This window comes from Pseudoflavonifractor sp. An176, assembly GCF_002160435.1.
In the GTDB taxonomy this organism is placed as follows: domain Bacteria; phylum Bacillota; class Clostridia; order Oscillospirales; family Oscillospiraceae; genus Enterenecus; species Enterenecus faecium.
Genome location: NZ_NFKO01000001.1, coordinates 115,344 through 171,197, shown reverse-complemented (window position 1 = coordinate 171,197; position 55,854 = coordinate 115,344). Strand labels below are relative to the sequence as shown.

At 59.2% G+C, this 55,854-nt stretch carries 56 protein-coding genes and 2 tRNA genes (2 of these 58 running past the window's edge); 33 read left to right on the top strand and 25 right to left on the bottom strand.

Annotated features, from left to right (window positions below; all coding sequences use genetic code 11):
- Both B5F12_RS00820 and B5F12_RS00815 read right to left on the bottom strand, forming a co-directional pair.
- On the bottom strand, positions 1-1,240 hold the 5' portion of the coding sequence (locus tag B5F12_RS00820; protein ID WP_087228811.1) for a response regulator. It extends 44 nt beyond the left edge of the window; 1,240 of the gene's 1,284 nt are visible here — the first part of the coding sequence; the start codon lies at positions 1,238-1,240; its stop codon lies beyond the left edge, outside the window.
- A gap of 151 nt (positions 1,241-1,391) precedes the next feature.
- Positions 1,392-2,063, bottom strand: a complete 672-nt coding sequence (locus tag B5F12_RS00815) for a spore surface glycoprotein BclB (RefSeq protein WP_143482294.1) — start codon at positions 2,061-2,063, stop codon at positions 1,392-1,394.
- A 171-nt stretch (positions 2,064-2,234) separates the two neighbouring features.
- Between B5F12_RS00815 and udp the strand changes: the two genes are divergently transcribed.
- The 3 genes from udp to B5F12_RS00800 all read left to right on the top strand — a co-directional run bounded on the left by udp (position 2,235) and on the right by B5F12_RS00800 (position 4,394).
- The gene (udp, locus tag B5F12_RS00810) at positions 2,235-2,990 is read left to right on the top strand and encodes a uridine phosphorylase (protein ID WP_087228805.1); all 756 of its coding nucleotides are present in this window, start codon (positions 2,235-2,237) and stop codon (positions 2,988-2,990) included.
- Between the two features lie 171 nt (positions 2,991-3,161).
- The gene (locus tag B5F12_RS00805; RefSeq protein WP_242954853.1) at positions 3,162-3,917 is read left to right on the top strand and encodes a M15 family metallopeptidase; all 756 of its coding nucleotides are present in this window, start codon (positions 3,162-3,164) and stop codon (positions 3,915-3,917) included.
- A gap of 102 nt (positions 3,918-4,019) precedes the next feature.
- The gene (locus B5F12_RS00800) at positions 4,020-4,394 is read left to right on the top strand and encodes a PH domain-containing protein (RefSeq protein WP_087228799.1); all 375 of its coding nucleotides are present in this window, start codon (positions 4,020-4,022) and stop codon (positions 4,392-4,394) included.
- Between the two features lie 66 nt (positions 4,395-4,460).
- Here B5F12_RS00800 and B5F12_RS00795 read toward each other — a convergent pair whose 3' ends face one another.
- The 3 genes from B5F12_RS00795 to B5F12_RS00785 form a co-directional block, all read right to left on the bottom strand.
- Complete coding sequence (locus B5F12_RS00795) at positions 4,461-7,079, bottom strand: cation-translocating P-type ATPase (protein WP_087228796.1); 2,619 nt, start codon at positions 7,077-7,079, stop codon at positions 4,461-4,463.
- A gap of 326 nt (positions 7,080-7,405) precedes the next feature.
- Positions 7,406-8,983 (bottom strand): asparagine synthase B, encoded by a 1,578-nt coding sequence (gene asnB / locus B5F12_RS00790; RefSeq protein ID WP_087228792.1) that lies wholly within the window; start codon positions 8,981-8,983, stop codon positions 7,406-7,408.
- A gap of 81 nt (positions 8,984-9,064) precedes the next feature.
- Positions 9,065-11,158, bottom strand: coding sequence for a glutamine synthetase III (locus B5F12_RS00785; protein ID WP_087229192.1), 2,094 nt, complete (start codon positions 11,156-11,158; stop codon positions 9,065-9,067).
- Positions 11,159-11,528: 370 nt separating this feature from the next.
- On the opposite strand from B5F12_RS00785, the gene gltB reads away from it, so the two are divergent.
- Together gltB and B5F12_RS00775 are read left to right on the top strand one after the other, a co-directional pair.
- Positions 11,529-16,070 (top strand): glutamate synthase large subunit, encoded by a 4,542-nt coding sequence (gltB, locus tag B5F12_RS00780; protein WP_087228789.1) that lies wholly within the window; start codon positions 11,529-11,531, stop codon positions 16,068-16,070.
- A 5-nt stretch (positions 16,071-16,075) separates the two neighbouring features.
- The gene (locus tag B5F12_RS00775) at positions 16,076-17,560 is read left to right on the top strand and encodes a glutamate synthase subunit beta (RefSeq protein ID WP_087228786.1); all 1,485 of its coding nucleotides are present in this window, start codon (positions 16,076-16,078) and stop codon (positions 17,558-17,560) included.
- Between the two features lie 46 nt (positions 17,561-17,606).
- On the opposite strand, the gene B5F12_RS00770 is transcribed toward B5F12_RS00775, so the two are convergent.
- Complete coding sequence (locus B5F12_RS00770) at positions 17,607-18,170, bottom strand: TetR/AcrR family transcriptional regulator (RefSeq protein WP_087228783.1); 564 nt, start codon at positions 18,168-18,170, stop codon at positions 17,607-17,609.
- 146 nt (positions 18,171-18,316) lie between these two features.
- Between B5F12_RS00770 and glgB the strand changes: the two genes are divergently transcribed.
- Positions 18,317-20,113, top strand: coding sequence for a 1,4-alpha-glucan branching protein GlgB (gene glgB, locus B5F12_RS00765; RefSeq protein WP_087228780.1), 1,797 nt, complete (start codon positions 18,317-18,319; stop codon positions 20,111-20,113).
- A 19-nt stretch (positions 20,114-20,132) separates the two neighbouring features.
- On the opposite strand, the gene B5F12_RS00760 is transcribed toward glgB, so the two are convergent.
- Positions 20,133-21,536 carry an MATE family efflux transporter gene (locus tag B5F12_RS00760; protein WP_242954852.1) on the bottom strand — a complete coding sequence of 468 codons (1,404 nt, stop codon included), beginning with the start codon at positions 21,534-21,536 and terminating at the stop codon, positions 20,133-20,135.
- A gap of 184 nt (positions 21,537-21,720) precedes the next feature.
- Positions 21,721-21,796: transfer RNA gene (locus B5F12_RS00755), tRNA-Ala, on the bottom strand.
- A 443-nt stretch (positions 21,797-22,239) separates the two neighbouring features.
- On the opposite strand from B5F12_RS00755, the gene B5F12_RS00750 reads away from it, so the two are divergent.
- The 3 genes from B5F12_RS00750 (at position 22,240) to B5F12_RS11625 (ending at position 22,984) form a co-directional block, all read left to right on the top strand.
- A tRNA-Ala gene (locus B5F12_RS00750) sits at positions 22,240-22,315 on the top strand.
- Between the two features lie 120 nt (positions 22,316-22,435).
- Positions 22,436-22,612 (top strand): hypothetical protein, encoded by a 177-nt coding sequence (locus tag B5F12_RS11810; protein ID WP_158096715.1) that lies wholly within the window; start codon positions 22,436-22,438, stop codon positions 22,610-22,612.
- Between the two features lie 111 nt (positions 22,613-22,723).
- Positions 22,724-22,984 carry a hypothetical protein gene (locus B5F12_RS11625; protein WP_143482293.1) on the top strand — a complete coding sequence of 87 codons (261 nt, stop codon included), beginning with the start codon at positions 22,724-22,726 and terminating at the stop codon, positions 22,982-22,984.
- A gap of 39 nt (positions 22,985-23,023) precedes the next feature.
- Here B5F12_RS11625 and B5F12_RS00745 read toward each other — a convergent pair whose 3' ends face one another.
- The 5 genes from B5F12_RS00745 to B5F12_RS00725 form a co-directional block, all read right to left on the bottom strand.
- Positions 23,024-23,497: a TspO/MBR family protein gene (locus B5F12_RS00745; protein WP_087228777.1), complete on the bottom strand. Its 474-nt coding sequence runs from the start codon at positions 23,495-23,497 to the stop codon at positions 23,024-23,026.
- Between the two features lie 96 nt (positions 23,498-23,593).
- Positions 23,594-24,010, bottom strand: coding sequence for a YbaN family protein (locus B5F12_RS00740; protein WP_087228774.1), 417 nt, complete (start codon positions 24,008-24,010; stop codon positions 23,594-23,596).
- A gap of 4 nt (positions 24,011-24,014) precedes the next feature.
- Complete coding sequence (locus B5F12_RS00735; protein ID WP_087228771.1) at positions 24,015-24,359, bottom strand: nitrous oxide-stimulated promoter family protein; 345 nt, start codon at positions 24,357-24,359, stop codon at positions 24,015-24,017.
- Complete coding sequence (gene cydC, locus B5F12_RS00730; protein ID WP_087228766.1) at positions 24,359-26,011, bottom strand: thiol reductant ABC exporter subunit CydC; 1,653 nt, start codon at positions 26,009-26,011, stop codon at positions 24,359-24,361. The genes B5F12_RS00735 and cydC overlap by 1 nt, the downstream gene beginning before the upstream one ends.
- Complete coding sequence (locus B5F12_RS00725; protein ID WP_087228763.1) at positions 26,008-27,744, bottom strand: ABC transporter ATP-binding protein/permease; 1,737 nt, start codon at positions 27,742-27,744, stop codon at positions 26,008-26,010. The genes cydC and B5F12_RS00725 overlap by 4 nt, the downstream gene beginning before the upstream one ends.
- A 204-nt stretch (positions 27,745-27,948) precedes the next feature.
- Here B5F12_RS00725 and B5F12_RS00720 point away from each other — a divergent pair, with 204 nt between their 5' ends.
- The 10 genes from B5F12_RS00720 (at position 27,949) to B5F12_RS00675 (ending at position 37,022) form a co-directional block, all read left to right on the top strand.
- Positions 27,949-28,467 (top strand): hypothetical protein, encoded by a 519-nt coding sequence (locus B5F12_RS00720; protein WP_087228759.1) that lies wholly within the window; start codon positions 27,949-27,951, stop codon positions 28,465-28,467.
- A 127-nt stretch (positions 28,468-28,594) separates the two neighbouring features.
- A complete protein-coding gene (locus tag B5F12_RS00715; RefSeq protein ID WP_087228756.1) occupies positions 28,595-28,789 on the top strand; it encodes a ferredoxin in 195 nt (64 codons plus the stop codon).
- 15 nt (positions 28,790-28,804) lie between these two features.
- Positions 28,805-30,436: a hydroxylamine reductase gene (gene hcp / locus B5F12_RS00710; protein ID WP_087228753.1), complete on the top strand. Its 1,632-nt coding sequence runs from the start codon at positions 28,805-28,807 to the stop codon at positions 30,434-30,436.
- A 344-nt stretch (positions 30,437-30,780) separates the two neighbouring features.
- Entirely contained in the window at positions 30,781-32,097 is a 1,317-nt protein-coding gene (locus B5F12_RS00705) for a M18 family aminopeptidase (RefSeq protein WP_087228750.1), read from the top strand.
- Between the two features lie 25 nt (positions 32,098-32,122).
- Positions 32,123-33,148: a selenide, water dikinase SelD gene (gene selD / locus B5F12_RS00700; RefSeq protein ID WP_087228748.1), complete on the top strand. Its 1,026-nt coding sequence runs from the start codon at positions 32,123-32,125 to the stop codon at positions 33,146-33,148.
- A gap of 19 nt (positions 33,149-33,167) precedes the next feature.
- On the top strand, positions 33,168-33,791 hold the full coding sequence (yedF, locus tag B5F12_RS00695) for a sulfurtransferase-like selenium metabolism protein YedF (protein WP_087228745.1): 624 nt from the start codon (positions 33,168-33,170) through the stop codon (positions 33,789-33,791).
- Positions 33,788-34,615, top strand: a complete 828-nt coding sequence (gene yqeB / locus B5F12_RS00690) for a selenium-dependent molybdenum cofactor biosynthesis protein YqeB (protein WP_087228742.1) — start codon at positions 33,788-33,790, stop codon at positions 34,613-34,615. The genes yedF and yqeB overlap by 4 nt, the downstream gene beginning before the upstream one ends.
- A 4-nt stretch (positions 34,616-34,619) precedes the next feature.
- Positions 34,620-35,768 carry an aminotransferase class V-fold PLP-dependent enzyme gene (locus B5F12_RS00685; RefSeq protein WP_087228740.1) on the top strand — a complete coding sequence of 383 codons (1,149 nt, stop codon included), beginning with the start codon at positions 34,620-34,622 and terminating at the stop codon, positions 35,766-35,768.
- 10 nt (positions 35,769-35,778) lie between these two features.
- Positions 35,779-36,018: a DUF3343 domain-containing protein gene (locus tag B5F12_RS00680; protein WP_343286303.1), complete on the top strand. Its 240-nt coding sequence runs from the start codon at positions 35,779-35,781 to the stop codon at positions 36,016-36,018.
- Positions 36,019-36,029: 11 nt separating this feature from the next.
- Positions 36,030-37,022, top strand: a complete 993-nt coding sequence (locus B5F12_RS00675; protein WP_158096714.1) for an XdhC/CoxI family protein — start codon at positions 36,030-36,032, stop codon at positions 37,020-37,022.
- Between the two features lie 40 nt (positions 37,023-37,062).
- Here B5F12_RS00675 and yqeC read toward each other — a convergent pair whose 3' ends face one another.
- The gene (gene yqeC, locus B5F12_RS00670; protein WP_087228736.1) at positions 37,063-37,731 is read right to left on the bottom strand and encodes a selenium cofactor biosynthesis protein YqeC; all 669 of its coding nucleotides are present in this window, start codon (positions 37,729-37,731) and stop codon (positions 37,063-37,065) included.
- Between the two features lie 309 nt (positions 37,732-38,040).
- Between yqeC and B5F12_RS00665 the strand changes: the two genes are divergently transcribed.
- The 7 genes from B5F12_RS00665 (at position 38,041) to yaaA (ending at position 43,492) form a co-directional block, all read left to right on the top strand.
- Positions 38,041-38,676 (top strand): helix-turn-helix domain-containing protein, encoded by a 636-nt coding sequence (locus B5F12_RS00665; RefSeq protein ID WP_143482292.1) that lies wholly within the window; start codon positions 38,041-38,043, stop codon positions 38,674-38,676.
- A complete protein-coding gene (locus tag B5F12_RS11805) occupies positions 38,663-39,556 on the top strand; it encodes a cache domain-containing protein (protein ID WP_158096713.1) in 894 nt (297 codons plus the stop codon). The genes B5F12_RS00665 and B5F12_RS11805 overlap by 14 nt, the downstream gene beginning before the upstream one ends.
- 147 nt (positions 39,557-39,703) lie before the next feature.
- The gene (locus B5F12_RS00655; RefSeq protein ID WP_087228730.1) at positions 39,704-40,381 is read left to right on the top strand and encodes an ABC transporter ATP-binding protein; all 678 of its coding nucleotides are present in this window, start codon (positions 39,704-39,706) and stop codon (positions 40,379-40,381) included.
- A 79-nt stretch (positions 40,382-40,460) separates the two neighbouring features.
- A complete protein-coding gene (locus tag B5F12_RS00650; protein WP_087228728.1) occupies positions 40,461-41,339 on the top strand; it encodes a hypothetical protein in 879 nt (292 codons plus the stop codon).
- 146 nt (positions 41,340-41,485) lie between these two features.
- A complete protein-coding gene (locus B5F12_RS00645) occupies positions 41,486-42,232 on the top strand; it encodes a hypothetical protein (RefSeq protein ID WP_242954851.1) in 747 nt (248 codons plus the stop codon).
- Between the two features lie 42 nt (positions 42,233-42,274).
- On the top strand, positions 42,275-42,739 hold the full coding sequence (gene bcp, locus B5F12_RS00640; RefSeq protein WP_087228726.1) for a thioredoxin-dependent thiol peroxidase: 465 nt from the start codon (positions 42,275-42,277) through the stop codon (positions 42,737-42,739).
- A 6-nt stretch (positions 42,740-42,745) separates the two neighbouring features.
- On the top strand, positions 42,746-43,492 hold the full coding sequence (yaaA, locus tag B5F12_RS00635) for a peroxide stress protein YaaA (protein WP_087228724.1): 747 nt from the start codon (positions 42,746-42,748) through the stop codon (positions 43,490-43,492).
- Between the two features lie 38 nt (positions 43,493-43,530).
- Here yaaA and B5F12_RS00630 read toward each other — a convergent pair whose 3' ends face one another.
- Positions 43,531-44,754: a HipA domain-containing protein gene (locus B5F12_RS00630; protein ID WP_242954850.1), complete on the bottom strand. Its 1,224-nt coding sequence runs from the start codon at positions 44,752-44,754 to the stop codon at positions 43,531-43,533.
- A 170-nt stretch (positions 44,755-44,924) separates the two neighbouring features.
- On the opposite strand from B5F12_RS00630, the gene B5F12_RS00625 reads away from it, so the two are divergent.
- The 5 genes from B5F12_RS00625 to B5F12_RS00605 all read left to right on the top strand — a co-directional run bounded on the left by B5F12_RS00625 (position 44,925) and on the right by B5F12_RS00605 (position 49,644).
- Positions 44,925-45,962, top strand: a complete 1,038-nt coding sequence (locus tag B5F12_RS00625) for an alcohol dehydrogenase (protein ID WP_087228720.1) — start codon at positions 44,925-44,927, stop codon at positions 45,960-45,962.
- Between the two features lie 115 nt (positions 45,963-46,077).
- On the top strand, positions 46,078-46,425 hold the full coding sequence (locus B5F12_RS00620) for a PadR family transcriptional regulator (protein WP_087228718.1): 348 nt from the start codon (positions 46,078-46,080) through the stop codon (positions 46,423-46,425).
- Entirely contained in the window at positions 46,412-47,761 is a 1,350-nt protein-coding gene (locus B5F12_RS00615; protein WP_087228716.1) for a permease prefix domain 1-containing protein, read from the top strand. The genes B5F12_RS00620 and B5F12_RS00615 overlap by 14 nt, the downstream gene beginning before the upstream one ends.
- A gap of 100 nt (positions 47,762-47,861) precedes the next feature.
- Positions 47,862-48,836, top strand: a complete 975-nt coding sequence (locus tag B5F12_RS00610; protein ID WP_087228714.1) for an O-acetyl-ADP-ribose deacetylase — start codon at positions 47,862-47,864, stop codon at positions 48,834-48,836.
- Positions 48,837-48,987: 151 nt separating this feature from the next.
- Positions 48,988-49,644 carry a VWA domain-containing protein gene (locus tag B5F12_RS00605; protein WP_087228712.1) on the top strand — a complete coding sequence of 219 codons (657 nt, stop codon included), beginning with the start codon at positions 48,988-48,990 and terminating at the stop codon, positions 49,642-49,644.
- A gap of 4 nt (positions 49,645-49,648) precedes the next feature.
- Here the strand turns inward: B5F12_RS00605 and B5F12_RS00600 are convergent, their stop codons facing one another.
- From B5F12_RS00600 to B5F12_RS00570, 7 genes are all read right to left on the bottom strand, one after another.
- Positions 49,649-50,098, bottom strand: coding sequence for a helix-turn-helix transcriptional regulator (locus tag B5F12_RS00600; RefSeq protein WP_087228710.1), 450 nt, complete (start codon positions 50,096-50,098; stop codon positions 49,649-49,651).
- 63 nt (positions 50,099-50,161) lie between these two features.
- On the bottom strand, positions 50,162-50,416 hold the full coding sequence (locus B5F12_RS00595) for a helix-turn-helix transcriptional regulator (RefSeq protein ID WP_087228708.1): 255 nt from the start codon (positions 50,414-50,416) through the stop codon (positions 50,162-50,164).
- A gap of 61 nt (positions 50,417-50,477) precedes the next feature.
- Entirely contained in the window at positions 50,478-50,936 is a 459-nt protein-coding gene (locus B5F12_RS00590; RefSeq protein WP_087228706.1) for a metallophosphoesterase family protein, read from the bottom strand.
- Positions 50,933-51,439, bottom strand: coding sequence for a flavodoxin family protein (locus B5F12_RS00585; RefSeq protein WP_242954849.1), 507 nt, complete (start codon positions 51,437-51,439; stop codon positions 50,933-50,935). Before B5F12_RS00585 ends, B5F12_RS00590 begins: the two co-directional genes overlap by 4 nt.
- A 12-nt stretch (positions 51,440-51,451) precedes the next feature.
- Entirely contained in the window at positions 51,452-51,766 is a 315-nt protein-coding gene (locus tag B5F12_RS00580) for a TIGR04076 family protein (protein ID WP_087228704.1), read from the bottom strand.
- Complete coding sequence (locus B5F12_RS00575; RefSeq protein WP_087228702.1) at positions 51,763-52,173, bottom strand: peptide deformylase; 411 nt, start codon at positions 52,171-52,173, stop codon at positions 51,763-51,765. Before B5F12_RS00575 ends, B5F12_RS00580 begins: the two co-directional genes overlap by 4 nt.
- Before the next feature lie 16 nt (positions 52,174-52,189).
- A complete protein-coding gene (locus tag B5F12_RS00570) occupies positions 52,190-52,921 on the bottom strand; it encodes a hypothetical protein (RefSeq protein WP_087228700.1) in 732 nt (243 codons plus the stop codon).
- 249 nt (positions 52,922-53,170) lie between these two features.
- Here B5F12_RS00570 and B5F12_RS00565 point away from each other — a divergent pair, with 249 nt between their 5' ends.
- A complete protein-coding gene (locus B5F12_RS00565; protein ID WP_087228698.1) occupies positions 53,171-54,034 on the top strand; it encodes a LysR family transcriptional regulator in 864 nt (287 codons plus the stop codon).
- Between the two features lie 22 nt (positions 54,035-54,056).
- Here B5F12_RS00565 and B5F12_RS11795 read toward each other — a convergent pair whose 3' ends face one another.
- From B5F12_RS11795 to B5F12_RS00555, 3 genes are all read right to left on the bottom strand, one after another.
- Complete coding sequence (locus B5F12_RS11795) at positions 54,057-54,227, bottom strand: hypothetical protein (RefSeq protein ID WP_158096586.1); 171 nt, start codon at positions 54,225-54,227, stop codon at positions 54,057-54,059.
- 265 nt (positions 54,228-54,492) lie between these two features.
- Positions 54,493-55,020 carry an XRE family transcriptional regulator gene (locus tag B5F12_RS00560; RefSeq protein ID WP_087228696.1) on the bottom strand — a complete coding sequence of 176 codons (528 nt, stop codon included), beginning with the start codon at positions 55,018-55,020 and terminating at the stop codon, positions 54,493-54,495.
- A 72-nt stretch (positions 55,021-55,092) separates the two neighbouring features.
- Entirely contained in the window at positions 55,093-55,638 is a 546-nt protein-coding gene (locus B5F12_RS00555; RefSeq protein ID WP_087228694.1) for a GDSL-type esterase/lipase family protein, read from the bottom strand.
- A 169-nt stretch (positions 55,639-55,807) separates the two neighbouring features.
- On the opposite strand from B5F12_RS00555, the gene B5F12_RS00550 reads away from it, so the two are divergent.
- On the top strand, positions 55,808-55,854 hold the 5' portion of the coding sequence (locus B5F12_RS00550; RefSeq protein WP_087228692.1) for a hypothetical protein. It continues 388 nt past the right edge of the window; the window shows 47 of its 435 coding nt (coding positions 1-47); its start codon is at positions 55,808-55,810; the stop codon falls past the right edge of the window.

The window sequence follows — 55,854 nt, the reverse complement described above, 5'->3', positions numbered from 1 at the left end:
GGGCGTTGGGGGACTCGCCGCAATACTTCTTAAAGCAATAGCTGAAGTAGTGCTGATCGGTGTAGCCGCAGCGTTGGGAGATGTCCTGGATTTTCAGATTGGAGTTGATGAGCAGTTCCCGGGCCGCCTCCATGCGCTTGCGGATGAGAATGTTGATAAAGGTCTCTCCGGCATATTTCTTGATGCAGGAGCTTAGGTGGTTGGGGCTGACGTCCAGCATGGCGCTCAGGGACACCAGGGAGAGATTGACATCCATGTAGTGCTGGTCCAGAGCCTCCAGGGCCCGCTGACACAGGTTGTTTCCACCTTTGATGGAGGGGGCCAGGTCGCTGATAAACTGCACGCAGCTCTCCGACGGGTCCCCTTGGCGCAGGGCCTCCATGGCCTCCTTGTAGGCACCGTGCAGGGCGGTGAGGGAGCGTACCATGCGGCTGACCCCGATGCGGCAGCGTCGGCCCAAAATGCGGGAGGCCATCTGGGGAATCTCATCGGCTAGAATGTGCAGATACTCCTCAAAGTCCGAGGGGTTGCCCAGCAGGACCGAGATGACCTTGCCGGCGGAGAAAAAGCTCAGGCCCCGCAGGTATTTGGCGGCCAGAGTGTCCACCGACGCCACAAAGGCGGGGGTGGTGCAGTTGTTTCCCTCGTCGTCCAGCAGGGAGGACACCATCACCGTGTAGCAGGGCTTGTCCAGGTTGTCCCGCAACAGGCCGCACTGGCGGCCGTATTCCAGAGCCTGCTCCTCGTTGCCCGGCTCGGAATAGGCGTCCAGCACCAGAGGCATGAGCATGGCGGCCTGGAGATCGTGCTCCACATTACGGGAGGAGGCCTGGCGGAACATGGCGAACTGAGCGTCAATCTTCTGGCGGATGATGCGCAGCTCAGCCCCCAGGCCCTCCAGAGTCAGGGGCTTGAGCATGTAGCTGATGATGTTGTACTGAATGGCCTGCTTGGCATATTCAAAATCATCGTAGCCGCTGAGAAAGGCGATGTTGGTGGCAGGGCGTACCTCTCGCACATGGCGGGCCAGCTCAATGCCCGAGATAAAAGGCATGCGGATATCGGTGAGCAGCAGATCCGGCTCATATTGCTCCACCAGCTGGAGGGCATCCAGTCCGTTGCTGGCGCTGCCCAATAGATTGAATCCGTACTCCTGCCATGGAATCATGGAGCATACGGCTTCCCGGAGTTCGTCCTCGTCATCGGCGACAATGACCGTGTACAGTGTCTTAGTGGCCATGGGGGTATCGATCCTTTCTCTATGTCTCAGAAGGGTGGAAGCACACACAAGGTGGTACCCAACGGAATGGACAATCAATAATAGCAGATTTCTTCTTAGTATAGCAGATTTGCAGGACAGAGACAAATATTTCTTGGAGGGAACTGTAAAATCAGCTGTTTCCCAGCCGGGTGACGGTCATAGATACGGCATCGGCCAGATAGTTGCCGCCAAAGGGGGCTACCTGGAGGGTGGTGGGGACGTCAGTGACAGAGATGGGGACGGTGAAGGACACCTCCGAGGACTGGGTGGCATTTTGAAAGGTGAAGGGCACCGAGGCCCCGGATTGCACCGAGCCGTTGACCTCCAAGGAGGTGTTGATGTTCACCGGGAAGGTGTTGTTGGCGGTGGGGGTGATGACGCCGTGAAACTCCACCGAGTACACCCCCGGCTGATTGATGGTGAAGGTGTCGCTGCCCGAAGTGTGGCTGATATCGGTGCCCAGACTCAAAGCGTTGCGGTCAAAGGTGATGGGGGTGCCGGAGGCCCCAGGCTGGGGCGGTGTAGAGTAGGAGGACACCAGACTGACGGGCTGGGAGGTACCGGGCAGACCCTGGGGAATGGTGAAGTTGAGCACGGCGTTTTGAGCTGTGCCGGAATTGGTCACCTCCGCCGGGGTGCCCGGGGCTCCAGTGGTGACCGTGCCAATGGTCACCGTGGCGGCGGCTCCAGGAGGTCCGGGTGGACAGACACAGGGATGGGATATATAGAGAGAGCAGAAGGGAGAACAGACGTTGCGGCTGGCACGGCAGACCGGACAGTGACAGGAACAGTGTCGGCGCATGGAAATCCTCCTTACTTCGGTAGGCTATCCCATGCTATGCTCCGTTTATAGAAATGGTTTCAGCAAACTGCGAAATTTCCGTTGACGAACGGTGGGGGAGGAGTACAATAGAATTCATATAAGGTATGGGGCGGCGAGATCGCCCTGGATTTACCGGAGAGGAGTGAAGGCATGCAGTACCACATTCAATTGGATGCGCCCATGCTGGAGGGGGCGGAATATGCCATCCTGGCAGGAGATCCCGGCCGCATTGAGGCCATCGCTCAGCACTTGGAGCGCCCCAAACGCCTGGGCCAGAACCGGGAATACACCAGCTTCCTGGGCTATGTGCAGGGCCGGCCAGTGCTGGTAATGTCCCACGGCATCGGCGGACCGTCCACCGCCATTGCGGTGGAGGAGCTGGCCCAGCTGGGCATCAAGACCATGATTCGCGTGGGTACCAGCGGCGGCATGCAGCAGCAGGTGCGGGCTGGGGATGCGGTGATTGTCCAGGCCGCCATTCGCCAAGACGGCACCAGCCGGGAATACCTGCCCATTGAGTACCCGGCAGTGGCAGACTTTGATGTGACGGCCGCCCTGAAACAGGCGGCCCTCCGCTTAGGCCAGCGCCACCATGTGGGAGTGGTGCAGTGCAAGGACAGCTTCTATGGCCAGCACTCCCCCCAGCGCATGCCAGTGAGCTATGAGCTGCTCTCCAAGTGGGATGCCTGGATTCAGGGAGGCGCTCTGGCCAGCGAGATGGAGACGGCAGCCCTGTTCACCGTGGCTTCGGTGCTGCGGGTGCGGGCGGGGGCCGTCATGCTGTGCATCTGGAACCAGGAGCGGGACAAGGCGGGCCTGCCCCACGAGGAGTGCCACGACACCCAGGGGGTTATCCAACTGGCCGTTCAGGCGGTGGCGGAACTTATGGCTCAGGATGGGCAGTGAGAGGGAAAATATGCCCTGTAAACATATGGTAATTATTGACATGCGGCCTTTTGTGGTGTATGATAGCGTGTACCGGACAGGGAGGACTCTCTGTTTTGGTGAAAGGGATATAACGTAACAGCCCTTGGTACAGCCCGATCATTGGCTGGATACACAACAGGAGGACAATCGGTGAAACATTCAATACGCAAAGGAATTCTGCTCAGTGCCTTGTTGGGAGCCTTTCTCTTGGCCAGCGGGTGCACGGCAGGAATGGCCCAGCAGCCCCAGGAACATCCCATCGCAGAGCAGCAGAAAACCGAGGTGGAGGCCACTCCGGAACCCACCCGTACCCCCGAGGTAGGGGGCAAGGGAATTGCCGCGGTGGAGGAGCCGGAAGGACCGCTGGCCCCCAGTGGAAAGAGCTACGAGTACTATGAGACGGTGGAGCCCACCTATGTGGATGGCGTACTGCTGGTCAATAAAGAGTATGCCCTGCCCCGGGATTATGGAGACGGGGAGGACGCCACGGCCTATCAGGCCCTGCTCAAGCTCCAGCGGGCGGCTCGGTGGGCTGGCTATTCCATGGACCTGATGAGCGGATACCGTTCCTTTGAGACCCAGGAGGAGCTGTACAACGACTATGTGGCGGTGGACGGCGTGGAGAAAGCGGACACCTACTCCGCCTGGCCGGGCCACTCGGAGCATCAGACCGGACTGGCCTTTGATGTGGGTTGGGTGGACCTGCAATTTGCGGACACCCCGGCAGGCCGCTGGCTGGCTAACCACGCCCATGAGTATGGATTTATTATCCGTTACCCGGAGGGGAAGGAAGACATCACTGGGTATCAGTACGAGCCTTGGCACATTCGATACTTGGGGGTGGACTTGGCCACCAAGGTGCACCAGAGTGGACTGTGCTTGGAGGAATATCTGGGCCTGATTTAAAGACCTTATCAGGGGGCGGCGTTTGCCGCCCCCTTTTTCTATGGACAAGGGGAAGAGGGTATGCTATCATGGACCCATCTAACAACCGAAGGGGGAACCTGCATGATCGACTTTGAAAACGCCGACTTTCTCAAGCTGAAAGAAGTGGACAATGACACCTACGCCCAGCGCCTCACGCCTATGTTTGCGCCGGGGGAGGAGATGGTGGCCTCCTTCCGTACCGTGCGGGATGGCGTGGTATTCACCAACCGGCGCGTGATCACCATCAATATGCAGGGGCTGACGGGGAAGCGGACCGACTATACCTCCCTGCCCTATAAGCGGATTCAGGCCTTTTCTGTGGAGACCTCCGGGGTGTTTGACCTGGACAGTGAGCTGGAGCTGTGGTTTAGCAGCTTGGGCCGGGTCCGGTTTGAGTTTACGGCTGGAGCGGATGTGGCCCGTATCTGTTCTGTGATCTCCCAGTACGCGCTGTAACCTTCCAGAGACAAAAAGAGACTCCATGTTCCGTAATGGAACCTGGAGTCTCTTTTTCTTATAGGATTACTTGCGCTCCATAATCACCTTGGCAATCTGGATCACGATGGTGGGGATGAGGGCCAGGCCCACGATCTCGCCCAGGTTGGCCACCCCAAAGGCGGGGGAGACCATGAACAGGGAGTTGAGACCGGGGACAAAGAGCACCAGCATCAGCAGCACCACACCAGCCAGGAACGCCCAGATGGAGGCCTTGTTGCTGGAGAACTTCAGCCGGAAGATGGACTCGGCGCCTCGGCAGTTGAAGCCGTGGAACAGGCGGGCCAGAGTCAGAGTGGAGAAGGCCATGGTGGTAGCCAGAGCGGCGTCGCCAGTCTGATAGCCCAGATAGAAGGCAATCATGGTGACAATGGCGATGAGCAGACCCTGGATGCCGATACGGGCCAGCAGAGGCCGGGTGAGAATGGGCTCCTTGGGGTCACGGGGCTTCTGATTGAGCAGCCCGCGGCGAGCGGGCTCCATGCCGATGGCGATGGCGGGCAGGGAGTCGGTGAGCAGGTTGATAAACAGCAGATGCACCGCCTCAAAGGGAGCGGGCAGGGCCATCAGGGAGGCGTACACCACGCAGAAGATACCGGCGGTGTTGCCGGAGAGCAGGAACTGAATGGCGTTTTTAATGTTGGCGTACACGCTGCGGCCGTTGACCACCGCCTTGACGATGGTGGCAAAGTTGTCGTCGGCCAGAATCATGGAGGCGGCATCCTTGGACACCTCGGTGCCGGTGATGCCCATGGCCACGCCGATGTCGGCCTTTTTCAGGGCGGGGGCGTCGTTGACGCCGTCACCGGTCATGGACACGATGTTACCCCGGCGCTGCCAGGCGTTGACGATGCGGATTTTGTGCTCCGGGGAAACCCGGGCGTAGACGGAGACGGAGGCCAGACAGGCGTCCAGCTGCTCGTCGGTCATGTTGTCCAGCTCCACACCGGACAGGGCCTGATCGCCCTCCTGGAAGATGCCCAGCTGCTTGGCGATGGCGGTGGCGGTAATCTTGTGGTCGCCGGTGATCATGATGGTGCGAATGCCGCCCTGCTTGGCGTCTGCCACGGCCTGAATGGCCTCGGGGCGGGGCGGGTCGATCATGGAGATGAGGCCCAGAAAGGTGAATTCCTGCTCATCGTCCAGGGACAGGGGACGAATGGCGTCCAGCTCCCGATAGGCGAAGGCCAGCACACGCAGGCCCTCAGTGGACAGCTGGGTGTTGACCCGGCCGATCTCCTCTTTCATCTCCTGGGTCAGAGGCACCCGGCCCTCGCTGGTGAGCAGCCACTTGGAGCGGTCCAGCAGCACGTCCATGGCGCCCTTGGTGAAGAGGGTGGGCACGCCGTCAATGTCGTGGAGGGTGCTCATGAGCTTGCGGTCGGAGTCAAAGGCCAGCTCGCCCAGACGGGGGTGCTGCACCCGGTAGGTCTCCTCTTCCACACCGAAGTGCTCGCCCAACATCACCAGGGCCACCTCCGTGGGGTCGCCGATGGAGGTGCCGGTCTCCTCCTCGTGGGTGGCGTCGCTGGCCAGCAGAGCGGCCTTCAGAAGCAGGCGCTGGACGTGGTTGGCCAGGTTTAAGTCCTTGCCCTCCACCAGAGCGCCGTCGGCGTACACTTTCTGGGGCGTCATTTTGTTCTGGGTCAGGGTGCCGGTCTTATCCGAGCAGATGACGGACACGCAGCCCAGGCTTTCCACGGCCTTCAGGTCCTTCATGATGGCGTTTTGTTTGGCCATCTTCTGGGTGCCCATGGCTAACACAATGGTGACGATGGAGGACAGGGCCTCGGGGATGGCGGCCACGGCCAGAGCCACGGCAAACATCAGAGCGTCCAGAATCTCCATGTTGCTGCGGAACACGGACAGGCCAAAGACGATGGCGCAGATGACCATGATGACGATGGCCAGCTTGGCGCTGAAGTTGTCCAGGCTCTCCTGGAGGGGGGTCTTGCGCTGCTGGGTCTGATTCATCAAGGTGGCGATCTTACCTAGCTCGGTGTTCATGCCGGTGGCGGTGACCAGCACGGTGGCACGGCCATAGGTGACCAGGGAGCCGGAGAAGACCATGTTCTTCTGGTCGCCCAGAGCCACCTGGTCGGCGTGGATGACGTCGGCGGTCTTGTCCACGCCCTCGCTCTCACCGGTGAGGGAGCTCTCATTGACCTTGAGGGAGTAGTTTTCCAGAATGCGGCCATCGGCTACCACCATGTCGCCGGCCTCCAGCAGCACGATGTCGCCGGGGACGATCTGGGTGGAGGGGATCTCCATGCGCTTGCCGTCCCGTAGCACTTTCGCTGTGGGGGAGGACATGGCTTTCAGGCTCTCCAGGGATTTTTCCGCCTTGAAGTACTGTACGGTACCCAGAATGGCGTTGAGGATGAGCACGGCGATGATGACAATGGTGCTCTCCAGATTGCTGGAGGCGGCGGAGATGAGGGCAGCGATGATGAGGATGATCACCAGTAGGTCTTTGAACTGCTCAGCAAAGACCTGGAGCACACCCTTTTTCTCGCCCTCAGCCAGCTGGTTGGGGCCGAACTGCTGGGCCCGGGCTTGGGCTTCCTGGCCAGACAGTCCATTGGCACTGGTTTTCTGAGCCTCCAGGGCCTGCTGTGGGGTTTGTTTGTAGTAGGCGTCTGTCATTGGTATTCCTTCCTTCCATGTGTTGAGTCGGGGGCGGAGAGGCAAAATAAAAAAGACCCTCCGCCAACTGCCCGCAAAGCGACAGTTGTCGAAAAGTCTTGTTACCACACAGGGTGCATACCGCCAGGCCAGCACGCTGACCGAGGTGTTGACGGCATAGCTTCAAACTACTCCCTTTTCAACTGCCGTCATTCTATCATGGGGGTGTGAGAAAGTCAAGGATGAATTTCCCTTTGCCCAGGACGGACGGAGGTACCTTCTCAGTATTTCCAGAGAATGGGGGCAATAAACGGGAGCGGCGTGCCGTCGCCGCTCCCGTTTCCAGGTTACAGCCCGCTGTTTCCGTAGTTGGACAGCACCCGGGCGGAGGGGTCGTCCACGTTGCACCCCGGCCAGGTCTTGTTGGGCATCCAGAAGTCCGTCACCATCTGACTCTGGCCGGGATAGTGGGCTTCAAACAGTTCCCGGTAGAGCAGAGACTCCTTGGTGAAGGGCTGGGCATGGGTGTAGACCTTGCGCCGAGCCTGGAATTCTTGGTCGGTGTAGCAGGTCTCTGCATAGGCTTTCAGGTCGTCCACCATGGAGTGGCCCACGGCGTCGGAGAAGGCCGCCTTCTCCCGGTAGAGAATGTGCAGAGGCAGCCAATCCCCTTCAAATGCACGGCGTAGCAAGTATTTTCCCTTGCCATAGGTGTTGCACTTCAGACGGGGGTCAATGGCCATCACATAGCGCACAAAGTCCAGGTCACCAAAGGGCACCCGGGCCTCCAGAGCGTTCACCGAGATGCACCGGTCTGCCCGCAGTACGTCGTACATGTGGATTTCCCGAATCCGCTTGGCGGCCTCCTTCTGGAAGGCCTGGGGGGAGGGGGCGAAGTCGGTGTACTTGTAGCCGAACAGCTCGTCGGAGATCTCCCCGGTGAGGAGCACCCGGATGTCCGTGCGTTCATGGATGGCCTTGCACAGCAGATACATGCCAATGCTGGCCCGGATGGTGGTGATGTCATAGGTGGCCAGCAGCTCCACCACTGGCTCCAGGGCGGTGAGCACATCCTGCCGGGTGATGATGACCTCGGTGTGGTCGCTGCCGATGTAGTCGGCCACCTCCCGGGCGTATTTCAGGTCGATGGCATCCCGGTCCATGCCGATGGCAAAGGTGCGGATGGGGGTGGGGGAGGCTTTGGCGGCGACCGCGCACACCAGAGAGGAGTCCAGCCCGCCGCTGAGGAGAAAGCCCACCGGGGCGTCGGACACCAGACGTTTTTGAATCCCAGCCACCAGCTTTTCCCGGATGTTGGTGCAGATGGTGTCCAGGTCTCCGTTCACCACCTGGTCCACGCGGGTCATGTCCGCATAGCGTACAAACTGTCCGTCCAGATAGTAGTGGCCAGGGGGGAAGGGGAGAATGCGGCCCACCAGCCCCACCAGGTTTTTGGGTTCGCTGGCAAAGAGAATGGCCCCGGCCTGGTCGTAGCCGTAGTATAGGGGACGAATGCCCAGAGGGTCCCGGGCGGCGATGACGTGGCCACCCTGGGTGTCCAGAATGATACAGGCAAACTCCGCATCCAGCTGGGCAAACAGGTCCACTCCGTGCTCGAAATAGAGGGGGAGGAGAATCTCACAGTCGGACTGGCTCTGAAAGGTGTATTTATCCTTGAATTGTTCCCGTATGGCCTCAAAGCCGTATAGTTCCCCGTTGCATACCCCATAGCAGCCATGGAGAACGAAGGGCTGCATACCCTGGGGCTGTAGCCCCATAATGGCCAGGCGGTGAAAGCCCAGCAGCCCCATTCCGGTGTCCACAATGCGGGAGTTGTCCGGGCCCCGGGACTTGGTTTTGTAGAAGCCTTGGGTGAAGGCTGTCACGTCAGCGTTTGGGGTGCAATATCCCATAATGGAACACATGTTGATGCCTCCTTGTGCGCCTGTGCCCATACCTCGGTGGAGGTATGGGCACAGGCATGTATATTCAAATAGGTGTTGTCATTACCGGACCCCGAACAGCAGCTGTCCGTAGGAGGGGTAGGGCCAGAAGGAACTGGCGGTGATGGTCTCGGCCTGGTCCACCGCCTGGCGCAGCTGGACCATGGCGGGGAGCATCTCGTCCCGCACCGCCTCCGAGGTGGCGGTGACATCCGCCATCTGCTCCACGCGGTCCGTCACCACCTCCAGGGCTTCCATGCCCTGGGCGATCTGGTCGGTGAGGGTGCTCAGCTGCTCCAGCAGCTTGGTCTCGTGGGTGCAGGGCAGAGTGTCCACCACACTGCGTTTGGCAGCAATGCCCTGGGCCACGTGGGTGGCGTAGCTCTGGACGGCGGGGAGAATGTCCTGGCGGGCCATGTCGATCATGGTGTTGGCCTCGATTTCCACCGTCTTGCAGTAGTTGTCCAGCATGATCTCACAGCGGGAGTGGAGCTCGGGCACGGAGAATACCCCATGGCGGGTGAGCATCTCCACGTTTTTCTCGTGGAGCAGGTAGGGCATGCAGTCGGCGGTGGTGGGCAGGTTGAGCAGCCCACGGGCTTTCGCCTCGTCAATCCAGCTCTCATCGTAGCCGTTGCCATCAAAGAGAATGCGCTTGTGCTGGCGGATGACGTCCCGGAGAATGTGGTGGATTTCCGCCACCCGATCCTGGGCCTGTTCCAGGCGGTCGGCGTACTGGCGCAGGGACTCCGCCACAGCGGCGTTGAGCATCATGTTGGCGCAGGCGATGGAGTTGGAGGAGCCCAACATGCGGAACTCAAACTTGTTGCCGGTGAAGGCGAAGGGGGAGGTGCGGTTGCGGTCAGTGGTGTCCCGGGGAAGCGGGGGCAGGGCGTGGACGCCCAGCTTCACGCGCTCGGCCTGGGGGGCGGTGTACTGGCTGCCCTCCTCCATGGACTTGAGAATGCCGGACAGCTCATCCCCCAGGAAGATGGACACCACGGCGGGGGGCGCTTCGTGGGCGCCCAGGCGGTGGTCGTTGCCAGCGGTGGCCACAGACAGCCGCAGCAGATCCTGGTAGTCGTCCACCGCCTGGATGACGGCACACAGGAAGAGGAGGAACCGGGTGTTCTCGTGGGGCTTGGCGCCGGGGGAGAGAAGGTTCACTCCGGTGTTGGTGGCCATGGACCAGTTGTTGTGCTTGCCCGAGCCATTGACCCCGGCAAAGGGCTTTTCATGGAGCAGACACACCAGACCGTGCTTGGCAGCCACCTTCTGCATGATCTCCATGGTCAGCTGGTTGTGGTCGGTGGCGATGTTGGTGGTGGTGTAGATGGGGGCCAGCTCGTGCTGCGCGGGAGCCACCTCGTTGTGCTGGGTCTTGGCCAGAATGCCCAGCTTCCACAGCTCCTCGTTGAGCTCCTCCATGTAGGCGGCCACCCGCTCCTTGATGTTGCCGAAATAGTGGTCGTTGAGCTCCTGCCCCTTGGGGGAGCGGGCGCCGAAGAGGGTGCGCCCGGTGTAGATGAGGTCGGGCCGCTGGTCGTACAGCTTCCGATCCACCAGGAAATACTCCTGCTCCGGGCCCACCGAGGTGCGCACCGATTTCACATCGGTGTCCCCCAGCAGATGGAGCACCCGCAGGGCCTGGCGGTTCAGGGCCTCCATGGAGCGCAGCAGGGGAGTTTTCTTGTCCAGTGCCTCGCCGCCGTAGGAGCAGAAGGCGGTGGGAATGCACAACGTCTTGCCCTTGATGAAGGCGTAAGAGGTGGGGTCCCAGGCGGTATAGCCCCGGGCCTCAAAGGTGGCCCGCAGCCCGCCGGAAGGGAAGGAGGAGGCGTCGGGCTCCCCTCGGATGAGCTCCTTGCCGGAAAACTCCATAATCACCCCGCCGTCCGGGGCGGGGGAGATGAAGCTGTCGTGCTTCTCGGCGGTGACGCCGGTCATGGGCTGGAACCAGTGGGTGAAGTGGGTAGCCCCTTGCTCCACCGCCCAGTCCCGCATGGCGGCGGCCACCACATTGGCCACGGGCAGGTCCAGGGGCGTTCCCTCCTCCATGGTACAGCGCAGGGAACGGTAAATATCTTGAGGAAGGCGGGCCTTCATCACACGCTGGTCAAATACCTGACTTCCAAAATAGCTGGGCACGTTGGTCATGTTCATCCATCCTCTCCAGAAAATAAAAACGGACAGCGACGTCATAGAACTGAGCTCCATGACGTCGTTGTCCGTTGGATGGGCCTATGATACGCCCTGTTTTCGCCAAAGTCAAGTGTGAAAATGCGGCAAAGTGAAGTGGCTGTTTCTGGTAGAAACTTGTGAAAACTGCCATTTGTGTTCCAGGGGGTTGACAACTAAGAGGGTGTGTCGTATACTTTAACGAAATAAATAGTCCGTGCACGGCGCACGGATGTATTTACAAATACGAGATTGACAAGGGTGTCAAGGAATCCCACGGACAAGGTGGTCTGAGGGTTCTTTGGCGCCCTTGTGTTCGTTTTACAGATATTCCAAAGGGGGAGTCACCATGACAAAGCCATCCATGCAAACCCTATACTGCCCGCAGCTGGAGCATGACAACTGCGGCATCGGGGCCGTTGTGGACATCCACGGCCGGAAAACCCATCAAATTGTAGCAGATGCCCTGCACATTGTGGAAAACCTGGAACACCGGGCCGGAAAAGATGCCCAGGGCAAGACCGGGGACGGCGTAGGCATTCTGGTTCAGATCAGCCACCGCTTTTTCACCAAGGTATGTGCCCAATTGGGCATTGCTCTGGGCGGGGAGCGGGAATACGGCGTTGGCATGTTCTTCTTTCCCCAGGACGAACTGAAGCGCAGCCGGGCCATGAAGATGTTCGAGGTCATTGTGGCCAAGGAGGGGCTGGAGTTTTTGGGCTGGCGTCCAGTGCCCACCGCCCCCCAGGTGCTGGGGGAGAAGGCACTGGCGTGTATGCCTGCCATCTACCAGTGCTTTGTGAAAAAGCCCAAGGACATCCCGGCGGGTCTGGCCTTTGACCGGAAGCTGTACATGGTGCGCCGGGTCTTCGAGCAGAGCAACGACAACACCTATGTGCCCTCTCTGTCCAGCCGCACCATGGTCTATAAGGGGATGTTCCTGGTGGGGCAGCTGCGCACCTTCTTTTTGGATTTGCAGGATGAGGACTTCGACTCTGCCATCGCCCTGGTGCACTCCCGCTTCTCCACCAACACCAATCCCAGCTGGGAGCGGGCTCACCCCAACCGCTTCATTGTCCACAACGGGGAGATCAACACCATCCGGGGCAACGCCGACAAGATGCAGGCCCGGGAGGAGACCATGTCCACCCCCGCCTTCTCGGAGGACGACTTGACCAAGGTGCTGCCGGTCATCCACGCCGACGGCTCCGACTCGGCCATGCTGGACAACACCCTGGAGTTTCTGGTCATGAGCGGCATGGAGCTGCCTCTGGCGGTGATGGTGGCCATCCCCGAGCCCTGGAGCCACAACGACACCATCTCCCAGCCCCTCCGGGACTTTTACCAGTACTACGCCACCATGATGGAGCCCTGGGACGGTCCCGCCTCCATTCTCTTCTCCGACGGTGATGTGATGGGAGCGGTGCTGGACCGCAACGGCCTGCGCCCCTCCCGCTACTATATCACCAGCGACGGGCGGCTCATCCTCTCCTCGGAGGTGGGGGTGCTCCCCATCCCGGAGGACCAGATTGTCACCAAGGAGCGGCTGCACCCGGGAAAGATGTTGCTGGTGGATACGGTGCAGGGCCGGGTGTACTCGGACCAGGAGATCAAGGAGCGCTACGCCGGGAAGGAGCCCTATGGAGAGTGGCTGGACAGCAACCTGGTGGAGCTCCACGACTTGAAGGTCCCCAACCAGCCGGTGCCCCCTCTGAGCCGGGAGTACTGCGCCCGGCTGCAAATGGCCTTTGGCTACACCTATGAGGAGTACCGCAATAGCGTATGCTCCATGGCCCTCAACGGCAGCGAGCCCATTGGGGCCATGGGTGTGGACACCCCGCTGGCGGTGCTCTCGGACCAGTATCAGCCCCTGTTTCACTACTTCAAGCAGATGTTCGCCCAGGTGACCAACCCGCCCATCGACTCGGTGCGGGAGAAGATCGTCACCTCCACCACCGTCTACGCCGGGAAAAACGGCAATCTGCTCCAGGAGCAGCCGGAGAACTGCCGGGTGCTGAAAATCAACAACCCCATTTTGAACGACCTGGACCTGTTGAAGATCAAGACTATGAACCGCCCCGGCTTCCAGGTGGCCACGGTCTCCATCCTTTACTATAAAAATACCCCCATGGACCGGGTGCTGGAGCAGCTGTTTGTCCAGGTGGACAAGGCCTACCGCAAGGGTGCCACCATCCTCATCCTATCCGACCGTGGGGTGGACGAAAACCACGTGGCCATTCCGTCCCTGTTGGCGGTGTCGGCGGTGCACAAGTACCTGGTGAAGACCAAGAAGTGCACGGCCATGTCCCTCATTCTGGAGTCCGGGGAGCCCCGGGAGGTGCACCACTTCGCTTGCCTGCTGGGCTACGGCGCCTGCGCCGTCAACCCCTACCTGGCCCACGCCACGGTGGCCCAGTTGGTGCAGGACGGGCTGCTGCATAAGGACTACTACGCCGCCGTGGAGGACTACGACCACGCCATCCTCCAGGGCATCGTGAAGATCGCCTCTAAAATGGGCATCTCCACCATCCAGTCCTACCAGGGCAGCCAGATTTTTGAATGCATCGGCATCAGCCGTGAGGTCATCGACACCTACTTTACCGGTACCATCAGCCGCATTGGCGGCATCACCTTGGAGGACATCGCCGCCCAGGCCGATGCCCAGCACTCCAAGGCCTATGACCCCCTGGGGCTGGCGGTGAATCTGACCCTGCCTTCGGTGGGCCGCCACAAGATGCGCAGCCAGGGGGAGGAGCACCGCTACAATCCCCAGACCATCCACCTCTTGCAGCAGTCCACCCGCACGGGAGACTACCAGTTGTTCCGGCAGTATACCGCCCAGGTGGACCAGGAGAACTTCGGCACCCTCCGCTCCCTCATGGAGTTTAACTACCCGGAACAGGGGGTGCCTCTGGACGAGGTGGAGAAGGTGGACAGCATTGTCACCCGCTTCAAGACCGGGGCCATGTCCTATGGCTCCATCTCCCAGGAGGCCCACGAGGCCCTGGCGGTGGCCATGAACCGCCTTCACGGAAAGTCCAACAGCGGCGAAGGCGGCGAGAGCGACGAGCGTCTGGAGTCGGCGGGCACCGACCACGACCGCAGCTCCGCCATCAAGCAGGTGGCCAGCGGCCGCTTCGGCGTCACCAGCCGCTATCTGGTCAGCGCCAAGGAGCTGCAAATCAAGATGGCCCAGGGCGCCAAGCCCGGCGAGGGCGGCCACCTGCCCGCCCAGAAGGTGTACCCCTGGATTGCCAAGACCCGCCACTCCACCCCCGGCGTGAGCCTCATCTCGCCGCCGCCTCACCACGACATCTACTCCATTGAGGACCTGGCCCAGCTCATCTATGACCTGAAAAACGCCAACAAGTACGCCCGCATCTCGGTGAAGCTGGTGTCTGAGGCTGGCGTGGGCACCGTGGCCGCCGGTGTGGCCAAGGCGGGCGCCCAGGTGATTTTGATCTCCGGGTACGATGGCGGCACGGGAGCTGCCCCCCTGAGCTCCATTTTGGATGCAGGCCTGCCCTGGGAGCTGGGCCTGGCGGAGACCCACCAGACCCTGTTGAAAAATGATCTCCGGGACCGGGTGCGCATTGAGACCGACGGCAAACTCATGAGCGGCAAGGACGTGGCTGTGGCCGCCCTGTTGGGGGCCGAGGAGTTCGGCTTTGCCACCGCCCCCCTGGTGACCTTGGGGTGTGTGATGATGCGGGTGTGCAACCTGGACACCTGCCCCATGGGCGTGGCCACCCAGAACCCGGAACTGCGCCGTCGGTTTATGGGCAAGCCGGAGTATGTGGAAAACTTCATGCGTTTTATCGCCCAGGAGCTGCGGGAGTACATGGCCAAGCTGGGCGTGCGCACGGTGGACGAGATGGTGGGCCGCACCGACCTGCTTCGCCAGAGAACCGACCTGACGGGCAACGCCGCTCAGGTGGATTTGAGTGGAATTCTGGCCCAGGTCCCGGACAGCCAGACCATCTTTGATCCCCAGCACGCCTACGACTTCCATCTGGAGCGCACCAAGGACGAGCAAGTGCTGCTCAAGAGCGCCAAGATTAAGGATAGCCTGTCCAGTGGCCGGGCCCACACCGTGGAGGTGAAGCTATTGAACACCGACCGCAGCTTCGGCACCCTGCTGGGCTCCGAGCTCACCCGCCGCCATCCCCACGGCCTGCCCCAGGACACCATCACCGTCCGCTGCCACGGGGCGGGAGGCCAGAGCTTCGGCGCCTTCATCCCCCAGGGCCTCACCCTGGAGCTGGAGGGGGACAGCAACGACTACTTCGGCAAGGGTCTGTCCGGCGGCAAGCTGGTGGTGTATCCCCCCAAGCAGGCGAACTTTGTCCCCCATGAGAACATCATCATCGGCAATGTGGCCCTGTACGGCGCCACCTCCGGCCAGGCCTACATCAACGGCATGGCAGGGGAGCGGTTCTGCGTGCGGAACTCCGGCGCCCGTGCCGTGGTGGAAGGCGTGGGCGAGCACGGCTGCGAGTATATGACCGGCGGCTGTGTGGTAGTATTGGGACCCACGGGCAAAAATTTCGCCGCCGGTATGAGCGGCGGCGTGGTGTACGTGCTGGACGAGGGCAACGCTCTGTACCGAAACTTAAACAAGGGGCAGGTGCTCATGGAGAAGGTGGAGAGCAAGTTCGACCGGGAGGAACTGCGGCAGATGCTCCAGGACCATGTGGCCGCCACCGGCTCAGAGAAGGCCCGTCAGGTGCTGGACGACTTTGACGCCTATCTGCCCCGGTTCAAGAAGATCATCCCCGGGGAATATAAGAAGCTTATGCAGCTCTCCGCCCAATTTGAAGAGCAGGGCATGAATCGGGAAGAGGCCCAGATCGAGGCGTTCTATGCCAGCGTGGCCGGAAAGGAAGGTTGAGGAAGATGGGAAAGCCCACAGGATTTATGGAATATCAACGTCAGAACGGGCCTTCCGTCCCGCCTCTGGAGCGCATTCAAACCTTTGACGAGTTCCACACCACCCTCACCCTCCAGCAGCAACAGCAGCAGGGGGCCCGGTGTATGGACTGCGGCGTCCCCTTCTGCCAGGCGGGGATGATGATCGGCGGCATGGCCTCCGGCTGTCCCCTCCACAACCTGGTGCCTGAGATCAACGATCTGGTGTACCACGGCAACTGGGAGCAGGCGTATATCCGCCTCAGCCGCACCCACTGCCTGCCCGAGTTCACCTCCCGGGTGTGTCCCGCCCTGTGTGAGGCGGCCTGTACCTGCGGGGAGTATAGTGAGCCGGTCACCACCAAGGACAACGAGCGCCAGGTCATTGAGTACGCTTTTGCCCATGGCCTGGTGAGCGGGGAGCCCCCCAAGGTGCGCACGGGCAAGCGGGTGGCCGTGGTGGGCAGCGGCCCGGCCGGCCTGTCTGCGGCGCTGCTGCTCAATCAGCGGGGCCACTGGGTGACGGTGTTTGAGCGCCACGACCGCCCCGGCGGGCTGCTGCGCTATGGCATTCCCAATATGAAGCTGGACAAAAAGGTCATCGACCGCCGCGTTACCCTCATGGAGCAGGCGGGGGTGGAGTTCCGGTGTCACGTGGACGTGGGCCGCACCGTCACCGCCCAGGAGCTGCTGGAGGAGTACGACCGGGTGATTCTGGCCTGTGGGGCCAGCCAGCCCCGGGACCTGCCCGTGCCCGGGCGGGAGGCCCAGGGGGTGATGTTCGCCGTGGACTTCCTCACCCAGGTGACGAAAGAACTGCTGGACAGCGACTTTCAAACCGTCCCCACCCACCTGGCCGAGGGCAAACAGGTGCTGGTCATTGGCGGCGGCGACACGGGCAACGACTGCGTGGGCACCGCCATCCGCCTGGGTGCAGCGGGGGTGACCCAGCTGGAGATGATGCCCAAGGCCCCGGAGACCCGTACCCCCGGCAACCCCTGGCCCCAGTGGCCCCGGGTGCGGAAGACCGACTACGGACAGCAGGAGGCCATCGCCGTATTTGGCGAAGACCCCCGCCGCTACCAGACCACGGTGCAGGAGCTCAAGCAGGACGCAGAGGGCAAAGTGTGCGGAGCCGTGCTGGTGAGCCTGGAACCCAAAAAGGAGGAGGCCACCGGACGGATGCAGATGGTCCCCGTGGAGGGCAGCGAGGTGGAGGTGCCCGCCGACCTGGTGCTCATCGCCGCAGGCTTTTTGGGCAGTGAGGAGTATGTGACCCAGGCCTTTGGCGTGGAGCGGGACGGCCGCACCAACGTGGCCACCCAGCCCGGCGGCTATGAGACCAGCGTGGAGCGGGTGTTTACCGCCGGAGACATGCACCGGGGCCAATCCCTGGTGGTATGGGCCATTGCCGAGGGCCGGGAAGCGGCCCGGGCGGTGGATGCCTCCCTCATGGGATACAGCAACCTATAATCATACAGAAAGTCCGGCACGGGAAGGTTCCTGTGCCGGACTCTGTTTAGTCTGCCTGTTTTCGGGCGTGCAGCTCTTCCACCAGGGCCCGAGAGCAGTGCTCGGTGATCTGGGCGATGGCGGCAATGGTGCCTGGGGTGTCGATGGCTTTTCCCTCGCACATGGCGTAGTAGCCTCCGAAAATGGCGAAGTTGAGATAGACATTGAAGAACAGATCGTCTTCATATTGGGGATAGGCCTGGAAAATCCGCTCCTTTAGGGCGGCGTGGAGCTTGACCACGAAATTTCCCCGCTGGGGGCCGGAAAACAGCTTGTCAATCCGGGCCGACTGGGCGTAAAAGGCCAGAAACAGCTCCTGGGTGAACTCTTTGGGGTGCTCCACCACGTATTGGGGGTGGGGGAGGTTGTCCACCACCTGCTGGATCAGCTCCTGCTCCAACTGATCGGACAGGTGGTAGATGTCTGTGAAGTGGGTGTAAAAGGTGGACTTGTTGATCTCCGCCTTTTCACACAGCTCCTTGACCGTGATTTTCTCCAGGGGCTTGTGGGCCCGCAGCTCCATAAAGGCGGTGATGATACTCCGCCGGGTTTTCTTCACTCGAATGTCCATATGCCCCGTCCTTTCCCGACACTTTGCTGCAAAGGTTGGTTATCCGACCGCTGGCCTCAGCTGCTGGTGTGCAGCGGAGACGATACCATGTATACTCCATTATAGTTGAAAAACCGACCATTGTCTAGAAATGTCAGGAGGCTGCCATGGATTTTTACGGATTTTACACGGGCCAGGAATTTGAGGCCTATCGCTTTCTTGGAGCCCAGGTGCAGGGGGACGGCAGCGTAGTTTTCCGCACCTTCGCCCCCAATGCCGCAAGCATCTCGGTGATTGGAGACTTCAACAGCTGGCAGGGCAGTGACATGCACAAGATCTACGACGGGAACTTCTGGGAACTCACCGTTCCCCAGGTGGAGGTGGGGTCCCGGTACAAATTCCGCATCACCAGCCAGACAGGAAAAACCATCGACCACTGCGACCCCTATGGATTTGGCAGCGAAAAGCGGCCCCATACCGCCTCTGTGGTCCACACCCTGGACCGCTATTCCTTCCAGGATGGGGCGTGGATGGACCGCAGGGGAGAGGGGTACCAGCAGCCCCTGAACATCTACGAGGTGCACCTGGGCTCGTGGCAGAGAAAATCCGATGCCCCCGACGACTGGTATACCTATGAGGAACTGGCCCAGCGGCTCATCCCCTATGTCAAGGAGTGCGGCTATAACTATATTGAGTTGATGCCTCTGGCCGAGCACCCCTGTGATGCCTCCTGGGGGTATCAGGACACCGGATTTTTCAGCCCTACCTCCCGGTATGGAACCCCCGATCAGCTGCGGTTTTTCATTGACCAGTGCCACCAAAACCACATCGGGGTCATCATGGATTTTGTCCCGGTGCACTTTGCGGTGGACGACTACGCCTTGTGGAATTATGACGGCACCCCTCTCTATGAGTATCCCAACACCGCGGTGGGCCGCAGCGAGTGGGGCAGCTGCAACTTCATGCACTCCAGAGGGGAAGTTCGGAGCTTCCTCCAGTCGGCGGCTCTCTATTGGCTGAAGGAGTTTCACGTGGACGGCCTGCGCATGGATGCGGTGAGTAACCTCATCTACTGGAAGGGAGACCCAGGGCGGGGGGAGAACCGGGGAGCCATCCAGTTTTTGCAGACTATGAACCAGGGCCTCAAGCAGCGCCTGCCCCACGCCCTGCTCATTGCCGAGGACTCCACCTCCTATTCCGGTGTGACCCGGGATGTGGCCCACGGCGGACTGGGCTTTGACTACAAGTGGGATTTGGGGTGGATGAACGACACCCTGTCCTACTTCCAGACCCCGCCCCAGATGCGGCCCCAGCACTATCACAAACTCACCTTCTCCATGATGTATTTCTATCAGGAGCGGTATTTGCTCCCCCTGTCCCATGACGAGGTGGTCCACGGCAAGGCCACCATCCTCCAGAAGATGCACGGGGACTATGAGGAGAAGTTCCCCCAGGCCAGAGCCCTGTACTGTTATATGATGGCCCATCCTGGGAAGAAACTTAACTTCATGGGCAATGAGATTGGGCAGTTCCGGGAGTGGGACGAGAGCAGGGAGCAGGACTGGAATCTGCTCCGTTATCCCAAGCATGATGAATTGTTCCGGTTCATCCGGGACTTAAACCACCTGTACCTCAACCACTCCGCCCTGTGGCAGGAGGATGACCGAGAGCAGGGCTTCCGGTGGCTGGACTGCCACCAGGAGGAGCGGTGCATCTACGCCTTGGAACGGCGCAGCGAAAAAGAGCGCCTGGTGTTCGTGTTCAACTTCTCGGACCAGACGCAGGACGGCTACCAACTCCCTGTGGAGGGGTGCGCCGGACTGCGGCCCATCCTCTCCACGGAGTGGGAGGAGTACGGCGGAGGCGTGAAGCGGGATGAGAGCGTTTTGCCTGCCCAGCACAACCAAGTTCAACTGTCTCTTCCGCCCTATTCCGGGCTGTGCCTGGCGGTGGAAGGGGAATAAACAACAAGGTCTGAAATCGTTAGGATTTCAGACCTTGTTGCACATGATTGGGTTGAAGCTCGTTGGCAGAGGGGCGGAACCGGAAATAGATGTAGAAGGAGAGAATCACATTGAGGGTGTCCGCTGTGATCTGGGACCAGACGATGCCGAACATGCCGAAGATGGCGTTGAGGAGAAAGAGCATGGGGATGTTGAGAAACAGCCACCGGGTCACGCCCAGGAAGAGGGATACGCGCCCTTTGCCAAAGGCCTGGAACAGGTACACGGTGAAAAAGCTCAGGAACATCAGAGGGGTGGCTAGCACCCGGATACGGAGGAACTGGGAGGCCAACTCCACCGTCTGGGCGTCTCCGATGAACAGGTTGGAGAACTGAACGGCGAAAATCTCATAGAGCGCAATGCTAATGGCCGCCACAATCAGACCCAGGCGGCGGGAGAGGCGGATGGCATCATTCATCCGCTGCTGATTTCCCGCGGAGTAGTTGTAGGCCACCAGGGGCAGCATACCCTGGCAAATGCCGACCCCTACGTTTAGGGGGAACCGCTCCACTTTGAGGACGATGCCCACGGCGGCCAGAGCCACATCGTGGTAGGACACCATCAGCTTGTCAATGACCACATAGTCCAAATCGAAGAGCAGGGTGGTGATGGCGGAGGGAATGCCCACCCCGAATACCGCCACAATGCTGCTGCGCTGGGGCAGTCCTGCTTTGGGGGAGAAGGTGATGATGGAGCCCCGACCCATCCGGGCCAGCACCACCAGGAAAAAGAGCAGGGCCACGCAGTTGGACAGGCAGGTGGCCAGACCGGCGCCCAGCACTTCTTGGCCCTGGGGCAGCAGTACAAACATAAAGAGGGGGTCCAGAGCGATGTTCAGCAGGCCACCCAAGATGATACCGGCGCTAGCCTCCCGGGAGCGGCCAATGCTGCGGATGAGGTTTGCCAGCACGTTGGACAGGACCGTGGGAATGCCGCCGATGACAATGACACAGGTGGTGTACTGCTGGGCGTAGTGGTAGGTGTTCTCGCCTGCACCCAGAAGGCCCAGAAGAGGCCCCATGAACAGCCCCGTGCCCAGGGCGAAGAGGGCGGCGATGGACAGACCCAGGTACAGAGAGAAGGCGCTGACCTTTCGGGCCTCCTCGGGTCGGCCACTGCCCAGCAGCCGGGAGATGAGGGAGCCGCCGCCGATGCCTGCCAGTCCGGCCAGACACAGGGTGATGTTGAACACGGGGAGGATGAGGGAGGTGGAGGCCACCATGTACGGGTTATTGGTCCGCCCCACAAAGAAGGTGTCCGCCATGTTGTAGATCAGCACGATCAGCTGGCTGGCCACGGCGGGAAGAATCATCTTCCGCAGGGCTACGGGGATGGGGAGAGTGGCGAAGATATCGGATTGGGCTGGTTTGCTGTTTGCTTGCATGGAACTACACCTGAGCTTTCTAGCGGTTTATGGACTGCATGTCATTTGTCGCAACAAAGTATATCATAGCACACACCCACCGATGTTTTCCAGAAGAAAGAATGAAAGGAATTGATGCATAGGGCGGATGGTATCATGGTTTTGAGAAAAGAAAAAGTCCTGAACGCATCTGCGTTCAGGACTTTGGTGGAGATAAGCGGGATCGAACCGCTGACCTCTTGAATGCCATTCAAGCGCTCTCCCAGCTGAGCTATACCCCCGAGTTGTTATTTTGTTTTTGCGGCGGTCTCTCGCGCCGACAAAAGTAAGTATATCAGAAAGGGGGTGGTTTGTCAACAAGAAATTTCAAAAAATCTAAATTTTTTTCTTGGCCCTTTGTGCCTCTTGTTTCCGGCCTCGTGTGCCCGGGAAATAACGTGGTCAAGATAGGGCGCACAGGACAGTCTGGGGGAAGCCTGCACAACTGCCACGCACCAGAGAACTGCCTGCATGAAGATCTACTTCGTGGGAGCAATGCCATACGCGGAGGGATACCCGTATGATGTCTAATAAATTATAGAGGTGTATGAACAGCGGTGTAGGGCTTATTTTAGCCTCTGCAAAAAAATCTGAAATTTTCTGAAAAAAGCCCTTGACTTTTCTTACACCCCCTGTTATACTAACACTCGTTCCGCAGGGGACACGACAAAAACGAATACGACCTGGGGGTATAGCTCAGCTGGGAGAGCGCTTGAATGGCATTCAAGAGGTCAGCGGTTCGATCCCGCTTATCTCCACCAAAAAGACCTGGAACCAAACGGTTTTAGGTCTTTTACTTTTTCTCTGTGTGTTGCATCTGGATAGGCTCCATGCTATCATGATAATAACAAGAGGAACGGAAAAAGCACGAGGTGATAAAGATGAAGCATTTGAAACGATTCCTGTTGCTGCTAATTGCGTTGGTTGTGGGCGCTGGACTGGGCCACATCCTGTTGTCGGAATTTGAACCGCTGCGGCTGATTGCTTTTCTTGTGCTGTGTTTGGCTTTGGGGGAACTGTTCTATCAGATTGATCAAAGAACGCAAGAGCAATCGTGAGCGTGGGGAGCCGTTGCATCTGACAAACTCTTTACCGTACCTGGGTGGCTCTGTTTACCTGTGCGTGCTATGGTTTCCTTATCCGATGCCATGGAGAGAGGGAGCCGGAAGATGAGAAAGCTACAGATGTGGGATTTGGCCTCTGCACTGGTGTTTTTGATGGGGGCTGTACTGTTTGGTGTGCCCTGTTTTCGGTATGAGGTGGTGACACCGCTATCTGGGCTTGGTGCACTGGTTGCAGTAGTTGGGGTGATTATGGGGCTGGTGAAGGTGCGCTGCCCGTGTTGCGGTGCCTTTCTAGGTGCTCTGGTGTCTTCCAAGCGCCCCTTTTGTCCCAGTTGTGGGCGCAATTTGGAAAAAGTGCTGCGATAAGAAAAGCTCTGGAACCCGCCACAGGTTCCAGAGCTTTTTTCATCGGTTGAGCCAGAAAATCCCCAAGTTGAGATACCCGGCAAAGGCTACCCACGCCAGATAGGGCAGCATCAGCCAGAACGTGCGGCGGTCCAGGGCAGAAAATTGCAGGGTGGTGAGGAGAATGAGGCACCACAGCAACACCAGCCAGAAAAAGGACACCAGATACAGCCCCAAGTTGAAAAAGAGAATGGACCACAGGAAGTTAAACCCCAACTGAATGCCGTAGAACGTCAGGGCCCGCTTGACCTGTTTTTCCGGGCCCTGGGACCGGACCACCAAATAAGAGGCAATTCCCATCAGGATAAAGAGTACCGTCCACACCACGGGAAACAGCCAACCTGGCGGAGAGAGAGGCGGCTGGTTGAGGGCCTGAAAGTCCTCCATAGCGCCCCGGGTCACCCAGCCGGACAGGCCGCCCACCGCCAGGGGGATGCCAATGCACAATACCAATTGACGCAGTTTGTGACTCATTCCCAGCACCTCCGTTGCGGCTATTGTATGCTGAGTTGGGGATAATTATGCAATCAAACACCCCGTGAACCGTTCCGTGGTCCACGGGGTGTTGCGTTAAGCCTGAGAGGCGGTTTCGTCCAGTTTGCGGTAATGCTCCGCCTGGGCAGGGGAGAGGGTCTTGATGCCGAAGATAAAGAAGAGAATGTGGAACAGCCACACACAGCCCAGGACGATGCGGCCTACCGGGACGCTGCCCATCATGAAAAAGCCGATGGACATTACCAGGGTGACCGTGACCATGATGCGAAGTTTGGTGCGCCAGGTCATGCCCCGGCCTTTGGCAAAGCTCTCCAGATTGTTTTTATACAGCTTGGTGGAGGTGAACCAGTTGTGCAGCCGCTGAGAACTGCGGGCAAAGCAGAAGGCCGCCAGCATCAAAAAGGGAAAAGCGGGGAGCAGGGGCAGCACAGCGCCAACGGCGCCCAGTGCCAAGGCAATACAGCCAAATAGGATATAGAGCACTTTTTTCATGGTATCATCTCCTGTTTTGTCTTTGTTTCTCTCGTGTACTCTCCCACACGTGGCGCAGGGCAAGAATGGGGTGGTGGAGGAGCATCCGGGGCCCGGCGTAGCGCATGACCTGCCGAATTTGCTGGGCCATGTCCTTCCGGTAACAGTGCACCTTGCAGTTGGAGCAGAAGGTTTTCGTCTCCATAAAGGGGCATTTGTCGCTGCGCTCCATGGCGTAGTCCTTCAGCGCCTGGCACTGGGGACACAGCTGTCCGGTGGGGGTGTGGTGAGCGCCGTGGCAATAGATGGAAATCATCTGCCCCACCACCTTCTGCTCCCGCTGGCGTTTTTTCTCCACAGCGGAGGCCATCAGCTCACCCTCCCATGCTCCACCGAGTGCACCTGGTCGGCAATGCCCATGGTGGACCGGCGGTGGCTGACCAAAATCACCGTGCGCTGGTCCCGCTCCCGGTGGAGGGAGCGGAGAATCTCCGCCTCGTTGAGGCTGTCCAGATTGCTGGTGGGCTCATCCAGCAGCAGGAAAGGGGCGTTGTGGAGGAAGGCCCGGGCCAGTCCCAGCCGCTGCCGTTCGCCGCCGGACAGGGTGTCCCCCAGTTCTCCCACCGGGGTATCGTACCCCTGGGGCAGGGTGAGGATGAAGTCGTGGATGGAGGCCTTCTTGCAGGCCTCCTCCACCTCTTCCCGGGTGGCGTCGGGGCGGGCCAGAAGAATGTTTTTCAAAATGGTGTCGTGGAACAGGTCGGTGTCCTGGGTCATATACCCTTGCATGGAGCGCAAATCGGCGGTATTGATGTTCCGCACGTCTCGCTCCGAGATGGTCACCTCTCCGCTCTGGCGGTCCCAGAACCGCATGAGCAGCTTTAAGAGGGTGGACTTGCCCGAGCCGCTGCGGCCCACAATGCCCACCACTTTTCCCTTGGGAAAGTCCAGGGTCAGGCCGTCCAGAATGGTCTCACCGCCGTAGGAGAAGGTGAGATCCTCGCAGGCGGCCCCGTGGAAGCGGGTGGCAGACTGTCCGGACACCTCTTCCACCACCGGGGTCTCGTCCAGAATGTCTAGCACCCGCCGGGCGGCGGCAAAGGTGCTCTGGAGGGTGGCGCCCAGGTTGGCCAGAGCCACCACCGGGCCAAAGGAGGACATGAGGGTAATGAGGGGGACCAGCACTCCGCCAAAGTTTACTTGACCCTGTTCCAGCAGCACCAGCCCCAGGACCAGCAGCGCCAGGTCGTAGAGCCAGATGACGGTGTGGGTGACGGCGGTGTTGGTGCCGGTGATACGGCTCATGTCCTGCTGCACCCGGCTCAGATCGTCGGTGCGGCCCTCCAGCTCACCAAGACGCTGGGCCTGGCCGTGGTACTGGATGGTCTCATCCACTCCCCGCAGGCTGTCCAGTACAAAGGCGGACAGCTGCCCCGCCTTCTGGCGCATCCGGTTGCCGGTATCCCCGGAGCGGCGAGAGGCCAGCACGGGGAGGAGAATGCCCACGGTGGCGTAGGCCAGCAGAGCCAACACCCCGTAGGCCCAGTGGAACCAGGCCAGAAAGGCGGCGGTGAGCAGGCTCATTACAAGGGCAATGGCGGCCGGGGAGATGGTGTGAGCGTAGAACACCTCCAGCAGCTCAATGTCGGAGGTGATGACCGAGATCAAATCCCCCTTGTCCCGCCCGTCCAGCTTGGCAGGGGCCAGGCGGCGCAGGGCGGCAAATACCTTTTGGCGCAAAATGGCCAACAGTTTAAAGGCAATGTAGTGGTTGCAGGTCTGCTCTCCGTAGCGGAATACCCCGCGCAGCAGGGCACACAGGGCGGCGACCAAGAAAATCAAGGGCAGGGTGTCCTGGTGGTTGAGGACGGAGAGAATGCCCACGCCGCCCAGCACCGGGATCAGGGTGGCGGCGATGAAGCCCAGCACCCCCAGGGTGATGGCCAGAAGCATCACTCCGGTGAGGGGGCCCACCAGCGTGATGAGGCGGGCCATACAGGATAGATTGCTGCGCGGTTTCATGCGGGTACCTCCTCTTGGTTGAATTGTTCCAGCTCTTGCTGCTGGTCCCACAGCCGGGCATACAGCCCGCCTCGGTCCAGCAGCTGCCGGTGGGAGCCGTGCTCCACCACCCGACCGCCCTCCATGGCGTAGATGACGTCCGCCCCGGCCACATTGGCCAGACGGTGGGAGATGACCAGCACCGTGTGGGTGCGGGAGAGACGGTGGATCTGCTCCATGATCTCGTTTTCGCTGTCCACATCCACGTTGGAGGTGGCCTCATCAAAGATATACATGGGGCTGTTGTGGAGCAGTGCCCGGGCCAGGGCCAGACGCTGGCGCTGACCACCGGAGAAGTTGCTTCCGCCCTCCTGGAGCTTGGTGTCCAGCCCCTGCTCGCTGCGGAGAAAGGGGGCCAGATTGACCTGCTCCAGCACCGCCCACAGCTCGTCGTCCAGCGCCTCCGGGCGGGCCAGCAGCAGGTTGTCCCGCACCGTGCCCTTGAAGAGATAGCTTCGGTGTCCGATGTAGGTGCAGTGGGCCATGAGGCTGTCCTCGGACAGGGAGGACAGCTCCTTGCCTCCTAAGGTGATGTGTCCTCCATAGCCCCGGTTGCGGCCCATGAGCAGGGCGGACAGGGTGGACTTGCCGCAGCCGCTCTCGCCCACCACGGCGGTGAGGGAGCCGGGGGTGATGGTCAGGTCCACCCCCTGGAGGATGGGACGCTGGCCGTCATAGGAGAAGGTGACGCCCCGGCACTCCAGGGTGGGATTGCCCTCCACGGATTCCGCAGAAGGGGCGGGCACCTCCAGGTCCAGCAGGGCGTAAATCTTCTGGGCTGCTGCCATGCCGTTCATGGCTACGTGGAAGAAGCTTCCCAGCAGCCGCATGGGGAGGAAGAACTCCGCCGACAGCAGGATGATGGCAAAGCATCCGGCAGGGGTGATGTGCCCCTGGGACAGCTGCATGAGGGCCAGAATGGCCCCCAGAGCTGCCCCGCCATAGGCGATGAGGTCCATAATGACAATGGAGTTGAGCTGCATGGTGAGCACCTTCATGGTCACCTTGCGAAACTCCTCCGCCTGCTGAGCCATTTCCTCCTGACGAGCCTCATCGGCCTGATAGATTTTCAAGGTAGTCAGGCCCTGGAGATTCTCCAAGAAGTGGTCGCCCAGACTGGTGTACTTCCCCCAGTACTTGGCCAGCAGCTTTTTGGCAAAGGTCTGTACCGCCGCAATGGCAATGGGGATGAGGGGCACGCACACCAGCAGCACCACAGCGCATATCAGGCTGATGGGTGCCAAGAAGACAAAGAGCGTTACGGGAGCCAGCAGGCTGTAGAAGAACTGGGGCAGGTAGGAGCCGAAGTAGATCTCCAGCTGGTCCACTCCTTCCACCGCCACCTGAACCACCTGAGCGGTGGAGGTGCGCTGGCGGTAGGAGGCCCCCAGGGTGTACAGCTTGTCAAATAGAGCCCGGCGCAGGGTGGATTTCACCTGCCGAGAGGCCAAATGGCTCATGCGGGCGGCGGCCCGCAGGGCAAACCACCGCACCACCAGAGCAACCAGGGCAATTCCTCCCGCAAAGGGGAGACTGGAGGATACCGGGCGGCCCTCCAGCAGCTGTCCCAGGAGCCAGCCCAGGGTAAACACCAGGGCGGCATTGGCCACCATGGAAATCCACTGGCAGGCCACATTTCCGGCAATAAATTGTTTGCTGTCCGGCACCATGCCCAACAGCCGTTTGTCCATCATCATGGGAATCTCCTCTCCTTTGAATTAGCTCAGGCTAACAGAAATGAAAAAAAGAAAGTTAGCAAAAGCTAACGTTTTGTGCAAAAAAGAACAGGGCGAAGTTACCCTATGCAAACTATAGCACATTCCAGGCGGTGGTGCAAGCAGAAAATGGGGGGGAGGGCATAGGATGAAGGTGGAAACCCCTGGAAGGAGGATGCCTAGATGGGAATGACCAGTTCAAATAAAGTGGTGGACCGCAGCGAAGTGAGCTGTGACGGCGAATTTCAGGTGACGCTGGCACTGACGGCGGCCCCAGACATCATTGAGAACCCCACCGATATTGTATTGGTGTTGGACCGCTCCGGCAGCATGTCAGGCGTGCCGCTGGGCGCCCAGGGGCGTATCATCCAGCTGGAGGTGACGGTGAAGGACGTCTGTCCCAACCGCAGGGTGGCCTTAGGCGTGATGTTAGAGGAGGTGGGCCCGGACGGGAAAACAGAGCCCCGTGGGTTTAAGGCGTACACCATTCCCGCCCACACCCAGCCGGGATGCCGGGACGTGCAGGTCCAGTGCATCCGCTTTGTGGTGCCCGAAGATGTGTCCCTGGGGGGAAGTCTCTGTGTGACACCCGCCGCTTCCAGGTCCAGCTTATCGCCCAGGAGATGGATTGGGAGTTCCGCTGTCCGTAAACCAATCGCTATGCCAGGTGGGGAGATTCCCCACCTGGCAAAATTTTTTTGAAAACCTGTTGGAATAACAACAGAAAGAGGCGGCAAACCTGTGCTACCATGCTCCTTGTCATAAGAAAGGTTTAAGACGCTGTCAGCGGTGGCATTCTATGGGTATCAACCGGAAGGGAAGTGCTGATATGAATGCGACAGTGGATCAATATCTGTGTATCGGGTGCGGGGCCTGTGTCGCCTTGTGTCCTCGTGTGTTTCGTATGGGAGAGGACGGCAAGTCGGGGGTGAGCCAGGCGGTCACGGAGGAGACCTTGTCCCAGGTGCAGGAGGCCATTGACTCCTGCCCGGTCACCGCCATCAGCTGGCTGGAACACGAGTAAAAGGAGCTTATCAACATGGAACAAAAGATGTTTTGCTACCAGTGCCAGGAGACCGCCGGGTGCCGTGGGTGCACCATGGTGGGTGTGTGCGGCAAGCAGCCGGATGTAGCCGCTATGCAGGACCTGCTGGTGTATGTCAGTCGGGGCATTTCCGCCGTCACCACGGCTCTGCGCAAGGAGGGAAAGACGGTTGCCCCGGAGATCAACCATCTCATTACCCTCAATCTCTTCACCACCATCACCAACGCCAACTTTGACCGGGAGAGCATTGAGGCCCGCATCCGGGCCACGCTGGAGGCCAAGGCCCAGCTGCTGGCCCAGCTCGGAGATACCGCGAACCTGCCCCAGGCCGCCCTATGGGACGGCGCTGGGGACTGGGAGGAGAAGGCCAAGACGGTGGGGGTGCTGTCCACCGAGAATGAGGACATTCGCTCCCTGCGGGAACTGATTACCTACGGCCTCAAGGGCCTGTCCGCCTACTCCAAGCACGCCAACGCCCTGCTCCAGGACGACGAGGACGTGGACGCCTTTTTGCAGCGGGCCCTGGCTGCCACGTTGGACGACAGCCTCACGGTGGATCAGCTGGTGGCCCTCACCCTGGAGACGGGCAAGTACGGCGTGGCGGGCATGGCCATGCTGGACAAGGCCAACACCACCGCCTATGGAAATCCTGAGATCACCCGCGTCAACATCGGGGTGGGCAAGAATCCCGGCATTCTGGTCTCCGGCCACGATCTGCGGGACCTGGAGATGCTGCTGGAGCAGACCCAGGGCACCGGGGTGGACGTGTACACCCACTCGGAGATGCTCCCCGCCCACTACTATCCCGCCTTTAAGAAGTATCCCAACTTTGTGGGCAACTACGGCAACGCCTGGTGGAAGCAGAAGGAGGAGTTTGAGGCCTTCCACGGCCCCATCCTCATGACCACCAACTGCATTGTGCCTCCCAAGGACAGCTACAAGGATCGGCTGTATACCACTGGAGCCGCCGGATACCCCGGCTGTACCCACATTCCCGGCGAGATCGGGGAGCAGAAGGATTTTTCTGCCCTCATTGCCCACGCCAAGACTTGTGAGCCCCCCGCCCAGCTGGAGACCGGGGAGATTGTGGGCGGCTTTGCCCACGCCCAGGTGCTGGCCCTGGCTGACCAGGTGGTGGAGGCGGTGAAGAGCGGCGCCATCCGCAAGTTTGTGGTCATGGCTGGCTGCGATGGCCGGGCCAAGAGCCGGGAGTACTACACCGAGTTTGCCAAGGCTCTGCCCCAGGACACGGTGATTCTCACCGCTGGCTGCGCCAAGTACAAGTACAACAAGCTGCCTCTGGGTGACATCGGCGGCATTCCCCGGGTGCTGGACGCTGGACAGTGCAACGACTCCTACTCTCTGGCGGTCATCGCCCTGAAGCTCAAGGAGGTGTTCGGGCTGGAGGACATCAACGACCTGCCCATCATCTATAACATCGCCTGGTATGAGCAGAAGGCGGTTATCGTGCTCCTGGCCCTGCTGTACCTGGGAGTGAAGAACATCCACCTGGGTCCCACTCTCCCCGCTTTCCTCAGCCCCAACGTGGCCAAGGTGCTGGTGGACAACTTCGGCATCGCGGGCATCGGCACTGTGGAGGAGGACATGAAGCTGTTTTTCGGCTAATGTCTCAAAAATGCAAGCATTTTTGAGAGAGTGCAGCCCGCTGCATGCATAATTGGGTCAAAGGGCGACCCAATTCCACACTGGCGGGCTCCAGAAGTGTATTTTCCCATGCGCATGTCCTGGGAAAATACGTGATTTCAATTTATTTTCCCGCCCGGGGGGCGGGAAAACTCTGCCGAGAGCTTTTGACTGAGCGAGGTTGTCACAACTTCTTGCATGGATGCTAGCTTTGAAACAAATTGAGCCGGAGTGCATCACGCACTCCGGCTTTTTCCATGCTGTGATTGAAAAATCATCAGAATTTAGTATAATGTAGAAAAGCATAGACTAGGAGGAACCAAACCATGTATCAAGAGACATCCCGTGAGGTGTTGGATTTTATCAAACACAGCCCCAGCTGCTTCCACGCCGTGCACCAGCTCTCCCGAATGCTGGACCAGGCCGGATATCAGCGCCTGATGGAGTGTGAGCGCTGGGCGCTGGAGAAGGGGGGCAAGTATTACGTCACCCGCAACGGCTCGTCCATCATTGCCTTCCATGTGGGCCAGCAGCTGGACAATTACCACTTCCAGATCACCGCCTCCCACAGCGACTCTCCCAGCTATAAGGTGAAGGAGAAGGCGGAGCTCAAGGGCAAGGGCGGCTATCTCCAGCTGAACACGGAAGGGTACGGCGGCATGATCTGCTCCAGCTGGCTGGACCGGCCTCTGTCTCTGGCTGGCCGAGTGCTGGTGCGCCAGGGCAACGTGGTGGAGACCCGGCTTCTCAACATCGACCGGGACCTGCTGCTCATCCCCAACGTGGCCATCCACATGAACCGGGAGGTCAATTCCGGCATGAAGTACAACCAGCAGGTGGACATGCTCCCCCTGTTCTCCGCCGGGGAGTGTGGAGAGAACAGCTACTATGAGCTCATCGCCCAGGAGCTGGGAGTGAAGCCGGAGGACGTTGTGGGCTGTGACCTGTACCTCTACCCCCGGGTGGCCCCCTCCCTGTGGGGCGCTAAGGAGGAATTTATCTCCTCTCCCCGCCTGGACGACCTCCAGTGCGCCTATACCTCCATGAAAGCCATGGTGGACAGCCACAACCCCCACGGGGTCAACGTGTGCTGCTGCTTTGACAACGAGGAGGTGGGCTCCGGCACCAAGCAGGGTGCTCTGTCCACCTTCCTGCGGGACGTGCTCCAGCGGGTCCACGCTGCCCTGGGCCATGCCCCCGAGGACTACTTCCGGGCGGTGGCCAAGAGCTTCATGGTGTCCTGCGACAACGCCCATGCCGTCCACCCCAACCACCCGGAGAAGACGGACGGGGAGAACTGTGTGTATATGAATCAGGGCATTGTGGTGAAGTTCTCCGCCAACCAGAAGTACACCACCGACGGCATCAGTGCCGCCATCTTCATGCAGCTGTGTAAGGACGCTCAGGTGCCCGTGCAGACCTTCGCCAACCGCAGCGACATGGCAGGAGGCAGCACCTTGGGCAACCTGTCCACCCAGCAGGTGTCCCTCCACACCGTGGATGTGGGCCTGCCCCAGCTGGCCATGCACTCCACCTATGAGACGGCAGGGGTGAAAGATTCCGCCTATATGGTCCAGGCCCTCACCGCCTTCTATAATACCGACCTGGACATCACCGACAGCGATCGGTTTGTGCTGGGCTGAGAATACGAGAAACGAGGTGTGTTTCATGGGTCAACCGCTGCAATTTTGCCGAGGCGGTGGATGCACCGCCAAGCTGGGCCCTGCGGCCCTGAGCCGGGTGCTGGAGAAGCTGCCCCGGCCCACCGACCCCAATTTGCTCATTGGCGCCCAGTCCAGCGACGACGCCGCAGTGTACCGCCTCACCGATGACCTGGCCATCGTCCAGACCCTGGACTTCTTCCCACCCATGTTGGACGACCCCTACCTTTTCGGGCAGGTGGCCGCCACCAACGCCCTCAGCGACATCTACGCCATGGGGGGCGAAGTGAAGACGGCGCTGAACATCGTCTGTTTTCCGGAGGAAATGGACCTGAACATCCTGGGCGAGATTCTCCGGGGTGGTAGCGAGAAGGTACTGGAGGCCGGGGGCTCCCTGGCCGGGGGCCACTCCATCGCCGACCAGGAGGTGAAGTACGGCCTGTCTGTGACGGGGGTGGTCCACCCCCAGCGAATTCTGGCCAACAACACCGGAACCGTGGGGGACCACCTCATCCTCACCAAACCTCTGGGGGTGGGGCTGCTGTGTACCGCCGCCCGGCTGGGCCAGGCGGACTCCCAGGCCTTCCAGGGAGCGGTGAAGTCCATGACCACCTTAAACAAATACGCTGCCCAGGTGGCGGCCAAGTACCGGGTCCACGCTGCCACCGATGTGACGGGGTTCGGATTGTTGGGGCACCTCCATGAGATGATGCGCCCCGACCTGTCGGCCCGGATTTTCGCCCACGCCCTGCCCGTGCTGGACACGGCCCTGGACTGTGCCGACGAGTTTTGCCTCACCGCCGCCGGGCAGCGCAACCGCAACTTTGCCGCCCAGCGGGCGGTGCTCCACGGGCTCACTTTTGCCCAGGAGGAACTACTCTTTGACCCCCAGACCTCGGGGGGGCTGCTGCTGGCGGTGGAGGAGGCGGATGCTCAACTTCTGCTGGAGGAACTGCGCACGTTAAATCTGCCCTGCGGCGACATCGGGACCATTCTGCCCCGATTGGACGCAGAGATCATTGTAGAACCGTAAATAAGAGGAGGAAATGAATATGGAAGTTCTGGTGGATGCCCGTGGCAAGGCATGTCCCTTGCCGGTGATCGAGACCCGCAACGCCCTGCGGGAGCACGGCGCACCCGTGGTGACCCTGGTAGACAACGACATCGCCCGGCAGAACGTGGAGAAGATGGCCCGTCAGATGGGCCTGAATGCCGCCACTCAGCAGGAGGAGGGATGTTGGCGCATCACCCTCACCGCCGCAGGACAGAGCTTTGACCCGGACAGCCAGGAGGTGGAAGACCTCATGGAGAACATTCCCCCCTGTACTGTGCCTGTCCAGGGCCCCACTGTGGTGGTGCTGTCCTCGGACCAGATGGGCATGGGGGACGAGGTGCTGGGCCGGGCCCTGATGAAGGGCTTTGTCTACGCCCTCACCCAGCTGGATGAGGCCCCGGACACCGTACTTTTGTACAACGGCGGCGCCAAGCTGTCCGTGGAGGGGGCGGAGACAGTGGCGGACCTGAAGACCCTGGAAGAGGCTGGGGCGGAAATCCTCACCTGTGGCACCTGCCTGAACCACTACGGCCTCACCGAGAGGCTGGCGGTGGGCAGCGTCACCAACATGTACGTCATCGCTGAGACTATGGCCAAGGCCGGAAAGGTCATTCGCCCATGAGGGGCGTGGTAGTCGTCCGGGGCGGGGGAGACCTGGCCACCGGGACCATCCTGCGCCTGTACCAGTGCGGGGTGCGGGTGTTGGTGCTGGAGTGCGCCCAGCCCACCGCCATCCGCCGGGCGGTGGCCTTCTGTGAGGCGGTGTATGACGGTGTCACTCAGGTGGAAGAGGTGACCTGTCGCCGCATTGATACCCCGGAACAAGCCGAAGAAGTGTGGATAGCTGGGGAGATTCCCCTACTGGTGGACGAGACTGGGGCGTGCCTGCTTCAGGTCCGGCCTGTGGCCCTGGTGGACGCCATTCTGGCCAAGCGCAACCTGGGTACCACTCGGGATATGGCCCCTATCACCGTGGCCTTGGGCCCCGGCTTTGTGGCCGGGGAGGATGTGGACGCCGTGGTGGAGACCATGCGGGGCCACCGTCTGGGCCGGGTGCTGTACACCGGGGCCGCCCAGCCCAACACAGGGGTGCCGGGGAAGATCGGCGACTACGACAAGGAGCGGGTCATCCACGCCCCGGCGGACGGGGCCCTGGTGCCCTGTACTGCCATCGGCGACGTTGTGCGGGCGGGGCAGACCCTGGCCATGCTGAGGGACGTGCCGGTGCCCGCCACCATTGACGGCGTGCTCCGGGGGCTCATCCGGGCGGGATACCCGGTGACCAAGGGCCTGAAAATTGCAGACATTGACCCCCGACTGGGGGAGCGGGAGAACTGTACCACCGTCTCGGACAAGGCCCGGGCCATTGCCGGGGGCGTGTTGGAGGCCCTGCTCCACCTGGCTCAGGAGCGAGGCCTCACCCGTTGCCTGCTGGGGGAGGGGTGAGCCCATGATCTATCTGGATGCGGCGGCCACCTCCTTTTTGAAGCCACCCTGTGTGGCCCAGGCGGTGGTGGATGCCATGCACACGGTGGGCTCCCCAGGTCGGGGAGCCCATCCTCTGACTCTGGCAGCCTCCCGCACTGTGTGGGCCTGCCGGGAGGCGGTGGCGGAGCTGTTGGGGGCCGCAGACCCCGCCCGGGTCTGCTTTACCCCCAACTCCACGGCGGCGCTGAACACCGCCATCTGTGGCCTGTACGGCCCGGGGGACCACGTCATCACCACCGCCCTGGAGCACAACTCCGTGCTGCGCCCTCTGTATCGCCTGGAGGAGCAGGGCCTGGAGCTGACCATCCTTCCCGCCGACGAAATGGGCAACATCGACTATGGGGACTTTGCCCGGGCCCTGCGCCCAAATACCCGAGGGGTGGTGTGCACCCACGCCTCCAATGTCACGGGGAATACCCTGGATTTGGGGCGCATCGGGGACTTTTGCCGGGCTCATGGACTCACCTTTGTGGTGGATGCCTCCCAGTCTGCGGGAGTGCTGGACGTGAACCAGCAGGCGGTGGGGGCTTCCGTGGTGTGCTTTACCGGCCACAAGGGACTGCTGGGCCCCCAGGGCACAGGCGGGCTGAGCGTGGCCCCGGATGTGACCCTTCGCCCCTTTGTAGTGGGGGGCAGCGGCGTGCACAGCTACGACCGCCGCCATCCCCAGGACCTGCCCGAGGGCCTGGAGGCGGGCACCCTTAATGCCCACGGCCTGGCGGGGCTGCTGGCCGGGATAACTTATATCAAAGAACAGGGCCGGGAAAACTTGTATCGGAAAGAGATGGAATTGGCCCGGACTTTCGTAAACGGGGTGCGGGACCTCCCCGGCGTGACCCTATACGGGGATGTGGACGCCCCCCACCGCACGGCGGTGGTATCTTTGAACCTGGGAGAGGAGGACGCCGGAGAGGTGGCGGACGTGCTGGCCCAGGAGTTCGGTATCTGCACCCGGGCGGGTGCCCACTGCGCCCCTCTCATCCATGAGGCCCTGGGCACCTCGGCTCGGGGGGCAGTGCGGTTTTCTTTCTCCCATTTGAATACCCATCAAGAGGTAGCCCAAGCCGTGGGCGCTGTGTCTGAGCTAACCCGGCGGCTATCACCCATATAAGGAGAAACCCATGTTGAGAAAACCTCAGCTCCGCCTGGTCATCACCTTCCATACCACGGCGGAGGCATTGAAAACCGAAAAGCTGGCCCGGGAGCAGGGCCTGGAGGGACGGCTGATCCCGGTGCCCCAGGTCCTCAGCGCTGGGTGTGGGCTGGCGTGGAGCGCCCCACCGGAGACCCAGGCGGCCATGGAGACTGTGCTGGAGCGGGGGAGCATCCACCCCCAGCAGATCATTCAACTGACCATTTAGGAGGGATGCAGGTGGACAACGGGTATCGAGCATTGGCCCAGGCCCTGGACGAGAAGGGCTTGGTGTGGCGGGTTACCGCTCTGGAGGGGGAGAACCTGGGCCAAGCGGTGCAGTTGGAGCAGCGCCCTGCCTGGCTGGGCCACGGCTTTCAGCCCCCTTGTCAGACCACCGATGAGGGGGGGCGGGCGGTGCTGGTGGAGTGCCTGCGCCGGGAAAAGACCCTGCTCATCTGCGGCGGCGGCCATGTGTCGGTGCCCGTGGCCCGGCTGGGAGTGATGCTGGGCTACCAGGTGACGGTGGTGGACGACCGGGAGGAGTTTGCCCAGCCCCAGCGGTTTGAGCCGGGGGTGGACACCGTGTGCGCCCCCTTTGAGGAATACCTGTCCCACACCTTCCCCTGGGAGGAGCATCCCGACCTGTCCGTGGTCATCGTCACCCGGGGCCACGGAGGAGATGCCGCGTGTCTGCGCCAGGCGGTGAAACACCCCTTGACCTACCTGGGCATGATCGGCAGCAGGCGGAAAAATCAGGCCATCTTCCAGCTGCTCCAGGGGGAGGGGGTGGCCCCCCAGGCGTTGGAGCGGGTCCACGCCCCCATCGGGCTGGACATTGGGGCCCAGACCCCCGAGGAGATTGCCGTGTCCATCGCTGCGGAGTGGATTGCCACCCGCCAGTGTGGCCAGGGCTCTGTCTTCCCCAGGGAGCTCCGGGAGGCGCTGCGGTCCGGGGCTGGGGGCGTCATGGTCACGGTGGTGAAAAAATCCGGCTCTGCCCCTCGGGGTGTGGGGACCCGGATGTTGATTCATCCTGACGGCACCACCGTGGGAACCATTGGCGGCGGTCTGGCGGAATACCAGGCGGTATGCCAGGGGCGGGACTTACTGGACCACCCCCGCCCCATGTTGGTCTCCTATGATATGCGCTCTGGGGAAGCGGGGCGCTCCGGCATGATCTGCGGCGGCACCATTGAGGTGCTGTTTGAAGAGGTGCCCAGCCAAGTATAAATGGAAAATGCCTGTTCGGCTTCGGCCGGACAGGCATTTTTTATGGGCAAATGGTGCAGGAAATCCCACGGGCGGAGAGAACCTCCTTCACTTGGGCGGCCACCTCTTGGCGGCGAGGGGTGTCGGCATGGGTGAGCAGAACATGGTACTTATCAAGGGGCAGCCCTGCGGCATCCATGGTGTCTTGCATGCAATAGAGAACATCGGAGGTGTCCACGGTGTGTTGGGGATGTTCCGCCCAGTCCGGGCAGAGCTGGTAGCAGTGGACGCACTCGGCCACCGGGCGGTCCACAGCGGACAGCCCCGCCACCACCAGACACAGGTCGGTATTGGGCAAGATCACCGGTTCAAAGGAGCGGTGCAGCTTCAAGGGCAGCATTTTGGCCCCGTCTGCCTCGTACAACACCAACTGGGCTTTCTCACAGCCCACTTCCAGAAGTTCTGGGGATAGGGCCTGCAACTTGCCTTCCTGAGAGGTACATCCGGCACAGGTGACCCCTGGTTGGGCCAATGCCTCGGCCAACTCCTGGGGTGAGGGGTCTATGAGAAGTCGATCACATACCGTGTCCGGGTAGGGGCGAATGCGGGTGGTGGTGGTCAGCAGCACCCGCTGCTGGCGGTGGGCCACAGCCAACCGCCCCAGGGCAGTGGTCTTTCCTCCCGCTCCGATGGCGGCCACAGAATGCATGGTCTCCAGAGAAATTGGCACGGTATATCCCTCCTGTTCCTGCCTGTGATATCCAATTTATCAAAGCATAGTTGGCCGGAAATTGCAAGAGGGATTGAGGGGAAAAGTACCATTGACCCGTAATAGGAGAAAATAAACGCCTGTATGGGAGAAACAGGACATAAATGGGCTTATATGGTTGAGAAATGGATGGTGGATGGGTAAGGTGCACAAAAATCGAAAATGAGATTGAAAGAAAGTGGGTAATGTGCTTTAATTTAGTAAAATATCAATGGAGGAACAGTGGAGCGGCCCACGGGCCGGACATAGGAAGAGGAGGAGTTTACCGTGGTGTGGCAAGATAGAGACAAGGGTGAGAGTGGTGTGCAGTTTCCGTACCGCTACCGGGTCATGCTGGTGGACGACGAGGAGGAAGTGCGGGAAGGCGTGCGGGAGAAAGTGGAGTGGAACCGCTGTGGCTTTGAGCTGGTGGCCGAGGCGTCCAACGGCCAGGAGGCCTGGGAGACCGCCAAAACCGTGGCGCCCGACGTGGTGATCACCGACATACGCATGCCCTTTATGAGCGGGCTGGAGCTGTGCCAGCAGATCAGCCGCTCCATTGCACAAAAGCGCAACAACGCCACCCAGCTGGTGGCGGAGGAGGCCAAGACTTACATTCAGAAGCACTACAGCAACCCGGCCCTGTCCCTGGAGTCGGTGTGCACCCATCTGCATTTGAGTGTCAGCCACTTTTCCACCCTGTTCAAGCAGGAGACGGGGTGCGGGTTTGTCAACTACCTTACCCAAGTACGACTGACTCAGGCGGCGTGGCTGCTGGACAACACGGACAGCCCGGTGGGGGAGATCGCTCAACAGGTGGGGTACAGTGAACCAGCCTATTTCAGCTACGTATTTAAAAAGCGGTACGGGGTCTCCCCCATGAAGTACCGCTATATGAAGGAGAAGAGTGAAGATGGGGAGGGTTAAGCAGGTACTGACCCACTGGCTGGAGGGGTTTCGCAGCAAGAACATCCAGTATACCATCGCTCTGGCCTTTACCGGCATCACCCTGGTGGCTATGACACTGGTGGGGATTGTGCTGTACACCGGCTTTTTCTCCTCCGCGGAGACCATGATGAAGGAGAACAACACCCGGCTGGTGGAACAGATTGGACTGAACCTGGACATGTACCTGAAAAACATGATGCGGGTGTCCGAGACGGCCTACTACCGGGTGATCAAAAAACATGACCTGGCGGTGGATGACATTGGGGAGCAGATCGAGCTGCTGTACGACGCCAACAAGGACCTGCTGGTGAGCATTGTCATTCTGGACCCGGAGGGCAACGTGCTGACCAGTGCCCCGGCAGCCAAGGAGAAGGAGGCCCAGACGGCAAAAGATCAGGCGTGGTTCCGGGAGGCCCTGGACAAGATCGAGAACTTTCACTTCTCTCTGCCCCATGTGCAGAACCTGTTTGACGACCCGGACTGCCGCTACCGCTGGGTGGTGTCCCTGTCCCGGGCGGTGGAGCTGACGGAGAATGGACAGCTTGGCCTTTGTGGGAGAGAAGGACGGCAACTACTTTGGAAAGGTGAGCGGGCAGGACTCGGTGATCACCGTCAAGACGGTGGGATACACCGGGTGGAAGATTGTCCGGGTGGCCCCCGTGGGTATCTACTCCGACGACGTGCTCTTTATCCAGCTGGCGGGCCTCATTGGTGTAGTATGTCTGGCCATCCTCATCATCCTGGTCAACCAGTCGGTGTCTTCCCAGATTGCCCGCCCAGTGGAGGAGCTGCAAAAGTCGGTGGAGAAGCTGGAAAACGGAGACCTGGATGCAGAGATCGCCATCGGCGGCTCCTATGAGATTCAACGGCTGGGCAGGACGGTACAGTCCATGGCCCAGGAGATGAAAAAACTCATGGCGGATAAGGTGCGGTATAAAAACAAGTTCACCGTCACCCTTGACACCGACCCGGAGGTACTGGAGCTGTCCATGGTGACGGCGCTCGGATGGAATACTTCTATCAGGAACGGGAGGAGAAGCCGGACGAAGGGACAATGCAGCCCCTGGAGATATTGGCGCTGCACAACGTGGGCTTCTCCTATGCGGCGGAACACATGCCCGTTCTCTCCCAGGTGAATTGGACTCTGTCCACCGGGGACAGGGTCCAGCTGATAGGGGAAAACGGGTGCGGAAAGTCCACCCTGGTGTCCCTTCTGGGCGGCATCTATCCGCCAGATCAGGGAGAAATTTTGGACGAGAGGGGAGCGGTGGTATCGCTCCAGCGGCTGCGCCGCAGTGTGGCCCTACAAGAACAGGACAGCGTCATCTTCACGGGGACCGTGTGGGACAATCTGTTCTTACCAGAGCACAAGCGGGAAGCTGCTGCCCGGCTCTTGGCAGACCTGGCCTTTGCCAAGCCTTTGGAATATGCCATTGCGGGAGATGGAAAGAATCTGTCCCCCGGGGAGCGGAAGAAAATTTTGCTCACCCGGGCGCTGCTGAAAGAGGCCCCCTTTCTCCTCCTGGACGAGCCGCTGAACCACCTGGACTCAGTGGCCCGGGAGGCGCTGGCGGTCAGACTGGAGGAGCGGCGGGGAGGCCTCTTACTGATCTCCCATGACCCGTGGTTGCCGGAGCGTCTGGGTCTGGAAAAACGCTGGATTTCTGCGAAATCTTCTTGCTGAACCCATGCCACTCTGATACACTGAACTTGAACCCATAAGGCCTCGGATGGGGAGAGAATACAGGAATGGAGATGGTAGTATGAAGGTCATTCCACGTAAGCTTGCGGCCCTATGTCCCCTGCTTCTCTTGCTCTTGCTTACCCCCAAGGCCCATGCCAACATGGCTGCGCCTGCCAATCCAGATGTGGGGACCGCTATCACGTTCGAGAAAAATCAGGAGCTTGCAGTGACCTCGGAGGTGCTGGATATCACCGTGAAGGGGGCCAAGGCGGATATCGTGGCCACCTATACCATGGAGAACACCACGGATCAGCAGGTTGTCACCCCTTCCATGTTCCTCTCGCCCAATGTGGAGGCGGGGAATGTCACCGTCCTGGTGAATGGGCAGGAGGTACCGGTTGTGGTGGAGAGCTATACCCTGGGGGATGTCACCCAGATCGACACCCAGGACTGGCAGTACGTGGTGCTGGACGGGGAAGCCGCCGATGTGGGCCAGGGACAGACCGTGGACACCATCCTTTTTGCCTTGGAGTTTGAACCCCGCCAGCAGTATGACGTTGTGGTCTCCTACACCTACCGACTGGGAGGATATCCAGACTATGACTACAATGTCAAGCGGGGCACCTTGGAGTATTACCTGCGGCCTGCGGCCCTGTGGAAGGATTTTTCCAACCTGACCATCAACCTCCACCTGGACGAGGACATGCCAGTGCTCCAGGACAGCAACCTGGAGTTTGAAAAGGTGGCGCCCCGTACCTATCAGTACGTCTCGGACACTTTGCCAGAGGAAAATCTGCGTATTGAGGTGGACCAGTCCTGGTGGCAGGAACTGGTGGGCTTCTTCCAAAACCCATACTTGGCCGTGTATGCCATGTATTTTGTCCCGGTGATTGTGGTCATCGTGGCCTGCGTGGGGGGCGTGATTTGGATGGTGCGGCGGAAAAGACAAGCGAAGTGATACAAAAGGCGGCAGCCGAACATTTCAGTTCATCTGCTGCCTTTTGTCAAGCGTTGAGGGGAAGAAAGTTTTTCTTGACAAATTTGAAAAATGATGTATTCTGATATGATTTTCAGAGTTGCGTCTCACAGAGAGGAGAGTAGAGAATGTTTCATGAAGTGGAGGACAAGGCGTTTCTGAGCAGAATGAGATGCCATTGTGGAGAAATCATGCAGCAGCTGTGTCATGTCTTGAAAGAAAAGTATGACGTGGGGGCCCAATTCCGCCTGGTGGGTAGTGGTGCGAGAAATTTGATTTTGCAGAATGCCAATAAACCCATCGATCTGGACTACAATTTGTGGATTATGCGGGGCATGGAGAAAGCGGATGGGAGAGTCATCAAAGAAGCCGCGAGGAAAGCCCTGAACCTGGTGCTGCGTGAGTATGGATACGGGGAGTGTCAGGACTCCACCTCTGCACTGACCACTCCAAAGATACATTTTGGTCGGGGGAACCAAACAGAATTTTCTATAGATATCTGTATTGTCCGAGAGTGTAGAGATGGATATGAACGCCTGATTCATGAGAAAACGGGGTGGACATATTGGGATAGATACTATTGGAACGATGTTCCACATTCAGAGCGGTTATCGGAAAAAGTCAGCTTGGTTAAATCGCAGGGAAAGTGGGGCCAGGTGCGGGAGGAATATATCAAGCTCAAAAACCGGTATTTGTCCGACAACGACCACCACCCATCCTTCATCTGCTATAGCGAGGCCGTGAACAATGTCTACAATCAATTGACGAGTGTGGAACGTAGATTGGTGCCAGGCTTTCAACCAATGGTGTTTGTGTCGGGCAGCTTATCACAAAATGGCCAAGATGGGATTGTACACGGGAACTGCCTGTGGTAGGATGAAAGTCAGAAATCACCTCATGCAAAGGAGAGAATCGTCATGTTAGAAGTGGGAACCAAAGCCCCGGACTTTACCTTGAAAAATCAGGAGGGCCAAGAGGTCAGCCTGTCCCAGTTTGCAGGAAAGCGGGTGGTGCTGTATTTCTATCCCAGAGACAACACCCCGGGCTGCACCCGGCAGGCCTGCGGGTTTGCCCAGAACTATGAGGGCTTTACCCAGCGGGACGTGGTGGTCATCGGTGTCAGTAAGGACTCCGTGGCCTCCCACTTGAAATTTGTCCAGAAGTATGAGCTGCCTTTTGTGCTCCTCTCTGACCCCGACTTGGAGGCCATCCAGGCCTACGGTGTGTGGCAGGAGAAGAAGCTCTATGGCAAGGTGAGTATGGGAGTGGTGCGCACCACCTATGTCATCGACCCTCAGGGTGTCATTGAGAAGGTGATGCCCAAGGTGAAGCCGGACACCAACGCCGCCGAGATTTTGGCCTACCTGGACGGAGAGGTGTAACTGGCCATGCGAATCATCATTTCCCCGGCCAAGAAGATGCGGGAGGACACGGACAGTCTGGCCTGGCGCAACTTGCCTGCCCATCTGGAGCAGACTCAGCAGCTGTGCCAGGTGCTCCAGGGCATGTCCTACGACCAGCTGAAAAAGCTCTGGAAGTGCAACGACCAGATCGCCCAGCTGAATGTGGAACGGCTCAAAACCATGGACTTGCACCGCAACCTCACCCCAGCCATTCTCAGCTATGAGGGGATTCAGTATCGGTATATGGCCCCTGGCGTGTTCACCCAGGAGGAGCTGGAGTACGTGGAAGAGCATTTGCGTATCCTCTCCGGGTTTTACGGCCTGGTGCGCCCCTTTGACGGTGTGACGCCCTACCGCCTGGAGATGCAGGCCAAACTCCCGGTGAGCCAGGCCAAGGACCTGTACGCCTTCTGGGGCGACCATCTGGCCCGGGACCTGTGGGGAGAGACGGACTGCATCATCAATCTGGCTTCCAAGGAGTACAGCGTGTGCGTCTCCCGCTATGTGCCGCCCAACACCCGGTTTATCACCTGCGTGTTCGGAGAAGAGCAGGGGGGCAAAGTGGTGGAAAAGGGTACCATGTGCAAGATGGCCCGGGGAGAGATGGTGCGGTATATGGCCCAGCACCGGGTGGAGCGCCCGGAGGACCTCTGTGCCTTTGACCACTTGGACTACCGCGTTTCACCCCAGCACTCCCAGGAGAATTTATACGTCTTTTTGAGAAACACATAACAGAAGGGCCTCCCGCCGTGGGAGGCCCTTGTTCGTTGTTATTGGTAGCTCTGTGCCACGTTTTGCTCCACATCGTCGGTGGTGGAGGAGAGATCGCGGCTCTGTTGGGACTGTGTAGCCTGTTGAAGCCGCTGGACCCGCTGACGGACCGCCTGTGCGATGGCCTCGATGCGGTCAGCGCCCACGCAGCCTTGTGCCAGGGAGCCGGACAGGGTGTCCCGAACCAGCTCATCCAAGTCGGACAGCGCTTCAAAGTCCACCCAGTCCAGGGAGGACACCAGCTTCAGCTGCTGGTCGTGGTGGTTTTTGAAGGGCTTGCACACCACATCGTGGTCCATGGGAATCCGCTCTGCGGTCCGGTCGTAGCCCAGGGAGGTGCCGCTGTCAAAGATGGGGGCCATGCCCAGCCATTCCAGAGTTTCTGGGTTGCGCAGCAGGCCGAAGTTGTTTAGATGACGGTCCTCATTGGCCAGAAGATAGTCCACCACCAGCATCTGGTCCAGAGCGGGCACAATGTGGTCTACACCCAGAGCCTGACAGCAGGAGATGAAGTGCTGATACACCGACTGGCTGTTGCGCTTTTTCTGTGTCTGCATCACCTGCCAGGCGGTGACTAGTTCGGTGTCCGGGGTGACAAAATCGGTACACACCGAGTAGGGCTGGCCGTTGCTCCAGAGCAGACGGTACGGGACGTGGGGGATGTTCAGACGTTCCATAATACCCGTGGCGATGATCTCGTTGAAGGGCTGCTGCTGGAAGGGGGCGCTGCCGCCCTTGATGAGACAGCGGGCGCCGTCCACGATCTTCCAGCACTTTCTCAGATACCCATCGGTGGTATTGTCCGGGGAGCAGAAGTCAAACCCAGAGATGGGTTTGGGCTGGCCGAAGAGCACGCTGCCCACGTTGTCGGAGAAGGGATTGTCGTAGAAATTGATGGTATCCCAGATGACCCCAGCGTCCTGAGGGCAAATCCAATAGTGATCGGAGAGACTCAGCCCATAGCTGCGCAGGGGCAACAGCTGCGGGCTGGGCAATCCCAGCGCCTCCAGAGCCTCCCGTATCCCGATGCGGGTGGCGGGGATGCAGCGGCCTGTCCACCACTGGTTCAGGGCGGCCCGGTCCACCTCTCCACTGATGGCACAGGTGCCCACCGGGAGGTGTTCTGGTGTGTAGACGGTGCTGATATGTCGAATCGACCCGGTGGCCTCGTCCAGTTCCAACGCGGCCACTGCCAGCCGTTTGTGCATCAGGGTGCAAATCATGGGTAGTCCTCCCTTCATATTGAGTGTATTGTAACATATCCATAAAAACTCTGCAATAAAAAATCTGTTTCCGGTCAAAATGTAGAGAAAGGCTTGGGAGGTCCCTTGATTTCTGCCTTGGGATTGGGTAAAATAATAAAATGTAATACCCACAGAAAAGAGGAAGTGCCATGCTCGCCTATACCTATATCCAAAAGGGGAAATTTGAACTGCTGGACAAACCCAAACCGGTGCTGCTGGACGACCGGGACGCCATTGTGAAGGTGACCTTGGCCAGCATCTGCACCAGTGACCTGCACATCAAGCACGGCAGCGTGCCCCGTGCAGTACCCGGCATCACCGTGGGCCACGAGATGGTGGGGGTGGTGGAGCAGGTGGGCTCCGCGGTTACCACCGTAAAGCCCGGGGACCGGGTGACGGTGAATGTGGAGACCTTCTGCGGGGACTGCTTTTTCTGTCAGCACGGATGGGTCAACAACTGTACCGACCAAAACGGCGGCTGGGCCCTGGGGTGCCGCATTGACGGCGGACAGGCGGAGTATGTCCGGGTGCCCTATGCAGACCAGGGCCTGGACAAGATTCCAGACACCGTCACCGATTTGCAGGCGTTACTAGTGGGGGATGTGCTGGCCACGGGCTACTGGGCCGCACAGATTTCTGAAATCAAGGAAGAGGACACGGTGCTCATCTTGGGCGCTGGACCTACCGGCCTGTGCACCCTCCAGTGTGTGGCGCTGTACCACCCCAAACGTATTATCGTCTGTGACCTGGACGAGAGCCGCCTGGCCTTTGTCCGCCAACACCATCCTGGCGTGTTGACCACGACGCCCGGCGGGCTGAATGACTTTGTGGTGGCCCACAGCGACCACGGGGGCGCCGATGTGGTGCTGGAAGTGGCGGGGAGCGAGGAGACCTTCCGCATGGCCTGGGAGTGTGCCCGGCCCAACGCCATGGTCACTGTGGTGGCCCTCTATGACGGCCCCCAGACATTGCCCCTTCCTGATATGTACGGGAAGAATCTGACCTTCAAGACCGGCGGCGTGGACGGCTGCAACTGTCAGGAGACCTTGCAGCTTATTGAACAGGGGAAGTTGGACACCACGCCCCTGATTACCCATACTTATCCACTTTCTCAGATCGAGGAGGCCTATCAGCTGTTTGAGAATCGGCAGGACGGAGTCATCAAGGTTGCCATTGAGATGGCGTGAGCATTGCGGTTCCACCAAGGCGGGCGCATCCAGCGCCCGCCTCGATTTTGCTCTTGACATATATAGAGCGCCTATATATAATCTGGTATATAGATAACCTATATAGGAGGGGCTTATGGAACTGGACAAGAGCTTGGTCAGCGGCAGTATGGGACTGCTGGTGATGAAATTGCTGGAAGAAAAGGACATGTACGGCTATCAGATGATTGAAGAGCTGAAAAAACGCTCGGATGATACCTTTCATCTAAAAGCGGGCTCCCTGTATCCGCTGCTCCACGGCCTGGAGGAGAAGGGCTGTGTCTGTGCCTATGAGCAGGATGCGGTGGCGGGGAAGCCCAGGCGGTACTATCACTTGACGGAGCAGGGACACCGAACCCTGCAAGAAAAAGAGAAGTCCTGGAATCACTACGCCCGAGCGGTGAATCAGGTGCTGAAAGGGGGAGCTTGTTGTGTGGCAGGGTAAGACCATCGACGGCTATTTGGAGGCTGTGGCGGAACAAATCAAGTGGAAGCGAGCCCGGCCTGTGGTGACTCAGGAGCTGCGACAGCACCTGGAGGACCAGCGGGATGCCTTTGCCGCGGAAGGGCAGGAAAACCCGGAGCAGCTGGCAGTGGAGGAGATGGGGGACCCCGTGGCCATTGGGGCCCAGCTGGATGGACTCCACCGCCCCAGACCCCAGTGGGGGCTGCTGATGGGTACCATCTTGCTGGCCTTGCTGGGTACGGTTCTCCAGCTGTGGCTCACGGCCACATGGGAGAATCCAAATCTGGACCTCAACCCATTGAGAACAGCGGCGATATTCGTTTTGGGGTGTGGGGCCCTTTTGCTGGGCTACTTTTTGGACGATGCCCGGCTGGCTCGCCACGGCAGAATCATCTATGCAGGTGCCCTGGTGGCTGGTGTAGTGGCGGTGGCGCTGTCCCCACGAATCCATGGGGGTGCCATCTATGCCCGATATGTCACCTTGTGCTACCCCGTGGTGTATGCGCTGTGGGTGTATACCTGCCGTAAAAAGGGCTGGTGGGGGTTGGTGTTGGCCATAGGAGGCGGTGCCCCACTGGCGTGGATTTGCATGCGAGTCCCCCACATGCTTGGCTTGTTGCTCCTGCTGGTCAGTGGGTTTGCGCTTATGTTGGCGGCGGCTTGGAATGATTGGTTTGGAGTGGGCAAGCGGAAGGGCGTGTTGCTGGTAGCGACCTGTGGTGTGCTCTTTGCCGCCGTGGCGTGGATGGTCCTGTTTGGGTTCGGCTACGGTGTGCAGCGGCTGCAAGTGTTCCTTTACCCGGAGCAAGACCCCATGGGGATGGGGTACCAGGCTTGTACCATCCGAGACGTGTTGGGTGCGTCCCGGTGGCTGGGGGAGGGCACATGGAACAGCTCTCTGCCCTTTGAGAGGATGGTGCCGGGCTGTGAGGCGGACGCCTTTCTCACCACCATCATCTATCAACTGGGATGGGGGCCGTTTCTGGCCATTGTACTTCTCTTTGCAGGGCTGATGGCGTGGATTGGATGCCGCTGCCTCAAGCACAGAAGCCAGTTGGGAAAAGCGATGATGATGACAGTTCTGGTGGTTCTATGTGGTCAGGCCCTCTGTAGCGTGGCGTGGAACCTGGGGTATGCTCTGTATGCCTCCACCTTTCCGCTGATGGCAGGAAACTGGAACACGGTGGTCAACATGGGGCTCATTGGCGTGGCCCTGTCGGTGCTGCGAGGGGAGAGCATCGCCTGCGACTATGGCGGGGAGGAGAAGACTTGGCGGCCCCGGTATCGCCTGAACATTCATCTGGAAAAATGCTGAATGAGGAGGGGCTCTGCTTTGTGTGCAGAGCCTCTCTGTTTTCGTTGCCAGCGGGAAAGAAGCGTGGTATGATAAGCCCATCCAAGGAGGAGGTGGCCCTATGCCCCTACAGATGGTACGCAATGATATTACCACCATGAAGGTGGATGCCATTGTCAACGCCGCCAAGAACAGCTTGCTGGGCGGGGGCGGCGTGGACGGAGCCATCCACCGCGCCGCCGGACCGGAGCTGTTGGAGGAGTGCCGCACCCTGGGCGGCTGTCCCACCGGACAGGCTAAAATCACCAAGGGCTATCGCCTGCCTGCCCATTATGTGATTCACACCGTGGGGCCCATCTGGCGGGGCGGAAGCCACGGGGAGCGGGAACTGCTGATTTCCGCCTACCGTTCCTCTCTGGAACTGGCGATGGAGTATGGCTGCCAGACGGTGGCTTTCCCCCTCATTTCCTCCGGGGCATACGGCTACCCCAAAGACCAGGCCCTCAAAGTGGCGGTGGACACCATTGGGGACTTTTTACTCTGCCATGACATGACGGTCTGCCTGGTGATTTTTGACCGGGCGGCCTACACCATCGGCGGAAAGCTCTTTTCCAACATCGCCGCCTACATTGACGACCACTATGTGGACGAGCATACCCAGAGCCGCTGGGATATGTCCTTGGAAGCGGAACCCATGGAGGCCCAGCTGTGGTGTGCCTCGGCGCCCCTCAGTCTGGATGAGGCCCTGGGCCAGCTGGACGAGAGCTTTTCCCAGATGCTGCTGCGGAAAATCGACGAGCGGGGCATCACCGACGCCCAGTGCTATAAAAAGGCCAACATTGACCGCAAACTGTTCTCCAAGATTCGCTCGGATGTTCACTATAAGCCCTCCAAAACCACCGCCATGGCCTTTGCCATCGCCTTAGAGTTGCCTCTGGAGGAGGCGCAGGAACTGCTTCAAAAGGCGGGCTTTGCCTTTTCCCATGCCAGCAAGTTTGACATCATCGTGGAGTATTTCATTGCCCATCAAAACTACAATATCTTTGAAATCAATGAGGCGCTGTTCGCCTTCGATCAGAGCCTGTTGGGAGGCTGATACCATGCCTCGTGCCGAAGTGACACAGATGCCTTGTTCCAGACTGTTCCACCGTTGAGAATATAATTGTCGCTTTCCAGGCGACCACATAGAAGGAAAATTCCCCTATTCTGTGTTTGTAAAATCACAACACAGAATAGGGGAATTTTTTATGAAAAAGAATTTGACCGAGTTGGTATTCATTCTGGACCGCAGCGGCTCCATGCAGGGACTGGAGGGGGACACCATCGGCGGCTTCAATGCCATGCTGGAAAAGCAGAAGCTGGAGCCCGGCCAGGCGTTTGTCTCCACCATCCTCTTTGATGACCGCACCCAAGTGCTCCACGACCGGGTACAGGTGGGGGAGGTCCGGCCCATGACCCGCAAGGAATACTACGTCCGGGGGTGTACTGCCCTTCTGGACGCTGTGGGCGGAGCTATTCACCACATTGGAAACATCCACAAGTATGCCCGCCCAGAGGATGTGCCGGAACACACCCTTTTTGTCATCACCACCGATGGCATGGAGAACGCCAGCCGCCGCTATTCCGCCCAGCAGGTCAAACAGATGATTGAGCGGCAAAAGAAACAATACGGCTGGGAGTTTCTTTTTCTGGGGGCCAACATCGACGCCGTGGAGACAGCGGGGGAGCTGGGCATTGCCCCGGATCGAGCGGTAAACTACCACTGTGACAGCCAGGGTACTCAGCTCAACTACGAGACCATCAGTCAGGCGGTGAGTGCCGTCCGGTGCAGCGCTCCCTTAGATGCCCACTGGAAGGACGCCATTGAGACGGACTTCCATCGGCGGCAGGGTGGACATCGCTGAGGGGTTACATCTGTCCCTTCCAGACCCGGGCCAGAATGTCTTTGAGGACTAGTAGGGCATCGGTGTGGTTGTAGCCGTAGTCCACCCGCAGCTGGGTGAGCATCTCCCGCAGGGCAGGGGCGTAGTCGTTGATGCGTACCGTTTTGTGGTAGGTGGCCAACACCGGATATTTCTTGCTCCACACTTTGTTCCAGTCAATGCGGGCCTGGGCCTCGTCGCTGACGCTGTCAATCATCTGTTGGGCCTGCTGCTCGTCAAAGTCGTACTCAATGAGCTCGTCCAAAGTCATGTGGTAGAGCATGGCCAGTCCCTTGGACTGGCGAATGTCGGGCAGCGTCTCATTGGTCTCCCATTTGGAGATGGTCTGGCGGCTAACCCCCAGTTTTTCCGCTACATTTTCCTGAGTCAGCCCGCTCTTTTTCCGGGCGTGGTATAAACTGCTTCCCAAACTCATGGTGTATTCCTCCTGGTTTTCCGCGTTTTGTATGTCCAGTATACCGTCCTCACGAGAAAAAAGCTACCAAGGGAACCTGGAATGTTTGCCCGTTTTTCTGACAAAGGGTGTACCCTCTTCATCTGGGAGATATGCCACAATATCGTCCAGCGTGCAATCCAGCAGCTTGCAGAGCATATCTAGAGTGTGGGTGGACACAGAGTCCCCGGCTTTCATGCGGCGAATGGTGGAACTGCTGATGCCGCCCTTTACTTGCAGGGTGTAGGTGGTTGCACCTCGTTGCTTCATGGTGCGCCATAGAGGCTCATAAGAAATCAAAAATCTGCCCCCTTATTTGCTTGTCTTTTTAATTGCATGTGTGAAGACAAACTGTACTTGATTATGATTCCTCGTGAGAAATCTCAATTTTCTCCACTTGAATGTCTCCACCTTCGATCTCCGCCATCATCATGGTGATTTCCTGGTGGAAGCGCCGAGGACCGCAGGAGCCGGGGTTGAGCCAGAGAACGCTGCCCTTTTTCTCCTGCACATATTTATGGGAATGGCCGAATACCACCACATCCACCCCTGAGAGGTCCGCTGGGACCTCTTTTTTGTTGTGGACCAGGAAAAAGGTGACGCCCTCTAACGTGATGGTGAGGTCGTGGGGAATGTCTTCCGCCCACTCCTTGTCGTTGTTGCCCCGAACGATGTAGAGGGGGGCGTACTGTTGCAGCTGCTCCACAATGGCGGGTTTGTTGATGTCGCCGCCATGGAGGATGGCATCTGCGGTTTTCAGGTGCTCCTCCACTTGGGGCCGCAGCAGGCCGTGGGTGTCGGAGAGGATGGCGAGTTTCATACCGATTCACCTCGCTGATAGGTCTCTTGAATGGCTCGATAGAATTGGCGGGCGTGCTTTAAATCCTCGGTGTCCGGGTGTCCTTTGGCGATACCGCCCACCAGCTTGAAGGGGCCGAAGGTGTCATAGCCTTTACAGGAAAACTCGCCTAGAACTGGGCAGCCTTTCTCCTGGGCAATCTCCGCCACCGCTTTTGCGCCGGTGCCTTTCGCCCCGCCGTAGGTATAGACGAAGAAGACCGGCTTGCCCTGGGGCAGATACTGACGGGCAAACTCCACCACGGCCTTTTGAAATTCAAAACCGTAGATGCCGGAGGCGAAGCCCACACAGTCATACTCCTCCAGTCGGACGAGCTGGCGAGTAGTCACGTCGATGAGATCTACCTCGCCTTCCTCTGCCATGGCCTCCAATACCTTCAAGGTGTTTCCGTGGTGCCGGGAATAGTAGCAAATTGCAGTTTTCATCCATTGTTCGGTGGCCACGGTTCCTTCGTTTTCAAACATGGCGATTCCTCCTCACTCTGCGTCTTCGTCCAGGGCTTCCACCAGAAAACTCACCGGACGAAAGCCATCGTTGCAGGAGAGCATGGCGGACGTGGGATTTTTCATCCAGCCGTCATAGAAATTCTCTGCCCCATGGCTCAGGGCCAGAACAAAGGGGGAGAGAGTGTCCCAGGCGCTTTGGCAAAAGCCAACTGGTTTTTCCCAGCCGTTGGCGAGGAAGACCTGTCCTACTTCCATGTCACAGGCGTGGGAGATGGGATTCTCGTACTGGGCCATCAGGTCTGGATATTGGGTGATGCGCATGACGGTGATTTTACACTTTTTCATATGATAATACCCTCACAGTGGTCGATTTCGTGCTGGATGATTTGAGCGGTCCAGCCGGTGAAGGTTTTCAGCCGTTCCTGGAACTTCTCGTTTTGCCAGCGCACTTTGATGGAGTTCCACCGCTTGGCGGGGCGGGTCCCAGTGAGGGAGAGGCAGCCTTCCACGGCGTCATAGGGGCCGGACTTCTTGACGATCTCCGGGTTGAACATGACCGTGTAGGTGCCCTCGTTGTCAAAGGCAATGATGCGCTTGTTGACGCCGATCATATTGGCGGCCATGCCCACGCAGCCCTCTTTGTGGTGCTCCAGGGTCTCCAGCAGGTCGGCGGCCACGGACTGGTCTTCCGCTGTGGCGGGCTCTGCCTTCTGGGCCAGAAAGGTCTCATCTTTGCAGATATCTCGTATCATAGTTGGTTCACTCCCTTCATTTCTCCCAGCTCAGGACAGCGTGGAGGGTGGCCTCGGTGGCCGCTGGGAAATTCCTCTGCACCTGCTGATAAACCAGTAGCCTGGACTGGGTGGGCTCCTGGTGGTAGGCGGAGGAGATATGCTCATAGCCCCAGAGAGCCTCCGGTGTGGTGTAGACCGAGACAGGCCATCCATAGGGCTGGCCCTTTTTGTTCAGGCGACGACGAAAATCCCGAATCAGCAGATACCCGTACATCTGAAGATCGGTGACTGTGCCCTCGAAGTTCTTCTCGCCACCTTTGCCGAATCCAGCCAGGCGTTTGAGTTCAAAGGAGAACAGCTCCTCCTGGGTGGCAAACTGGTCCATGATGCGCTTCTGGCGCAGACTGGCCAGTTCCTCGTCCCACCGGCTGTCAAAGTCGTAGCCGTCCCGCCGCCAGTTGGCGAAGTGGGGGAACCAGGCCTTAGAGATGAACCCGGCCTTTTTGCCGAAGAATTTGCCGTAGGCCACACGGCCACTGCGGGCAATGAACTTCCGCCACTCCCAGGGGTCTTGCTCCGGGTCACCGCTCCACCAGTAGAGGTTGGAGGTGTGCTCTTCCACCGAGAACCCGTCGATTTCATTTTTAAATAGGGGGAGAAAACCCACCTCGTCCACCCAGTCTATGAGCTCTTGCCAGCTGCAGATGCGGTAGGGGTTGTCCCAATCCAGTCCCCGCATGATCCATTCCCCATTCTCCAAGGCCATGGCAGATACCTCCTTTTGTCCTCGTTCTCACGGCCATTATAGCATACAGAAGGTGAAAATGCTATGAAGCTGCGTTCCGTTCTTGGGAAAAGAGAAACATGGTGCCCCCCGGGGTTCGGAGATCACCATGTTTCGCCTTTTAGAGAAATGTAAAATACTCATTTCCTATGTACAGCTATTCCATGCAAGCATGTTTGCCTTGTGAGCTGGGTACGGACGTGGTAGGATGGAGAAAAAGGAGGGAGAATGATGGAACTTCGGGTTCTGAGATATTTTCTGGCGGTGGCCCGGGAGGAAAACATCACCAAGGCGGCCGCGCTGCTCCACCTGACCCAGCCCACCCTCTCCCGGCAGCTGATGCAGCTGGAGGAGGAGCTGGGGGTACAGCTGTTTTATCGCAGTCGCTATCATATTGTCTTGACGGATGAGGGAATGCTTCTGCGCCGACGGGCCCAGGAACTGGTGGATTTGGCGGATAAAACGGTCCGCGAATTTTCTTCCCGGGAGACGGAACTGATGGGGGAGATTGCCATCGGAGCGGGAGAGACCCGGAACATGTCTTTTTTGTCCCAGGCCATTGTCACCTTTCGGGAGCGCTACCCAAAAGTGAGCTTTCGAATTTTCAGCGCTAACGCAGATGATGTGAAGGAACGGCTGGACATGGGACTATTGGACATGGGGCTGCTGACAGAGCCGGTGGATGTGGGAAAGTATGCCTTTTGCCGCATGGAGGAGAAAGACCGTTGGGGGGTATTGGTACGGGAGGATTCCCCATTGGCAGCGCTGGAGGCAGTTACCCCCGAAGATTTGAAAGGGGTTCCTCTGCTGATCAGCGGACGGGAAACAGTGCAGCGGGAATTGGCCAGCTGGTTTGGGGAGCACTGGGACAAATTGCAGATTGCAGCTACCTTCAACTTGGTCATCAATGCGGCCAATATGGTGCGCTGTGGCGTGGGGACGGCACTGTGTTTTGACTTGAATATGGCCTTTGATGGTCTGCGGTTTCTCCCTCTGTCACCGGAAATAGAGACAGGGACAGTGCTGGTCTGGAAAAAAGATCAGGCGCTGACCCCAGCGGTGGAGGCCTTCCATCAGCACATCAAAAATGTTTAAGAAGCAGCAACTCCAATGACCATCATTGGATGCGAAAACCATTGGAAGTCTTTCCAAAAACATATTCCATTTTTTTCTCATAGGTAGGGAATTCCAGTCGCTCATATCCGGCCTCTTCGTGGAAGGATATGACGTGGTTTGACCAGTGAATCCAGAGTAGTTGTGTGTTTTTCGTGCCTATGCCGTCGTCCATACGGTTGTTCATCCTACTTTCTATGTTTTGTGGGAGTTGCAAAAAGGGCCTCACAATTCTGTGAGGCCCTCAGGGTGAAAATATGAGAGAATGGTGCATGGGAGCCGGTGTAACAACCGGCTCCCATGCACGTATAGAGGGGGGACATCTCAGAATGTGCGATCTCCGGTTACGGAGATATTCTACCATTCGGGTGAAGCGGATACCATGACAGATACCGCAAATTAAAGCGGTCTATTTCCCCTGTGATAGAAAATTTGCCCGGTTAATTCTTTGACTTGTCCAGCCGCTCCTTGCACATGTGGTATTGTTGGGCGTCAATGGCGCCAGTGGCCAGCATCTGCTCTGCCCAGAGCTGGAGGGTTTCAACCGTGATAGAAATGCGCTCCAATTCCTGTTGGATGAAGATGAAATCGGTCAGCTCGTCGTCGCTGATCATACCGTCTGCGGTGATCTCAATCAGACGGTCCTTCCGCTTATTCATGGAGTTGAGAGAGGCCAGCATCTCCAAAACGATCTGGGATAGCTCCTTAACCTTTACTTCTGGCACATATTGCTGCCCGATGGGGCACTGATTGGCACAGTAATAGTTGCAGAGGTTGGGCTGCTTGTACTGCCTGGCCATAATCAGCACTTCATCCGGATGGGGGTAACAGCGCTCGTTTTCAATCCGCTCAATGCGTTCCGGTGCAATGGACTCCAGCAATTCGCTTGCCGCTTCTCGGGTGAGATGCAGTGCCTCCCGGGTCTTGTGGTAAATATTTTTATTCTCTTTTGTGGATACTCTCGCCATGATTGTAATCCCACCTTTATGATGTGTCTTATGGCCATTATACGGTGTTTTGAAGAGAAAGACAATTCCTTTTCAGAAAGGGAGCGTTGAAAGTACGTTCAAAAGTCCAGCGGCAAAGGCTCTGTGGCCTTCCTGGGTAAAATGAACGCCGTCATAAGCCAGGGGAATGTTCCAGTCTCCAGCGTTGGCAAAGTGGATACCAAGTCGCTGGGCCAGTGCGGCACAGTTTTGGGCAAAGGTACGGGAGTGGTCAATGAGTCGCTGGTTTGGCACCCATTCCCCCAGGGCCATGGGCGGCGGGGCGATGAGCAATATCTGTTCAGAAAAAAGCGGCATTTTATGAAGAAAACGTTCCAGGTTTTCCGCTGCCATCTCTGGGCTGAGGCCCTGAAGCAGGTCGTTGGTGCCCAGCATGAGAATCAGTAGATCGGTGTCAGACGGAAGGGCAGGGAGAGCCGTGGGAATCTCTCGGCCATTTTGCCCCATGTTGTATACAGTCCAGCCGGTTTCCGCAGCCAGAATATCCACCCAGCGGTGATCTGGGTCATACCGTCCACCCAGAAAGGAGCGGGGGTCATAGCCGTAGGTATTGGAGTCGCCAAAGCAGGTGACGTTCATGGTCTTCCTCCTTGTATCCATACAGGATTGATTGTCCTTTATTATATAGGTACCTGGGAAGAGCGGCAAGAGAAGACAGCTGCTTTTCTTTCCTGTTGCTATGTGCTATATTGAAAATGATAGAAATAATTTGCATCACGGTAAGCAGCGCAAATCCAGGAGGTGACTTATGAGTCAATACAGAGGAGAGATACTGGGCTCTGAGGTCGTGATAGA

Excerpts from the sequence above, each read along its gene's own strand:
- selD (WP_087228748.1), top strand. The coding sequence starts at position 32,123 with ATGGGTCAACCGCTGCAATTTTGCCGAGGCGGTGGATGCACCGCCAAG.
- B5F12_RS00610 (WP_087228714.1), top strand. The coding sequence starts at position 47,862 with ATGCCCCTACAGATGGTACGCAATGATATTACCACCATGAAGGTGGAT.
- B5F12_RS00775 (WP_087228786.1), top strand. The coding sequence starts at position 16,076 with ATGGGAAAGCCCACAGGATTTATGGAATATCAACGTCAGAACGGGCCT.
- yedF (WP_087228745.1), top strand. The coding sequence starts at position 33,168 with ATGGAAGTTCTGGTGGATGCCCGTGGCAAGGCATGTCCCTTGCCGGTG.
- B5F12_RS00590 (WP_087228706.1), bottom strand. The coding sequence starts at position 50,936 with ATGAAACTCGCCATCCTCTCCGACACCCACGGCCTGCTGCGGCCCCAA.
- B5F12_RS00745 (WP_087228777.1), bottom strand. The coding sequence starts at position 23,497 with ATGAGTCACAAACTGCGTCAATTGGTATTGTGCATTGGCATCCCCCTG.
- B5F12_RS11795 (WP_158096586.1), bottom strand. The coding sequence starts at position 54,227 with ATGGACGACGGCATAGGCACGAAAAACACACAACTACTCTGGATTCAC.
- B5F12_RS00620 (WP_087228718.1), top strand. The coding sequence starts at position 46,078 with ATGGAACTGGACAAGAGCTTGGTCAGCGGCAGTATGGGACTGCTGGTG.
- B5F12_RS00560 (WP_087228696.1), bottom strand. The coding sequence starts at position 55,020 with ATGGCGAGAGTATCCACAAAAGAGAATAAAAATATTTACCACAAGACC.
- B5F12_RS00650 (WP_087228728.1), top strand. The coding sequence starts at position 40,461 with ATGAAGGTCATTCCACGTAAGCTTGCGGCCCTATGTCCCCTGCTTCTC.
- B5F12_RS00630 (WP_242954850.1), bottom strand. The coding sequence starts at position 44,754 with ATGATTTGCACCCTGATGCACAAACGGCTGGCAGTGGCCGCGTTGGAA.
- B5F12_RS00785 (WP_087229192.1), bottom strand. The coding sequence starts at position 11,158 with ATGACCAACGTGCCCAGCTATTTTGGAAGTCAGGTATTTGACCAGCGT.
- B5F12_RS00565 (WP_087228698.1), top strand. The coding sequence starts at position 53,171 with ATGGAACTTCGGGTTCTGAGATATTTTCTGGCGGTGGCCCGGGAGGAA.
- yqeB (WP_087228742.1), top strand. The coding sequence starts at position 33,788 with ATGAGGGGCGTGGTAGTCGTCCGGGGCGGGGGAGACCTGGCCACCGGG.
- cydC (WP_087228766.1), bottom strand. The coding sequence starts at position 26,011 with ATGAAACCGCGCAGCAATCTATCCTGTATGGCCCGCCTCATCACGCTG.
- B5F12_RS11805 (WP_158096713.1), top strand. The coding sequence starts at position 38,663 with ATGGGGAGGGTTAAGCAGGTACTGACCCACTGGCTGGAGGGGTTTCGC.
- B5F12_RS11810 (WP_158096715.1), top strand. The coding sequence starts at position 22,436 with ATGAAGCATTTGAAACGATTCCTGTTGCTGCTAATTGCGTTGGTTGTG.
- B5F12_RS00575 (WP_087228702.1), bottom strand. The coding sequence starts at position 52,173 with ATGATACGAGATATCTGCAAAGATGAGACCTTTCTGGCCCAGAAGGCA.
- B5F12_RS00795 (WP_087228796.1), bottom strand. The coding sequence starts at position 7,079 with ATGACAGACGCCTACTACAAACAAACCCCACAGCAGGCCCTGGAGGCT.
- B5F12_RS00585 (WP_242954849.1), bottom strand. The coding sequence starts at position 51,439 with ATGTTTGAAAACGAAGGAACCGTGGCCACCGAACAATGGATGAAAACT.
- B5F12_RS00685 (WP_087228740.1), top strand. The coding sequence starts at position 34,620 with ATGATCTATCTGGATGCGGCGGCCACCTCCTTTTTGAAGCCACCCTGT.
- B5F12_RS00655 (WP_087228730.1), top strand. The coding sequence starts at position 39,704 with ATGGAATACTTCTATCAGGAACGGGAGGAGAAGCCGGACGAAGGGACA.
- yaaA (WP_087228724.1), top strand. The coding sequence starts at position 42,746 with ATGCGAATCATCATTTCCCCGGCCAAGAAGATGCGGGAGGACACGGAC.
- B5F12_RS00680 (WP_343286303.1), top strand. The coding sequence starts at position 35,779 with ATGTTGAGAAAACCTCAGCTCCGCCTGGTCATCACCTTCCATACCACG.
- B5F12_RS00735 (WP_087228771.1), bottom strand. The coding sequence starts at position 24,359 with ATGGCCTCCGCTGTGGAGAAAAAACGCCAGCGGGAGCAGAAGGTGGTG.
- B5F12_RS00800 (WP_087228799.1), top strand. The coding sequence starts at position 4,020 with ATGATCGACTTTGAAAACGCCGACTTTCTCAAGCTGAAAGAAGTGGAC.
- glgB (WP_087228780.1), top strand. The coding sequence starts at position 18,317 with ATGGATTTTTACGGATTTTACACGGGCCAGGAATTTGAGGCCTATCGC.
- B5F12_RS00570 (WP_087228700.1), bottom strand. The coding sequence starts at position 52,921 with ATGGCCTTGGAGAATGGGGAATGGATCATGCGGGGACTGGATTGGGAC.
- B5F12_RS00555 (WP_087228694.1), bottom strand. The coding sequence starts at position 55,638 with ATGAACGTCACCTGCTTTGGCGACTCCAATACCTACGGCTATGACCCC.
- B5F12_RS00715 (WP_087228756.1), top strand. The coding sequence starts at position 28,595 with ATGAATGCGACAGTGGATCAATATCTGTGTATCGGGTGCGGGGCCTGT.
- B5F12_RS00720 (WP_087228759.1), top strand. The coding sequence starts at position 27,949 with ATGGGAATGACCAGTTCAAATAAAGTGGTGGACCGCAGCGAAGTGAGC.
- B5F12_RS00705 (WP_087228750.1), top strand. The coding sequence starts at position 30,781 with ATGTATCAAGAGACATCCCGTGAGGTGTTGGATTTTATCAAACACAGC.
- B5F12_RS00605 (WP_087228712.1), top strand. The coding sequence starts at position 48,988 with ATGAAAAAGAATTTGACCGAGTTGGTATTCATTCTGGACCGCAGCGGC.
- udp (WP_087228805.1), top strand. The coding sequence starts at position 2,235 with ATGCAGTACCACATTCAATTGGATGCGCCCATGCTGGAGGGGGCGGAA.
- B5F12_RS11625 (WP_143482293.1), top strand. The coding sequence starts at position 22,724 with ATGAGAAAGCTACAGATGTGGGATTTGGCCTCTGCACTGGTGTTTTTG.
- gltB (WP_087228789.1), top strand. The coding sequence starts at position 11,529 with ATGACAAAGCCATCCATGCAAACCCTATACTGCCCGCAGCTGGAGCAT.
- B5F12_RS00645 (WP_242954851.1), top strand. The coding sequence starts at position 41,486 with ATGTTTCATGAAGTGGAGGACAAGGCGTTTCTGAGCAGAATGAGATGC.
- B5F12_RS00625 (WP_087228720.1), top strand. The coding sequence starts at position 44,925 with ATGCTCGCCTATACCTATATCCAAAAGGGGAAATTTGAACTGCTGGAC.
- bcp (WP_087228726.1), top strand. The coding sequence starts at position 42,275 with ATGTTAGAAGTGGGAACCAAAGCCCCGGACTTTACCTTGAAAAATCAG.
- B5F12_RS00760 (WP_242954852.1), bottom strand. The coding sequence starts at position 21,536 with ATGCAAGCAAACAGCAAACCAGCCCAATCCGATATCTTCGCCACTCTC.
- B5F12_RS00815 (WP_143482294.1), bottom strand. The coding sequence starts at position 2,063 with ATGCGCCGACACTGTTCCTGTCACTGTCCGGTCTGCCGTGCCAGCCGC.
- asnB (WP_087228792.1), bottom strand. The coding sequence starts at position 8,983 with ATGTGTTCCATTATGGGATATTGCACCCCAAACGCTGACGTGACAGCC.
- B5F12_RS00580 (WP_087228704.1), bottom strand. The coding sequence starts at position 51,766 with ATGAAAAAGTGTAAAATCACCGTCATGCGCATCACCCAATATCCAGAC.
- B5F12_RS00600 (WP_087228710.1), bottom strand. The coding sequence starts at position 50,098 with ATGAGTTTGGGAAGCAGTTTATACCACGCCCGGAAAAAGAGCGGGCTG.
- B5F12_RS00770 (WP_087228783.1), bottom strand. The coding sequence starts at position 18,170 with ATGGACATTCGAGTGAAGAAAACCCGGCGGAGTATCATCACCGCCTTT.
- hcp (WP_087228753.1), top strand. The coding sequence starts at position 28,805 with ATGGAACAAAAGATGTTTTGCTACCAGTGCCAGGAGACCGCCGGGTGC.
- B5F12_RS00740 (WP_087228774.1), bottom strand. The coding sequence starts at position 24,010 with ATGAAAAAAGTGCTCTATATCCTATTTGGCTGTATTGCCTTGGCACTG.
- B5F12_RS00725 (WP_087228763.1), bottom strand. The coding sequence starts at position 27,744 with ATGATGGACAAACGGCTGTTGGGCATGGTGCCGGACAGCAAACAATTT.